Source organism: Acetomicrobium thermoterrenum DSM 13490 (assembly GCF_900107215.1).
Lineage (GTDB): Bacteria > Synergistota > Synergistia > Synergistales > Acetomicrobiaceae > Acetomicrobium > Acetomicrobium thermoterrenum.
Window position 1 is genome coordinate 104,855 of sequence record NZ_FNPD01000004.1, and the last position, 57,671, is coordinate 162,525.

The window sequence follows — 57,671 nt, forward strand, 5'->3', positions numbered from 1 at the left end:
CCCTAATAAATTATAGACTATTTTCGAAATACCCGCACACGACCTATAGCCCTTGCTCCATTTCATCGTCATAGGCCATGTAACAATATGGTATATTACCTTCAGGATTCATGGCCATGCTATAATAATTTTGTATTAACATAATTTAAGGGGGTGTGAAATAATGGAAATCAAATACAAAAATTTGTTTTCCGAAGGGAAGATAGGCAATTTAAATGTTAGAAACCGCATTGTCATGCCTCCCATGGGCACCAACTTTGCAAATGCCGACGGTTCCGTAAGTCAGGTGCTTATCGATTATTACAAAGAACGAGCCCGTGGTGGGGTTGGGTTAATCATTACCGAAATAGTTTGTATTGACAGCCCGCTGGGAAAAGCCATCACAAATCAACTCTGCCTTGACGACGACAAATACATAGGCGGTTTTTCCGATTTAGCCGAAGCCGTCCACTTAGAAGGAGCCAAGATATTCGTCCAGCTCCATCATGCCGGAAGACAAACCACCCCCGAAATCACAGGGGAATTTCAACCCGTATGCCCTTCGAGCACTCACGAGCCCTTTTTAAACGTTACGCCAAGGGAACTGGCAGATGAAGAGATAGAGGATTTAGTTAAAAAGTTCGTAAAGGCTGCAGTTAGGGCGAAAATGGCAGGAATAGACGGCGTTGAACTTCACGGCGCACACGGCTATTTAATAGGTCAATTTATGTCCCCCCACATCAACAAGCGCACGGACAAGTGGGGGGGAAACACGGAGCGACGCATGCGATTTCCCCTCGAGATTATAAAGGGCATTCGACAATCCTTGGGGCCGAATTTTCCTATATGCTTCCGCTTTAATGCAGATGACTTTGTGGAAGATGGAATAACATTGGATGAGGCTAAAATAATTGCAAAGATATTAGAGGACGCAGGAGTAAACGTCCTAAACGTGAGCGTTGGTATTTACGAAACCATGCCAAAACTGCTTGAGCCTTTCCATTTTGAAGAGGGGTGGCGGGTTTATACGGCCGAAGCGATTAAAAAGGTTGTCAACATCCCTGTCATAACAGTCGGAGTTATACGCAATCCCGAGTTCGCAGAGGCAGTCATAGCCGAAGGCAAAGCCGACTTCGTGGCCATTGGACGGGGAGTGATAGCAGATCCGGAGTGGCCAAAGAAGGCATACGAAGGTCGCGACGAGGAGATCCGCAAATGCATTTCGTGCAACACCTGCATCGGCTTAAAGGTCTTCTCGGGGCAAAAGATGAGATGTTCCGTCAATCCTAGGGTGGGGTATGAATGGAAATATCCCTATTTGCCATGTGCCTGCGAGAAGAAAAAGGTCGTGGTGATCGGTGGTGGACCTGCGGGAGCCTATGCAGCCATCACTGCAGCTAGTAGGGGTCACGAAGTCACTCTCATTGAAAAGGAGGATAAAATTGGTGGTCAGCTAAACCTCTCAAGCCTGCCGCCTGGAAAGGATAAAATTAACTGGTTTACCGAATGGCTTGAAGGAGAATTAAAGCGAACAAATGTCACTGTCAGGCTAGGTGAATGTGCAACTGCTGAGAAATTATACGAATTAAAACCAGATGTCGTCATCGTAGCCACCGGGGCAGAGCCGATTGTGCCAAACATCCCTGGCATAGAGAGGGCTCTTCTTTCTTGGGACGTTTTAAGAGGAAAGGCCAACATTCCATCAGGAGAAGACGTGGTAATAGTAGGCGGAGGGTTAGTGGGCTGTGAGACCGCTAACTACCTCCTTGGAAAGGGATGCAATGTCACTATAATCGAAATGCTCGACGATATAGCTCTAGATATGGAGCCAATCGAAAGATTTGATCTTCTTACGCTCTTTGCCTCTAAGGGTGTAAAAGCTCTGACAAAAAGTCTGGTAACCAATATAACCCCTGACTCAATCGAGATGGTAGATGTTACATCGCGACAAATAAAACAAATACCGGCAAAGCACGTAGTATTGGCCGTGGGACAAAAACCCGTGGGATGCGAATTAGCAAGGGTTTTATCCGACAAAGGCATCCCCGTAATTACTGTGGGCGACGCTCGATCCGTAGGCAAGATAGTCGATGCAACGTTATTCGGTTTTAACGCAGGTGTAAAGATATAAACTAGCGATAGCGCAATATGTAAAAATTAACGCCTCTTTCTTCCTTATTAAGGAGAAAGAGGCGTTATATAATTTTCAGTGCCTTATACAACCAATTGCATTACTTTTTCCCAAGCCTCACAAGCCAATAAGCAATGGCAAGCAAAAGAATTAAACCCAAGCCGCTGCTGGTTAGACCCACCTTGAGGCTAACTCCCGATACGATCATAATGGCAAACCCGATACCCATTAATGCCTCTCCGGTTATTAGCCCAGCGGCTCCAAGAACACCGATATCATTAGTCGACTCGTTTTTACCCCTTCTCAGTTTTCTGCTGAGAGAATTCAGTATGCCTCCGAAAAATATGGCCACTCCCAAACTAAAGGGAAGATATAGACCGACAGCAACGGGCATGACGGGAGTGCGGAAGTTAGAACCTTTAGCAGCAAGGATTTCATCAAATATTATCAGCAAGATAGCCAATCCCGCACCAACGTATACCATGGTCCAATTAAGTGTCCCCTCAAAAACACCCCTGGTAACAGATGCCATTAAAAAGGCTTGAGGTGCCGGCAAGGCATTTTCAGTTGCACTTGCAGTTCCTGCAATTCCATAAGCCCTTATTAACAGATTTAAGATAGGAGCCATAACGAGAGCTGCGGAAACCGTTCCCATGATTTCGAATATTTGTTGCCTTTTGGGCGTCGCACCTACCATATAACCGGTAGCCAAGTCTTGCATGGTATCTCCAGCTATAGCAGCTGCCATGCATATAACTCCGGCAACGAGAATAGTAGATGTCATTCCCAGGCTGCCGGAGAGTCCGAGAGCTTTCAACATCAAGGCAGTAAAAAGCAAGCTCATTATTGTGATTCCAGATACGGGATTGTTCGATGATCCGACTATACCCGCAAGATACCCTGCAATCGAACTGCCAAAGAAGCTCAATATCAACATCACTATGGCTGCTACTACAGCTGTGCCCAGTATTCCAATGATATTGTAATATAACAGGAAAAGCGGAACTACAAAAGCAACTATCAAAGTCAATACAATATTGAGAGGCAAATCCTCTTCGGTCCTTGGGAGAAGTGCTCCTCCCTGTTTTTTGCGTACCATGCTCATCCCTGCACTCATACCCCTTGTGATGGGTTTTCTTAGCTTTATCAAGCTCCATAAACCACCCACCACCATGGCACCTACTCCCATATAACGTATTTGCGAAGACCAAACAGTGCCTGTAGCGCTTATAATTTCACCCATTGTCATTGAATCCGACGCCATTCCGGACGTTAAAACTGGAATCCCGATAAACCAGCCAATTGCACCACCGATAAAGATCAGAAAAGCGATATTAAAACCAACAATATAGCCTACTGCAATAAGGGCTGTAGAGAGGTCCATTCCGAAATACGCTAAGCCGGAGCCTATCGTGCCGGCCGTTTCAACAGATCCGCCCCAAAGCCCAATGCTTCCCAGGAATTTATATACTGCCCCGATTATGCCGCCTTGAAATATGGGAAGAGCATGAGACCCTCCTTTGTCCCCGGCAATTAAAACTTCGGCACAAGCCTTTCCTTCCGGGTAGGGCAATTTTTCCTCCACTATGAAAGCTCTTCTGAGAATTACCGTTAACAAAGCTCCAAGAGCTCCGCCTAGAGCAGCCATTACTGTGACTAGCCAATAGGGCAATAGTTCATATGCCCCAAGAACAATTAGAGCCGGAACCGTAAAAATGACGCCTGCCGCAAGAGACTCCCCCGATGAAGCGGCAGTTTGTACCATGTTGTTCTCCAGAATATTTTTATCCTTAAACAACCTCAATACAGCCATCGAAACTACCGCTGCAGGAATACTGGCACTTACTGTCATTCCTGCATACATGCCTAGATAGGCATTCGCCGCCCCCATGATCACCGACAAAAGAACGCCCAATACAATCGCTTTAAACGAAAACTCAACCATGGACGTACTGGGAGGAATATATGGTTTTCTATCCTCCAAGGATACCATCTCCTTTCTCTAATACAATAAATTTTTGTTTATAAAATTTTCCAAACATAAATTTTAAATCACTTTAACTTAGTTAAAATCAAAAACCATATTAAGCAATGGCATTATTATTTGCCATTTCATAATACATATATTCATTCGATATTTCAAGACTTTTTGAGTTATATAAAAAATTATGATTGGTTTCTATATATATTTAACACTTAATTTTATATTTTAAAAATTGATTATTATCAAACAGTTATAATACAATACATAACCATGACTATTATAATAATGAACAATAGCCAAACTATCGCTAGTCCTCAGTGATAATTTGGCTAGAAACAACGTATGTTCATTAAGAAAACCAATCTATATTGATAATTAATTAATGCGGTTTTGAGTGGAATTTAATTTAGTGACTTCAGGATAATTACCTTTTGGCCTTTCTTGCTCATGCTCACGACTTTCAACAGATCGTCGTTCGCCATCCTTATGCATCCGTGGCTTGCGTCCGTTCCTATTTCATGCAGATGTTCATCGTCGGTTCCGTGAATTCCTATCCCTTTCCACCCCGCTTCAAGGCGAATAAAATAGGGCCCATACCCTATCCGCTCTTTTGTGGCTTTATCGACGTAGCTACCCCAACCGCTGGAATCCTCGATAGATTTTACGTAAAAAACACCTTCAGGAGTACGCATATCCCCTACTTTAAGCTTTTGCCCAGGATTTCTTCCCGTTGCCACCATCCATCCGCCGTATATCACTTTATCAGTTTCAGAGAGAGCCAGTAAAACATGCTCTTTCTTCGAACATATCCATGTTATTTTAGCTAAATCACCAGTAGGAACGTTTAGCGACAGCATAACTTCCGAAGGCTCGACGGCAGAAGTGCCTTGCATTAGAGAAAAATAATTTATTGCCATTTGGATTAAATCATTTTCGGCAAACCTATATGTGGCCTCCGCATTGGACACATTACATAACGTAAACATACACAAAAATAAACATATTATTAAAGATTTTAAAAATAAACAATAAGTCATTTTTATTTTTTTACACTGCATTATTATGTATTATATTAATATAAATGGATTTTTATTAAATCGTCTCAAAGCAGCTTCCTCCTATGAACTCCCGTATTATCGAATTATTAGGAACGCCATCGGCAGGCATGAAGGGTACATAATGCAAAAAGGTCAACAATCTTTGCGCTTCGCCGAACATGGGCGAATCCTCATGAATATTTCTAAGCAAAGGTTCGGCATAACCTTTCAATACGGCAAGTTCATATACGGTAGCGGAATTGAACATAACATGAGCTCTCTCTTGATAGGGAAATATATGTTTTTGTGCTCCCCTTATAACCGATGGCCATTGGATTAAGGTCACTTCGGGGCTCTTGCCCCTTGTCCGATAATCCCTGACCAATCGCCTTATAAGTCTGTTATCTGTCGTACTTGTCCTATTGTGGCGATCAAGATTAATCCCCGTTAAGGGGGAAACGTATATCCTCCACTTATTGTACTCAGGGATGCTTTTGGTGACCATTTCATTCAAGCCGTGAATCCCCTCAATAACTATGATGTCACCATCTTTAATACGCATTCGTCTTCCACTTTCTCTTTTGCCCGTGAAAAAGTTAAATTTAGGGATTTCGACTTCTTCGCCATCGAAGAGCTTAACTAAGCTTTCGTTTATCAAATCCAAGTCAAGGGCTTCGATAGCTTCGAAATCATAATTGCCCTTTTCATCCTTAGGTGTTTTTTCTCTCTCAACAAAATAATCGTCCAGGGAAATTATAAACACCCGCTTACCAAACACCTGAAGTTGAATGCGCAACCGATGAGCAGATGTGGTCTTGCCTGAAGCCGAAGGTCCGGCGATACAGATCAACCTTATATTGTCATTTTCCGCAATATTTTTAGCCAATTGCGACAACCACTGGGAATGCAACGCTTCCGATATTTGTATTACATCATTGGATTCACCCTTTGAAACCAAGGCGTGAAGGTTTTCCATGGTATTTATTCCTAAGATATCAAGCCATCTTGCATATACAGTAAAAACTTCTGCCAAACGCTTAGAGGGCATAAAGGGCGGAAGCCCCTGAGGGTAGGCAACTGTCGGAAACCTCAATATCATGCCATGGTCGTATGGTATGAGATCATAGGTTTTCATATAACCAGTAGACGGCGCAAGGGGCGCGTAAAAATAACCGTAGGTATTATCGCTTCTATAAACCTCTATAGGATCGACAGCTGCCCACCTCAACAAGTTGGCCTTATCCATATTTCCTTGACGGGTAAATATTCTCTTGGCTTTGTCGCCCGATATTACCTCTCGTTTTATGGGAATGTCGGCTTTAACCAGTCTATCCAATTCACGTTTTATGGCATCTAACTTTTTCTCCGTGACTGGACCGGATTCCAGCTCGCAGTAATAGCCGTCGCTAATCGAGTGCCTGATGAATACGTCTTCCGACAAAGCGTTCATACAGGCAAGAACCAGCAAAAAACTGAGGCTTCTTCTGTATACTTCCATCCCCTCAAAGCTTGAGGTGTCCACAAACTCTATGCAACTATCGTCATCCACGACCCAATCCAAAGGGCGCAGGTAGCGATTTACTCTCCAAGCCACTATATTGGACTCGTGCCCCTTGCCACAGGCAACAAGCACGTCCTGCCCCTTTACAGGTCGCTCAAAAACCAGCCTATTTCCCCTCTTTACCTCGACGACAAAGCTCATGCTATGTTTTTACCTCCACTACGTCTTTATTGTGCAATCGTCTATATCATACGAAAATCCCGCTAGTTTTATATTTTAGCATGGGATAATTTTCAAAGGAAGAAGCTTTTAAATAATAGTTTTCCGATTATCCTTACCTGGGCGGCTCCCATTTCTTAGCTATGGACTGAGTCACCCTATCGATAACTATAGCCATCACAACAACTGACAACCCCGCTTCAAATCCTCTGCCTATATCTATTCGATTTATGGAGAGCAACACCTCCTGACCTAGTCCCCTGGCCCCGATCATCGAGGCAACGACAACCATGGCTAAAGCCATCATTGTAGTTTGATTGACACCGGTAAGAATAGAAGGCATTGCCAGCGGAATCCTTACTTCCTTGAGCAGTTGCCACTTCGTTGCGCCATAAGCCAAAGCGGCCTCTTCTATGTTTTTAGGCACATGCCTCAAACCCATATTCGTCAGCCTTATTACAGGTGGTAACGAATATATCAAGGTGGCCAAAACCGCAGGCACCTTGCCAAGGCCAAAGAGCATCATGGCCGGTATTAAATACACGAAGCTCGGCATGGTCTGCATCCCATCCAAAATTGGCCTTATGACCACCGCAAAGGAGTTGATCTCTGCCATCAATATCCCTATGGGAATACCTATCAGCAGTGAAATTATAACCGCCGTCAGCACCACGGCCAGCGATTCCATCGCCAATGCCCATAATCCGAAAGCGCCGATTAGCAAAGGCAGGATAGCCAAGGTCAAAGAAGCGATGAGCTTTTTCGTGGTTGTAAAGAGCACCACAAAAACAATTATCATATACAACCACCAGGGGACCATCAGCAGTATTTCGTTTATCCTTAGCAACATAGTAAGGATACCGGTAGAAATAGCGTCAAAGACAGGTGCATATGAGTCTAGCAACCAATCTACGAAATTATTGACTTGTTCGGCTACATGAAAAGTGAAATGCTCTGGAAACATATTCTCTTCACCTCCTCGTTACGAGCTTGCAGGCGTACTTACAAGCTTGTTGCCCAGGCTCAGTTTCGTCTTTTCCAGCGTCCGTCTTTCGTCAGCAACGAAAGCAGCTACGTAGTCATCCGCCGGATTCGAAACGATCTCATCCGGTGTCCCGATTTGAACTATACTTCCCTTTCTCATGATGGCCATTCTGTCGCCTAACCGCAAAGCTTCCGATAAATCATGGGTAACAAACATTATGCTTTTTTTCATCTCTTCTTGCAGCCTCAACAGTTCGTCCTGCAATTGTCTGCTGATAAGAGGATCCAGGCCGCTAAAAGGCTCGTCCATAAGAAGAACAGGGGCATCCATGACCAGCGCACGGGCTATTCCGACCCTTTGCTGCATTCCGCCGGACAATGCGGCAGGATAATAATTCTCCCATCCTTTCAACCCCACTCTTTCTATTGCAGCTTTTGCCTTTTTATATCTCTCCTCTTTCGGTTCATCTCGAAGCTTTAAGCCGAAGGCAACGTTATCCAGCACTGTTTTGTGGGGAAGTAAACCATAGTGCTGGAAAACCATCGCGGCTTGATATCTTCTGTGCTTAACCAATTCCTTTTTGCTCAAAGAGGTGATATCGAGATCATTGATTTTAATCGTTCCTGCCGTAACTTCTATCAATCTCATGAGACAGCGTATAAGGGTTGACTTTCCGCTGCCGGACAACCCCATGACGATAAAAATCTCTCCTGGATATATTTCGAATGAGACATCCCTCACGGCCACCACAACTTTGCCGTCTTTTTCCATCTGTGAAATCGTTACTTCATCGTGAACGTCGATATTTAATGTTTTCTTCCCTTTTGAGCGTTGTCCTTTAGCAAACACCTTCCACAGGTTTTTTACTTCAACAACCGGAGAAATAGTATTTATAGACTTAATCTCACTCATCCACATCCCTCCCATTTTCGTGGACTTTCAAAAACAAATAGGGATAAAATTTGACCAAAATAATCGATCAAACTCTATCCCACCCAAACCACCCAAGTACTTTTATAAAATTTACATATTGTATTAAACTAGAAAATCCGCCTCTTTCAACCGAAATTTAAGTTTTTAACCGAAATCTAACTCGATCAACGAATTTTAAGATCTATTCCTTAACGACCTCTTTATCTAATGCCTCTTTCAGCTTGTCTATATGAGGATCGCCAGAAATTGGAAACCACTGCTCCCATTGCTCGGGAAATTTTTTCAAAAACCATATGGCAGCATCTTTAGGTCGCAACTCATTCTGCCACATGTAGGCAAGTGCTTCGTTTGTCTGTTCGATCGTCGCTTCATAATTTGCTAAAAACGATATGACAAAGGGATCTTTCTGCAGTAATTTTGCGCTAGCTCCTACATGGACTTTTGATTTAGGGAAATCACATCTGTAGCCGTTTTCTTCGTTCCATAATTTGATATCATATGGCGGTTCCTCGATTTTAGTCATGTCAAAAAGGCCAAGAATCGGTGTAGGCTCCCAATAGTAGAAAAATATGGGCTCACCTTTTCGATAGGCACTTACTATTGCAGTGGATAAAGCTGCGTCAGAGCCTGGCTCAAAAGATTGATAATACTTATCCAATCCATATGATTGAAGTTTTTCCATATTTATAGAGCTAACCACCCAACCTGTGGGGCCATTGTAAAATCTACCCTTATTAGGATTTTCAGGATCCTTAAAAAGTTCCCAATATTTAGGAAGATCCTCAATGCTTTTGAGGTCCGGCGCCATTGGCTCTATGCCTCTTTCGGGATCGCCCTTAATTACATATGTGGGTACATACCAACCCTGGCCGGCATCTGAATAGGTCGGACCTAAATCCAAACATTCGCCGCTTTCCACATATTTACCCCATGCCTCAATATTGTCAGACCATATTTCCATGGATACATCTACATCGCCTCGCGCCATCCCCAATAACAAGGGAAGACTTTCTCCAAAGCTATAGGAAACGCGATATCCATAGGCCTTTTCCAATACATAACCGGCAATACGATTATGAATTTGCACACTATCCCAACTAAAATCCCCAAAGGTGATGCTTTTCGCTTTGGCAAATGATATTGCAGGTGAAGAGAGAAGAAAGAAAAAACATACTACTATCACTGTCAGCACAGTAATTGCCTTTCTAAACATGCAAATACCCCCTTAATTCATGCAAAATCTCGAATCCTTTGATTCGAAAGCGACGGATAAAGGATTATCGGTTGCTGAATATTTGAACTTTTGTTTCGTCCACTGTAATATATGCGGTTTTTATATCTGGCCAGACTCAATTGAAAGTGGATTTGATTACGATCACGTATTTTAAAATACAATAATATTAATATTTGTCAAGTTAAATGTATACATTTTATTGCCAATATATGAATACAAGAAAATAATAAATCCCTTTATATATGAGCCAAAATCAGACATTATGGATGAAATAACGTCAAAGAAAAAATTTTAAAATACTGTACACAAACCTTCGAACGAGATTAGATACAATAAAAGCATCAAACTCGCTTTGGCACACTGTAACCCAAAAAACTTATCATAACCATTTCGCAGCTGTGGCCTTAAATACTACATATATATTCATCCCGGGGCTTAATTTGAGTTCCCTGGCAGCTTCATCGGTAATTAAGGCAACCAAGCTTATCTCCCCTATAGATAGGGTAACCCTTATCTGGCTGCCATTACAATAGGCCATCTCTCTAATAAAACCATATAACAAATTACGGGCAGAGGTCCTTTCAGGATATTCAGCCAAAAGTATCTCCGATGGGCTAATCGACACAACGCCCGATTGCGATGGGGCTCCGGAAACATAAATCTTTTGACCATCCCTCAACCTTTTACAGTGCAAGCCGTTCTCAAGCTTTTCCCAAGGGCCGGGGATTATGTTCTCAGGCCCCTGATGCACAATGCGACCTCCCCAAAGCGAAAGGATCTCATCGGCAGTGCTGTAAAGCCATCCCAGATCATGGCTTACCATGATAATAGTTGTTTTCCACTCTTTTTTTGCCTTGATCACTGCCTGATTTATCAAGGCTTCCGATACTTTGTCGACATTTGCCGTCGGCTCATCGAGCAATAAAACATCGGGCCTTAAAGCAAGACGCGCTGCCAAGGCTACGCGCTGAGCTTCGCCTCCCGAGAGCTCATACCAGGCTCTGTTTAAAAAATCTTTTGGCTGCAAACCAACCATTTCAAGCGCTTCCACAACCCTGGTCTTAACGGTCTTCGAATCATATCCGCGTAATTTCAAGCCATAGGATACATTGTCCTTTACCTTTCGAGTCAATAGACGTGCATTTTGTAAAAGCATTGTTACTTCTTGGCGGAAAAGTGAGGCGTTTTGCGACGTAACGGAAGAGCCTTTATATATAATTTGGCCTTCGCTCGGCTCATCTAAGAATGCCAAAATTCTGAGCAATGTCGTCTTACCGCTCCCGTTCGGGCCGACCAGGCCGTAAATCTTACCCCCTTCCATAGCCAAACGATCTACAGAGAGAGCGCATCTGTCGTTGTAAAAACGTTTAACATCTCTTAACTCATAAAGCATGTCTGTTCACCTTGTCTGCCTTCTTCGCTTAGCATATGATAGTGTGCTGTTGACTATAAAGGCTATCAACAGCAAGATCATCCCCAAGGCTATCCCCATGGCAAATTGACCCTTGTTTGTTTCAAATGCCATTGCCGTGGTAATTGTTCTCGTTCTCCATTTTATGTTTCCGCCTAACATTGTAGCAGCACCAACCTCAGATATAACGCGTCCATATGCGGTAATTGCTGCCATAAGCATCCCATATCTCGCCTCCCACATGATGTCAAATAACAGCCTTTTTCCGCTGGACCCTAGCGTTAAAAGGGTGTCCCTTACCGACAAATCCAGCTCTTCGATGGATTGTGCCGAAAGGGCAATCACAATAGGCAGGGCCAGGACCACTTCGCCCACTATAACGCCTTTAAGAGTAAAAAGCAGATTCATACCGCCCAATGGTCCGCGATTCGAGATAAAGGCATACACCCATAGTCCGACCAATACTGTGGGAAGGGCAAGCAATGCATCGAAAACGGATCTAAAAAACCGTCTGCCTGGAAAATCGAAGTAACCCAACAAAAAACCCAAAGGAAGACCTATAACCAGAGAAATTATTATCGCAGCGGTAGAAGCCCTCAATGTAGCGGAGACGGCGGAATATACCTCTTCATCTCCTTTTAAAAGCAACACAAAGGCTTCCGCTATTCCAGAAAGGATATATTCCATGATGTTACCTCCCTCGAAAGTTGCGATGCTCAAAAAAATATTATATACACAAATATAAAAAAACAATAAGCCGCCACAGGGGGATGCGGCGGCTTATATGGGGGATTGGAGCATCTATATAAAACTTAAAGAGCGCAGGATGTCATTAATTAGCCCCAGAAGCAGTATTTGCGTTCGGGAAGAAAAGTTGTTTGCCCATGAGCCTGAAATCGGCTATTGCTTGCTGGGCTTTTGGAGAAACAATCCATTCAATAAACTTCTTTGCCAAATCGTATTTGACATTGGGGCAATTCTCAGGATTTACCGCAATTACACTATATTGATTCATCAAGAAAGGATCCCCTTCGGATAGAATGACGAGTGGAGGATTCCCTTCGTGGTTAGCTTCATATCTAATGTAGGTGCCTCTGTCGGTTAGCGTATAGCCTCCCTTTTCGGCGGCTACGTTAATCGTCACTAACATACCTTGACCTGTCTGCACATACCATTCTTCTTTGTCAGGAATAGCCAAACCCGCCTGCACCCAAATAAATTTCTCCTTTGCATGAGTGCCCGATTCATCGGCTCTGCTGACAAATACACCCTTCTTTTCGGCAATCTTCTTTAATGCTTCAGTAGAAGACAACCCCTTTATACCAGCCGGATCATCCTCTGGGCCAATTATCACAAAGTCATTGTACATTACTTGAGTCCTATCAACTCCGTATCCGGCTTCTATAAATTTCTCCTCAGAATCAGGATCGTGAACCAGCAGAACATCTACATCGCAATTTTCTCCCAACTTTAAAGCCTTCCCAGTACCCGTAGCCGTCCATTGAAGAGTTATTCCCGTATCTTCTTTGAACATCGGTGCAAGATAATCGAGAAGACCGGTATCGTCGGTACTTGTTGTAGTTGCCATTAAAAGGACGTCTTCTGCTTCTGCGAACCCTCGCCCAAGAGAAAAAATCAGCAATATAGCTACAAAAACAATCAGCAACCGCGAGGTCAACCTTTTCATGTCCATGACAATTCCTCCCTTGCTTAATTTTTTCACAAAAAATTAGTCCCCTCCCACCGGGAAAAGGACTAATGTTCTTTCTCCTCCTTTCCGAGCGGGAGGCCCTTTCGTTTCCGAAAAGACCCTATCGGCCAACGTTCATAGGCCACATAGACCCTTAGAATCGTTGACTCGGAGGTCGCACTATTATCTAAATTATATTATTGCCTTACTGACATTGTTAATAATACTAAACATAAAAATAAATGTCAACAAAGGTCATTCCCATACCCTTATTACTGCTTTCACCGATGGTTTAGAGAGATAACTGGTCACGATAAATACGACAAATGTTACGACAAAAGTAGGCACGATAGGATGTAACCCGTGAAGCAAAAAGGCATATTTGCTCAATGCAATAAATAGGATTACGCCGGTTATCATGGAGGCCAGAGCTCCTGAAGCAGTTGCGCGTTTCCAATAAAGGCCCATCACAATCGGCCAGAAAAATACGGCCTCAAGCCCCCCAAAGGCAAAAAGATTAATCCACACTATCAGGCTTGGAGGCTTAAAGGCCACGAGAAATACCGTTACTCCTATGATGGTCGTAATTAAAAGGCTGATGCGCCTGATCTTTTTGTCGTCATGTGCAGCGTCAGGATTAATATAGCCAACGTACAGATCATTTATAATTGCTGCCGAGGCCAATATAAGTTGAGAATCTACCGTGGACATAATGGATGCCATGGGCCCCGCTAAAAAGATCCCGGCAAAAATCGGAGGAAGGACTTCGACCGTTAAAGTCGGTATAACGGAATCGACTGCTTCTATGTTGGGCAGTACCGCCCTCCCCAAGGCGCCAGCCAGATGCATGCCCAGCATTAGAAAACCGGTCACGAATGTGCCAATTACTATTGCCCTATGCATGGATTTGGAATCTTTATAACCAATACACCTGACAGCGGTGTGAGGTAAGCCAATTATTCCAAAGCACACCAATATCCAAAAAGATAAGATGAAAGGCTTTGTGATAAATCCGTCGACCCCGAAAGGCGTCAATAAATCCGGGTTTATCTCCATCAATTTGGCGCTTATGGCATTCATCCCGCCTGCTGCCTTTGTAATTCCAAACACCAACGCCAAAGTCCCCAACATCATGACAATGCCCTGAAAGGCATCTGTCAATACCACGGCCCTAAATCCTCCTATTACCGTATAAAATATTACGGTAATGGCAAATATAGCGAGACCTACCTCGTAAGGAAGGCCTATAGCTTCAAACAACCTGGCGCCTCCTATGAATTGTGCGACAATAGCTGCAGTGAAAAATAATAACAAACTGATTGATGCCATAATCACTATTGGTGTGCTTTCATATCTGGCTCTCAGGAAATCGTTAATTGTTATAGCATTAATCTTACGCGCAACAATAGCAAACTTTTTGCCCAAAAAGCCAAGAGTAAGATATGCCGTTGGAACTTGAATCATCGCAAGCAACACCCAGCCCAGCCCCATCTTATAGGCCATCCCCGGGCCACCCACAAAGCTGCTTGCGCTAACATAGGAAGCAACCAACGTCATGGCAAGTACAAAACCGCCCATTGAACGACTACCTATAAAGTATTCACTAAGAAAGGACCCCTTTGTTTCCGACATTTTCCTGTTTGCAATATAACCAATCCCGCATATTATAATAAGATAAAGCGCTAATGTAACTGCAATATCGACATTCATAATTCCTCACCTTACCTTAAGGTCATCTCTCCCGTCCGTCTCGAGAGACATGTCCTGAAAGAAAAATTTAACCAAAAACCAGGAGGCGAAAGAAAAGACTATGAACCCTACGACACAACTCCAAAAGAACCAGCTTGGCAAACCCATAACGAACTTATAGCCAGATAGAGGTTTTGACCCCATGCCATAGGCGAACCCATACCACCAAACAAAGTAAAGCAGGGTCAATATTATCGAGTATAGAGCCTCCCTCTTCGCTGACTTATAACGCTTGTCTTCTCCGATATCTTCTAAATCAACAATCTTCACAACCACCGTCATTCACCTCCAAAACTGCTCCTTTAGCTCCCGAAGTGACAAAAGCGCGGTACCGCTCCAAAAAAGGGCTGTCAAGCTTTCGAAGAAGAGGTTTCCATCCTTCTTTTCTAGAATTTAAATCTTCTTCGCTAATGTTAACATCTAGTTTACGGGCCGGAATGTCTATTATTATCTCGTCCCCCTCTTTGAGAAGTCCTATTGGCCCACCGTCAGCAGCCTCAGGAGACACATGCCCAATGGAAGCTCCCCTTGTGGCCCCGCTGAAACGGCCGTCAGTAATGAGGGCCACATGCTTATCCAGTCCCATGCCTGCCAATGCGGAGGTCGGACCCAACATCTCTCTCATTCCCGGCCCTCCTTTGGGCCCCTCATACCTTATGACCACTACATCGCCCTTTTTTATTTCGCCGGAAAAAATGGCTTTTGTGGCCGCTTCTTCTGAGTCGAAAACCCTGGCAGGACCCTTATGGTTCATCATTTCAGGAGAAACGGCAGATTGTTTTACGACAGCTCCGTCAGGTGCCAGGTTTCCGCGAAGGACGGCAATGCCGCCTTCCCGATGATAAGGTCTGTCTACGGGTCGAATAACCTCGTCATCAAAAACATTAACATCCTTGAGATTGTCAGCAACTGTATTTGTCGTTACGGTCATAACGCTGCCGTCGATGAGACCTGCATCGGATAACCTTTTCATGACTGCAGGGACTCCTCCAGCAAAATACAGATCTTCAACGTGATCGCTGCCTCCGGGGCTCATGTTGCATAAATGAGGACACTTTTTACTCATATCATCAAAGACGGAAAGGGGGAGATTCAGGCCTGCCGCCCAGGCAATGGCAGGCAGATGCAAAGTGGTATTGGTAGACCCCCCCAACGCCATATCGACAGCAATTGCGTTTAAGAAGGAGGCCTTTGTCAGAATTTGTCGAGGCGTAATTCCTTTCTCGACTAACTTCATAACCGCCCTTCCCGTCTCCTTTGCCAATCTAATTCTCTCGGAAAATACCGACGGTATAGTTCCGTTGCCCGGCAAAGCAAGTCCTAAAGCCTCCATCATGCAATTCATCGTATTGGCCGTAAACATTCCGGCACAGGACCCACAGGTAGGGCAAGCAGATTTTTCAAGTTTAATCAACTCGGCATCCGTCAATGTTCCTGCTGCATGTTTTCCTACTGCTTCAAACATAGAAGAAAGATCTAAGGTTTTTCCTCCGTCGACCTTTCCGGTCAGCATCGGGCCACCGCTCAAAACAACGGACGGAATATCCAAACGGGCAGCGGCCATAGCCATACCTGGTACTATCTTGTCGCAATTCGTCACCAACACAAGGGCATCGATCCCGTGAGCTCTTGTCATTATCTCGACGGAATCCATTATATGTTCCCTGCTGGTCAAAGAGTATTTCATGCCTTCGTGATTCATCGCCAGCCCGTCGCAAACCCCAATAGCCGGAAACTCAAGCGGTAATCCTCCAGCTGCATACACTCCAGCCTTAACGGCTTCGACTAGTGTCCTCAAATGGATATGGCCGGGGATTATTGCATTATAGGCATTGACAACTCCTATCCATGGTCTTTCGATCTCCCATTTTTCATACCCTGCTGCCATTAAAAGCGACCTATGAGGCGCTCTGGAAACCCCTTTTTTTACCGTATCACTACGCATTATTCATTTCTCCTTCCTTTTTTTTCAAGAAATTAGACAATGATTTTAGCCCCTCTTGCAATACTTCGCTGGCGCAGGCATAACCTATCCTTGCCCAACCGTTAAATTCCGGGCCAAATGCACTCCCCGGCACCAAAAAAGCTCCCGTCTCAGCCAACAAACCTTCGCAAAAAACGCTTGATGGAATGCCATAGTCGCTAAAATTCAAAAAAGCTGTCGTTCCCGCTTTCGGCGGAACCCATCTCACCCTCTTTTCATCGTCAACCCACGAAGACAACATCTCATAATTTTTCCGCACTATCCCCAAATTCCTCTCCAAGAGCTTATCTTTGTTTTTTAAAGCTATAAGTGCAAGGCATTCATCCACGCGCCCACAGCTTATGGTCATGTAATCACGATGGGAAAAACATTGCTTTACGACCTCTGGAGACCCAACTATCCAGCCCAACCTTAATCCGGCAAGAGAAAACACTTTAGACATGCTTCCGGTACTAATCCCTTTTTCGTATAAATCGACTATTGAAGGAGTCTTAAAACTTGCTTCGTGTTCCAAACCCCTATAGACTTCGTCGCACAAAATATAAGCATCGTATCTTTTTGCTATATCCACTATGCGCTTTAAAAATTCAATATCCATTAAGGCGCCAGTAGGGTTATTCGGATTGTTTAGACAGATCATCTTAAGATTCCTGGCGTTTTTAGCAATTTCCTCGAGCTCATTCAGATCGGGTAAGAAATTGTTTTCCGGACGTAAAGGTAAAAGATGAACGGACGCCCCAAATGACTTTGGAACGCTATATAACTGTTGGTATGTAGGATAGACAGATATGACACCATCGCCGGGATTTACAAGTGAAAATTGCGTTAAAAAATTCGCTCCTATTCCGCCCTGTGTAATCAACACATTGTCTTCATTCATACTTTTATATAACGAAGCAACGGCCTTTCGTAATTCCCCCGAGCCGAGTATTTCCCCGTAAGTAAGTTTAATTTCCGCAATATTCCTCATAGCTCCAGCTGGATCTTGTGATAAATTCAAAAGCTCTTCCACTTTGAGCGATTCCACACAAGTTTCGGCAATATTGTACTTGGCCTTAGTCTCGTACCTGTTCATCCACTCTTCAACACCGAAGGGTTCAATATGCAACTCGATCATCCCTTTCTTTAGTCCTGTTGTTTACAGATAAAACGATAAGCACACTTATAACACCTTCCGTCCCCTTCTTCCAGTGGGGGAGGAGGAAAATCTTTAGAGAGCACATCTAAAGCTTCATCTGCAATTTGCATCAAATACCCTTTCGTCCTCTTATTCCAGCGTATTTTGAACTTTTTCCCTCGATATTGCAATAGCCCGTAGGGCACTTTGAAACCTGCCTCTTCCAACAGGAAGCAATAACACAAAAGTTGTAATCTGTGGCTTTCCGTTGGTTCATCGTAATTTGAGCTTTTATACTCTATCGGTATGTGCCAGGGGCCCTTCTTTATTACCGCATCGGGCCTACCCGTAAAAATTTGCCCCTTCCACAATTTCGAATCGATGCTTACGGGAATTTCCCTCATCCACCAAACGTAAATTCCCAATATGCAGATTGCAGCGATTGCAATGCCAGCTATTTCAATATCAGATACAAACAAAGCAAGGCCCCTCCAACAGCGATGAGAAAAAAGACAGTCCTCCAGACACTGCTCCAAAAACCTTTAAGCTTTTCCAGGAAGCCAAACCATCTATGGGCCCTTTTCCCCTTTTGAAGGGCTTTTCCGCCACCGTTGCCCTGGGGGGTAAAACCATGGGCCCTATACCATGCCGCACGGGGGCAATATACGTATTGTGCGAGTAATGATGCGCTTATTCTATCTTTCATGTAAATTTAAAACCCCCTAAAATAAAGAGTATTATTTACCTGTAATCGATGTTATCACAAAGGGGGATTGAAAATGAGCCTTGTAAAACTGCAGGGAACGCCATCGTGTTTTGTATGTGGAAACGAAAATGATAATCCTCGAAGTCTCGGACTGAACATCTTTTGGGACAATGAATCAAGGTACACATTTATAAGTTTCATTCCCGACGAGAGCTGGTGTGGTTACGAAGGAATGGTTCACGGCGGACTACTTGCTGCTATTATAGACGATGCCATGGCATGGTCAATAAAAGCGTCGGATGATGACATCTATGTTACTGGAAAACTAACCATATCCTTTAGAAAGGAGGTGCGCTGCGGGAAAAAATACGTGGCCCACGGTTTCCTCGAAAGAAAGGAGGGCAGAAGAGCTTATACTTCTGCCGTTATCAAGGATGAAGAAGGAAACACTTGCGTCGAAGGCGGGGCCATTTTCATACGTGTAAAATGAAAAAGGGAATAAAAATTTCATTTTAAAGGGGGGCCTGCGTTGGAGATTAAAATAACGACCAAGACAGGAGACCAAGGCATGACTAGCCTTGGCAATGGAGAAAGAGTTCCCAAGGATCATCCAAGGGTTGAGTTATATGGAACCTTAGATGAATGTCAGGCACACATCGGAATGGCGCGTGCTACTTGCAAAAACGAAGAAATAAAGGATACGCTGTTGCGATTGGAAAGGGATTTAAGCTGCTTTATGGGTTACTTGGCTTTATTTCCCGACTTAAGCGCTCCCGACGTCATTTGGCTGGAAGAAATTATTTCAAAGGTATTACGTTCTATTTCGAAGGACAAACCGAGCTTTGTATTGCCCGGCGAATCCATATCGGAAGCAGCTCTCCATATAGCACGCACAGTGGCCAGAAGAGCAGAAAGGATAGCCGTAAAGTTATTGAGAAACAAAGAAATAAAGGAAAACGCCTATGTTTTTATCAATAGGCTATCTGATGCGTTATATGCCTTAGCATTGTGGACGAACAACGATTTACAAAATAGGGAGAATTAAGTATACTTTGTAAAAAATAAATACGACCTTTAAGGAGGAAAAGCTATATGACAAGTAATCCGCTTACTCCCGCTGAAAGTACCGATTTGAGACAAATAGTTTATAACAAGATAAGGGACGCAATAATAATGGGAATCATCAAGCCGGGAGCAAAACTCTCCGAGACCGAATTGGCACAAACTTTAGCGGTATCCAGAACCCCAATACGAGAGGCCATAAGGCAGCTGGCGCAAACCGGAATTGTAAGGCTCGTCCCAAGGAAGGGAGCTTTTGTTACCCTTCCCACGGAAAAAGACGTAAACGACCTTTACGAAGTAAGGATCGCTCTGGAAACTATAGCTGTAAAAAGGATTTGTAAGAAGGGACCGAAGGAGGAACTACTCCGCTTTAGAGAATACTTCGCCTCTGTTGATCATAGCACCGACCCCAACGCTTTTTTGTTACAAGACACAGCCTTTCATTCCTTCCTGCGCAACTCATGCGATAATAGATTTCTAAACCAATTTTTAATGGAGACATATGATCTAATTCAGCTTTATAGACACTATTCCATAAAGGGTGTAGACCTTAAGGAATCGTCAATGGAACATGTCAGGTTAATAGATGCCATATTGGAAAAAGACGAAGAAGGGGCCATTAGGTTGTTGCAAAATCATTTGGAAGGCGCCCGGGATGCTCTCTTGGCCTTTCTAAAAGATGCCTCACCTGCAGGTGAACCGGATTAGCATAGAATAATGCGGAAATGCTATGCTTTTTACACTTTATAAAATTATAGGTTCCTTCGTCGTACCTCCGGGAATATTGGTCTTGCTATTGTTTATCGCCTCTTTATTGGCCTTTAAGAGGCCTAGAAAGGTTTTTCTCGGATGCCTTTTGCTTTTGATTGCCCTTAGTTTTTACCTTTTAAGCACGCCTATCACCTCCAGAATTGCACTAGGCAGATTGGAGAATATGGTTGCACCTTCTCTGCCTGCAGATAAAGCAGCGATCGTGGTGCTTGGTGGAGGGCAGCGCAGGACCTCGGACCCCGATAAAGCAGAAGTATCGCCACATACATTAATGCGCCTGTTCGGAGGCATAGAGTTGGCCGTGAAGTTCAATTGGCCAATTTTACTGTGTGGCGGATCGTACTCACAGGAAGTACCTGAGGCAATAACGATGTCAAAAAAGGTTAAGGAGCTTTTTCCGGATTTACTGATCTACGAAGAGTCGCAATCAAGAACGACTTGGGAAAATATAGAAAATGCCTCGTCCATTTTGAGGTCTTTGGAACTTAAACATGCGGTCCTCGTCACGCACGGATATCATATGCCTCGGGCACATTTAATCGCCAAGGGGTTGGCTCCCGAAATTAATTGGCACCCCTGTCCCGTGGGCAAAATGGCAGATAACGCTCCGTTGTCGCTTATTGACTTCTTGCCCGGTGCCTCGAGCTTGCATATCAATAGCTTGGCCTTAAAAGAGCATGTTGGAATAATAGCTTATCGAATTAAGCTATTTATTGAACGATGATTAAAGGAAAATCGGTCTAATTTCGATCGCCATCGTTTTTATTGGAATATCTCTTCCATAATTTCTGCAATCTCTTGGAAATGCTCCATTCGTGACCTACATTGCCCGGAAAATAAAAACGCTTTGGAACAGTCATGTACTTTTGGGGAACCCAATGTCTCGGGTCGTCGTGGGGATACACATATCCTTCGCCATGGGATTTAAGATGGAGTGGGACTTCTTGGATTTCGCCCTTTTCTATAGCGTTTAAGGCAGAATCGATGGCCTTGTAAGAACTGTTGCTCTTCTCGGCGCAGGCAAGATAGATTGCACATTCAGACAATATAATCCTCGCCTCGGGCAATCCGACATGGTCCACCGCGCTTGCCGCAGCTTCTGCCAACACCAATGCAAATGGGTTTGCCAACCCAACATCCTCGGCAGCAAATATAAGCATTCTTCTAGCTATAAATCTGATATCCTCTCCGCCGGCCACCATCCTGGCAAGCCAGTAAACGGCTGCATCGGGGTCGGAACCTCTCATGCTTTTTATAAAGGCTGAAATGATATCATAATGCTTGTCCGAGGACTTATCGTATATTTGCAAGGACTTTGGCGCCAATTGAACAACATCTTCCAATGTTACCCTCTTTTTTCCCGAAGCTACAGATGCCAAAACGACCGACTCCAATCGCAGAAGCGCTTGTCTCGCATCGCCACCAGCAGCGCGGGAAATGAAGGCAACAGCCTGCTCGTCTACTTCTACGTCAAACATCCCCACACCCTTTTCTTTATCCCGAAGGGCCCTATATAGAATGCGCTCGATGTCTCGTGGAGCAAGGGGCTTAAGCTCGAATACGATCGCCCTCGAAAGAAGGGTCTTGTTTATTTCAAAATAAGGATTTTCAGTAGTAGTGCCCACTAAAATCAAATCTCCCTTCTCAACTGAAGGGAGCAGGGCGTTTTGTTGTTGTTTGTTGAAATGATAAATTTCATCAATAAAAACTATTGCCGATTTTCCTGCGCGTCTTTTTAGGTTTCTCGCTGTATCAACCACGTCCCGCAGTTGAGCTACTTTAGCAGTTACGGCATTAATTTCGAACAATTTTCTTCCCGTTACGGAAGCCATTACCCTTACTAACGTCGTTTTTCCGCTTCCGGGAGGACCGTAGAGGATACAACTTGGCACCTGTCCGGCTTCGAGCAATCGTCTGAGCGGTTTATCTTTTCCCAGAAGGTGTTCCTGACCGACAAAATCCTCTAACTTGGCAGGACGCATCCTTTCTGCCAAAGGGACCTCTAATCCTCGATCTCCACCGCTTTTATCTTCAATAATATTGCCGACGTAATCTTCAAATAGATCTTTTTGCATTTGACTCATCGAGACAACAACTCCTCGATGAAGGAAATGCTTTCCGACACCCCGTCTGGCAAGTCCAGAGCCTCCCCATCGCTCACAACCTTAGCCAGAGGAAAACGCTTTATGAGAAAATCACTCACAACCTTATCCAAGGGCTCCCAAAGATATTTGGGGTCGATGTAAGGGCTATTTCGCCAACGATCAGCCTCAAGCCTAACCTCATTGTCTATACAAAAGGAGCCTACTCCCATCGGCGCCAGCTTGGTAAGGATTTCAAAAGCGTCATCTCCGACAAGTTTTACCGTCAACCCAAAAGCCCTTTCAAGCCATTTAAAACCCCTTTTACGTACGACAGGCTGGTATTCCCATGGTATTAAAGGTTGCGGATCCCCCAGTGCGTAAAATAAATCTATAACTTCGTTGTATGCTACATCTGCCCAGTTACTCCATTCTTCGTTGGCTCGTCTAACGAGAACAGCCCTCATACATGCACGTCTAGCGCCCACAATATCATACAAAAAATCTCCTATAACGACACATTGATACCACGGTATCTCGAGAAGCTCTGAAGCTTTTAAAAAAACTTGCGGGTCCGGCTTCAATAAGCCGTCATCTCTGGTAATTACGATCGGGGGGAGTTTAATGGAAGCCCTTTTAGCCGCCATGGCGACGCACTTTTTGGTGTTTCGGCTCACTACAGCCCAGGGAATATCATTTTTTTCAAGCCATGATATCAATTCCAAAGCCCCTAAAACCGGTTTGGCTTTTTCAGCGCCCTCAACTTCTATCTTTTCTATTGCCTCATAAAGCGCGGCTCTCTCTGTCGCAGGAAGTCTTGCCGCTTCTTCTAAAATCATAACCCTTTTACCCCCAAAAAAGCGATCGTATATGGGAGTAAAATCCAGTTTCGTTTCAGCCAGGACCCCATCCCAATCGAGTATAAAACCTCTTTGATTAGCCGGATGCCAGTAGGGACCGCTAAAAGACTGCAAATTACCAGCTCCCAAAAATGATATTAAAAATAAAATATTAGAAAAACCCCGCAATGCCGTGCCAAGAAGGCCTTGACCCGATCCTCACCTATTGGTGAGGCCTCCCCGTCCTTAACTTTGGTGACCCTTTAAGGTCTCCTCAGCCGGACAGGAGTCAGCCTCGATCGGTTTTAGTGTTGGCTCAAGGCTCTTCGGCATAGCACGAACACCGCAGGGTTTTTGCACCTATATTATAGCACAAAATGTTCAACAGAAATTATCTGTAAAATACTTTTTAAAACCCTCCAATGCTTTGTTAAACCTTTCCATACATATACAGCTCAATGATTCACCAAAATCGAAGTCAACGCCGGAAACAGACACCATGACCATTTTGGGCATATCAATTCCCATCTGTGCAGCCAAATGTTTTATCCATCCGGGAGTGCAGGTGTGAAGGTTAAGCCCATCGATATCGGCGGAGGGCGTAACTTCGGCTATATTGTAACCATCGGAATATTGATCCACAGACGCATCGACGAAGATGGCGAGATCCTTTCCTTCCAATTCAATTGCTACCTCAGGAAGCAATTGGTGCCCAACCCAAGTAGTTGCTTCATGTCCAATTTCGTTCAGCCATTCAGCAATGGCATGCGCTCCCCTATGCCCTACGCCATCATCCCTCCTGAAGGAATTGCCGTAGCCCAATACGATCACGTTCATCGGCAATTAGCCCCTCACGACCTCTTTAATTACCTCACCAGCGGATGATATCAACTCTAATTTTAACGGCATCTTGCCCACTGCGTGAGTGGAACAGGATAAACAGGGATCGTAAGCACGGATAACATGCTCCAATCTGTTAAACACACCCTCCGGTATATCTCTGCCCTTGATGTATTTCTTGGCCACCGCTTCGACGCCTTTATTCATGGCATAGTTGTTATGGCCAGTCGCTACGATCAAGTTAACCTTCGTGATAACTCCGCTCTCGTTCACCCAATAATGATGAATAAGGGTTCCCCTGGGAGCCTCTATAACTCCTATTCCTTCAGGGTTGATCTCCTTGGATGTAACCCTGAGATCGCTAGATGTAATCTCGGGGTCGGAAAGCAACTGCTCGATACGTTCTATGCCGTAAAGGGCTTCTATCAGTCTTGCGTAGTGGTAGTAAAGCGTATAAGGCACTATGCCGTCATCACTAATTTGCTTGTATAGCGCGTACTCCTCGGAAGCCTGCGGCGTATCGATATTATCTGCAGCATTTAACCTTGCAAGGGGCCCAACCCTATAGGAACCGTGGGGAAATCCCAAAGATTTGTAGAAAGGAAATTTTAAGTAGCTCCAGGGTTCAACGTGCTCTCCTATATATTTAAGATAATCCTTTGGATCGAACTCATCCAAAATCCTTCCTCTTGGCGCTTTAATCCTGATGTTTCCGTCGTAAAGCTCAAGTTTTCCGTCTCGAACCAGGCCCATATAGGCAGTTTCTACAGTTGCAAACTCCTTCGCCTCTTCCTTCCCTTCTTCCAGATAACCTTTAATTAACTTAATCGCTTCCAGCGCTATTGATTTCATTTCGGGAATTTGAGCGGCTATATTATCCCGCTCTTGGGGCGTCAGGCTCCTGTTTACACCGCCAGGAATGCTGTGCCATGGGTGAACTTTTTTGCCTCCCAAAGTTTTTATTATTTCCTGACCAAACTTGCGAAGCAATATCCCCTTTTTCGCAAGCTCCGGATAGCGTTCCGCCAAACCGACCACATTTCTTATCTTCACAGGAGCATCAAAACCTAGCAAAATATCGGGGCTAGACAAATGAAAGAAACTCAGGGCGTGGGATTGAACAATTTGCCCCATATGCATGAGCTCCCTTAGCTTGTGGGCTGCAGGCGTAATGGTAACGCCTAAAATATCGTCGCATGCTTTAGCGGATGCCAAATGATGCGATACAGGGCAGATGCCGCAAATTCGCGGAGTTATCACCGGCATCTCCCTGAAATCCCTTCCTTTGGTAAAGACTTCAAACCCTCTATACTGGGTTACATGAAACCTGGCTTCTTTCACCTCCCCCGCCTCATCAAGCATTACGGTTATCTTCCCGTGTCCTTCTATCCTTGTTACCGGATTAATCTCTAACTTGTAGACCTCAGTCATGGCCATTTCCTCCCCTTCCTCTAATCGTAACGCATCATTTCCGAGGGAACTTTAGGAACACGCCCTGCTAAGAGCTCTTTGAAGACGTAGTATATAGTATCTGCATCAGGCGGACATCCGGGCACGTAAACGTCGACCTTCACCTCATAATCTAAAGGTAATGCCCTTGGAAGCAATTCGGGGATATCCTCGTTAGGTATTATTCCTTCAGGATTAACGGTGCTGGCAGTGTCGATATAGCCCTCTTTTAAAACCCTATCCTTCGGTATAAAATTGCGCATACAATTAATGCCGCCGAATACAGCGCAATCTCCCCATGCAACCAAATACTTACATCTTTCTCTCATTTTTCTGGCTATTTCTAATTCCTCAACGTTACCCAAACCGCCGGATAGCACTCCCACATCGATATCGGGAATGTCCTTTGCGTCTACTATAGGGGAATAAAGTATTTCTACGTTTTTGAATAAATCGACCAATCTTTCATCTATGTCAAGGAAAGACATATGACATCCTGCGCACGCTTCTAACCAATATGTCGCAACTTTTGCCTTAGCCATGGAACTTCACCTCCCAAAAAACTAATTTAATGGAATTATGCGAGCCTCGCTGGCCCGAGCTTGCGATTTAAAAACCTCTTCGCAAGGAGACGTTTCCGGCTTCCCAAGCTTCACGCCCAGCTTCTTTGCAAATTCATCCATCACATAATGCAGCCCCTTTAGATCGCCTTTTGGAGGAACGATTGTATTAAGCTTTCTGCGCTCTCCCTCGATGGTGCAGTAATGACCGCTTCTTTCGTACCACGCAGGTGCTGGCAGAAGTATGTCTGCAAGGTTGACCAAGGGCCTAACTTTAAAAGGAGTTTGGACCACAACAAATCGCGTTGCAGAAATGGCAGCCAAAATTTCTTCCTCCTCGGGAACCATGCCCGTGGAAAAGACGTACATGAAATCCCTTTTTTCTTTGGTAACCCAAGGATCCTCGCTTACTACGGTGTTTCGAGCTCCCAAGCTGTTGGCACTCACCAACAACGGCACCACCCCTAATCCATCCTCGTAGAAAGCCTTCGATGCTATTGCGAGATTGCAGGCTGCGGTAACTAATTCGTGCGATTTCGTTGCCCTGCCTCCAACTACGAAGACGGGTTTCTTAGACGATATAAGCATCAGGGCAACCTCTTCGGCAATCTTCGGATCAAGCCCCATGGCTCTGGCACTTTCTTCTATAGATTCCCTGTAGGACGATAAAGCAGATTCGGCTCCGCTTTCATATTCGCCAAAACCGGCCATTTCAGACGGTCCAGCACTGATCTTGCTGATTATTTCGGCCAAATTTGAGAGGGCCTTTGGAAGCGCCTGTCCCTCGGGCAATTGAACATCCAAATCGACCAAACCGGGGAATTGTGATGCTCCAAAGGAAATATTCAGCAATTTTGCATTCTTGTGCAGGCAAGCAACTCGGATGTAACTTGCAACCACGGGAGCCTCCTTCTGAGGGTCGGCGAACATTGTAACAACAAGATCGCTATCTAAGATGTGATGCGCTGCGGTAAATGGCCTTACACCCTGGTCTTTGAAGGGCATGAATCCCTTGATAAAACCACGGATCACGTCTCCGTCAAAGGAATCGGTATACTTCATCTTCAATGCATCCTTAAAAAGGGTGGAAAAGAGCGTCAACTCCTCGTCCGTACACAGGCTTGAAAGGATCGCTCCGGCTTTCTCCTCTTTATACGCCTTTTTAAACTCTGACGCCGCCAGCTCTAATGCCTCTTCCCATGTTGCCTCACGGTATGTGGCACCCTCTCTTATCAACGGCGTTGTAACCCTTTCCCGTTCCGTCGATTCGGGCAACCACCAACGACCCATGTGACAAAGCTGCCCGCCGTCCGGTTCATCTTGAGCGGTACCTTCAACTCTGACTATGCTGCCCGTGCGGACATAAGTCTTTATCTTGCAACCAACGGCACATAAAGGGCAGACGCTGTCCACCATGGCATCGCAATCGCTACGCCTTCCCCTGTAGGCAAAATCTCTGATAGTGATGGTGCCGGTCGGGCAAGATTGAGCACAGGCTCCACAATTTACGCAGGTGTCGCTTTCCGCCAACCTGTTTCCCAGATCCGCTATAACTTTTGCCTGCCAGCCTCGACGCTCGAGGTCCAAAGCGTGGGCACCAACGATTTCAGAACAAGTCCTGATGCATCTTTGACACAGTATGCAACGGTTATGGTCCATCATCAAATCCGCATCGGTAGCATCTACCTCGAAATCTGAATAAAGGTAGGGAAATCTCACCGAATCCATTTCATGTTCAATGGCCAGTCGCTGCAATTCACAATCGCCACTTTGCGAGCAGAACATACAAAAATGATTTCTTCCTGCAAACAGAAGTTCGAGAACCTGGCGCCTATAGTCTTTTAGCTTTTCGTTTTTCGTAATGACAACCATGCCCTCTTGAGCAGGCGTAGTGCAAGATGGCAACATTTTGGGATTGCCCTCAAGCTGAACTACGCACATCCTGCAGGCTCCTATAGGTGTTAAACCTTTTTGGAAGCATAGGGTGGGAATATAGACGTCGTTCTTGTTAGCGACATCCAATATCGTATCCCCCTGTACTCCCTTGCATTCCTTCCCATCTATGATCAATGTTATCTCTTTCATGCCAATCCTCCTCCGGCTATACTTTTGCGATAGCGCCAAATGGGCAGACCTGCATGCAAGTCCCACATTTGATGCATTTTTCTTGATCTATAAAATAAGGGGTCTGTCGATCACCGCTAATGCATTTGACAGGGCAATTTCTGGCACATAAACCGCACTTTCGACATTTATCTGGATCTACCACGTACTTGATCAACGCCGGACAGACCTTGGCAGGGCAACGTTTTTCCTCTATGTGAGCAAGGTATTCGTCCCGAAAATAGCGAATCGTAGTTATTACAGGGTTTGGAGCTGTTTGCCCTAATCCGCACAGTGAAGTTTCTTTGACCATGTAGGCCAGCTCTTCAAGTTTGCTCAAATCCTCCAACGTTCCCTCGCCTTTGCAAATCTTCTCGAGCATTAACAACATTTGCTTCGTGCCCTCTCTGCAGGGAACGCATTTTCCGCAGGATTCTCGTTGGGTAAATTCCAGGAAAAATCTGGCCACATCTACCATGCAGGTATCTTCGTCCATGACCACCAAACCGCCCGACCCCATAATGGCTCCGGCGCCGGTCAAGGATTCATAATCTATTGGCAGATCGAGATGTTCTTTAGTCAAACAACCTCCGGAGGGACCTCCAATCTGAACGGCTTTAAACTCTTTTCCGTTCAGGATACCGCCACCCAACTCGTATATGATCTCTTTAATGGTTATACCCATTGGAACTTCTATCAAACCGGTGTTCGTTATTTTGCCGGTTAGGGCAAATATCTTGGTTCCTTTAGATTTTTCCGTCCCCATCGAGGCAAACCAATCTGCGCCGTTCAAGATAATTTTGGGGACGTTTGCCCAGGTTTCCACATTGTTTATATTTGTAGGCTTGCCCCACAAACCATGTTGCGCCGGAAACGGCGGCCTTGGCCGAGGCATGCCCCTACGACCTTCGATCGAAGCCATTAAAGCGGTTTCTTCACCGCAGACGAAAGCTCCTGCTCCTTCCTTTAAATGCAGATGAAAGGAAAAATTGGTGCCCATTATGTTATCTCCGAGCAACCCCATCTCCTCGGCCTGAGCAATTGCTATTTTAAGTCTTTTAATGGCAAGGGGATACTCGGCACGACAATAGATATAACCTTCATCAGCACCAATAGCATATGCCCCTAGCGCCATACCTTCTATTACAGAGTGGGGGTCTCCCTCTAAAGTTGACCGGTCCATAAAAGCACCCGGGTCACCCTCGTCGGCATTGCATATGACATATTTTTTATTCCCAGGGGCTTTGCGAGCAAATTCCCACTTCAACCCAGTAGGAAACCCTGCGCCACCCCTGCCTCTCAAACCGGATTTTTTCACTTCATCCAAAACTTCCTCCGGCGTCATTTCCAGGAGAGCCTTCCCCAGGGCTATATAACCATCGCGAGCTATATATTCCTCTATTTTTTCCGGATCTATATAACCACAGTTGCTGAGCACTATGCGATGCTGCTTGCTGTAAAAAGGTATATCTCTATAATACGGAACTTTTTCCATATCTTGGGGCACTGTATAGAGCAACCTTTGAACGATTCGCCCCTTATAGAGATGCTCTTCCACTATTTCGGGCACATCTTCAGGCATTACTCTGCAGTAAAAGGCCCCCTCGGGATAAACGACGACCACGGGCCCCATTTCGCACATACCGTGACAACCCGTCTCTACCAACATCACTTCCCTGTCTAAGCCCTTTTTGACAAGTTCGTCCTTGAAGGCCTTCATTACGCTTGGAGCGCCACTGGCAGTACAGCCTGTTCCCCTGCAAACCAACACATGAGCACGATAAATAGCCATGATCAACTCCCCCTAATCCGTTCTGCCGATAACTTTTTCCCAAACTATATTGCCATTAATCATATGTTCAGCAATAATTCGGGATACGTCTTCGGGTTTTATGTTTCCGTATGTAACCCTTGGCTCGCCCGGCCTGATTATGTCAACCAGCGGTTCGTATTGGCACATGCCTATACAGCCGGTTGTCTCGACGGCTACGTCTTTGATACCGCGTTTGTCAAGCTCGGTTAAGATAGCAGTGAGGACCTCCCTTGCTCCTGCTGCTATTCCGCAAGTGCCCATGCCCACTATTATCTTCTTTTTGCCGCCCGATCGCGCCGAAGTCAGGTCTTTCGATTCTTCTTTAATTTTCCTCAGATCGTCAAGATTTTTGATCTTAGGCAATGTCTTCGCCTCCTTTTTTCTGATTCAATAAATCTATATTTTCCTGAATGTAATCCTTAATCCACAAAACTACCTTGGGAGATTTTAACAATTCTCTATCGCCAAGATGTTCGAGCAAATCATCAAGGTCAAGCATGAAAGAATTTCCGTCAACGTTATACCTAAAGATCCAACGACATTCGGGCCATCCTATGATCAATGTAGCTATAGTGGCCGCAACATCCCCCAATGGCGGGCAATCTATGTGGTCCTTTCTAAAGCCGGCTTCGATTACGGTACCTTCTCCCCTTTTTGATTTGATATCAAAGAAGCCCTCGCAAGCCAAAGCTGCCTGCTTTAAAAAGGGAATCCCAAGCCCAACCTTTCGTTCTTTTCTCGTAGTTGTAAAAGGATCTTCTACTTTGCGCAAAAATTCCTCGTCCATACCGCATCCGTCATCGGACACCCTTAAAACAATCGATTTGTTCCTATTGTCGATCGTAAGCTCAATTAAGACCTTCTTAGCCTTTGCCTTTGCGGAATTTTCGGCGATATCAAGGATATATTGAGAAAGATCCTCCAGCATGGAAGCTTATTCGTACCGATCCAAAATAGACTGTATCTTATCGGGAGTCATGCGCCCGTGCGTATCCTCGTCCACCATCATGACAGGAGCAAGACCGCATGCCCCAAGGCAAGCCACAGGTTCCAGGGTAAAGCGCAAGTCCTCGGTTGTTTCGTTCTCTTCTATCCCCAATGTCTGTTTGATTTTTTCCAAAATCTGCAAACTTCCCCTTACATGACAAGCGGTTCCGCGGCAAACGCGAATTATATGACGCCCCCTGGGTTTTAAATGAAATTGGGCATAAAATGTCGCTACTCCGTAAATCTCGGCTTTTGGCATTTTCAACTCCCTAGATATCGTGAGCAACGCATCTTCAGGCAGATAACCGAATTCCCGCTGAACTTCCTGCAATATGGGAATCAAACCACCCTGTTTACCCTTCCACGGAGCCACTATTTCTTTAGTCTTTTCAACAACATCCACAGTGCCTAATGCCACGATCATCACCACCATTGTATATATTTTTTAAAATCATTTCTCTCCACTTTGTGATGGATATCATATTCCCAAAAAAGAGTCAAGTAGAAAATGTTACGACCACGGCCACTTCACCCTCCTATCATTATATCTATGTAAAGCAAAAAAAACGTCATTAAACGAAGGTTGCTCCAAATAGATGGGCGTCGAGTGACATCTTTGGATGTCGTTAAGTCGATGAGCATCAGAGGATCTGATAATAGAATAATCTAAAACACTTTCCTTCCAGTATAAAGCCTCCTGAGCAGTCAACCTCGCTGACAGCTCCACGGCATCTATATTCATATTAGGATGCAACATCCCGAGCACTGCAAGATACGAATATGCCGGCCTGTCGACGTGGGCTAAAATCGCAATTCCTCCCATGCACTTTGTCTTCTCTATAACATCGTCCACAGATGCATCTATTCCCTGTAGCAGGAGAGTGTCAACTTCTTCCAGTATATTGTTCTCATGATCAATTACTAACTGAAACCCAAACAAATCGGGGTCGTTTTTCACCGGAGCCAATCGTGCCCACACCCAATCCTGGAAAGCAAAAGCCTCCTCGACAGTTTTAAAAAGACATAAGGTATGAATGTCTTCGCGAGATTGAACTTCCAACGCCGGCAAAACTGTCAGCGGCTTATCTTTGGCTGCGTTAATTACAGCGACTGAATTTGCCGCCGCATTATGATCAGCTATAGCTATTATATCAATCCCTTCATCCAAACACCTGCCTACTATATCCGCTGCTCCCATCTCAAGTTCGGCACAAGGCGATAATACAGTATGAACATGCAGGTCCATCCAATAAAGGTGCATGACTTCAATCTTTTATTCCCAGCTCGTACAGCTTGCCGCAAAGATTGAATGCATCCTGTTTGGAAGATGTAAGAGTAATATTTTCCTTCCGACAGCTGTCTATAAGTTCTTGAAGCGGTTCACGTCCTGATGCTAGCACGATGAATGGGATGTCTTTCAAAACAGCGACAGCAGCCACGTTAACATGGTTTTGAATAGTAACCCACACTGCTCCCTCCGGTGCCGTTCTCATTATAAAGCTCAAAAGATCTCCAACAACCCCCTGATGCACTTCTTTGTCAAGGTCGCCTTGAACATGCACATTCAATTCTAACTTTTCGCATATTTCCTTCACCTTCATGATTTCCCCTCCGGCGTCATTGTATGTACCAACCTCTTTGAAAGGTCGTAAATTTCCTTGGACAAATCTGCAATGCGTTCTTTTAATCTGAAGATGCAATCATCGAGCGAACCTTCGCCCTTTACGATATCTTCAGCCATAACCCTGCATGAGGGTCTGCCGCAGGTCCCGCAATCGAGGTGTGGGAGATCAGCGTAGACAGCGTGTAGTTGCTTCAATCTTTCCATAGCCTTTGCCAGATCCTCTCCTAAAGGCATCTGTTCAATGGGAACAATTCTTTCTCTGAGAGACCAAATCTTCGCATCGTAGATCGACTCGAGCTCCTCCCTGTTTTCCTCATTAAAATCAAAATCAATTTCCATGTTATCAATCTTGATACGGCTCAAAAAACGAGATTCGGCATTTCCTATGCCGCCTATGCATCCCAAATCGCAAACCCTGGCTTCGATGTAGTCGATACCTCTGAGTTTTCCCAATTCCATTTCCTGAAAAAGGTTAATCACGTTTCGCAACCCATCCACTTCAAGAGTTTTAATGGGCCTGCTTGAAAAACTGCGGACGTGCATTGACTCACCTCCGGTCTTAGCCCATGCTATCCAGCGTGGAGCATGGAATGGATAATCGACGGACACCTTTTTGGATGGGTCACCAGAGCCTATTAACACCTCTCGGGCAAGTTTAGACGTGGAAATGGCAAATTCAGCAGAACTTATATCCCTTCCAACGGGAGAACGTACCATGGCAATTCGCGCAGGACAGGATGAAACCAAGGTAACGGGGTCTCGCCTTTTCGACCTCGCTCTCCAAAGATCTATGCTCGTCTCTAGGGGAGATTCTACCTGCACGAGATGGGGAATAAGTTCATGGAATTTGATCTGAATCAACCTGACAACGGCAGGACAGTAAGTTGAAATAAGAGGCCTCAGGTTATCTGAAGAACTTTCTATGGCTCTTGCTACAGCCAAAGCCGTGACATCGTAAGCCGCTTCATATTCGTCAAAGATCGGCTCGAAGTTCAATTCAAATAGGGCTTGTGCCATCAACTCAGGGATGGGCGGCCAAGAAAACTGCGTGCAGAAGGAAGGGTCTGTAACCAACGTCATGGGGCGTTTGCTCAGTATATAATCCCATTCATCCTCCTCAAGCAATAATGCTCTATGCGTGCATCGTCTCAGACACTCGCCGCAAGCAATACAAATTTCGCTTAAAATACGAACTTTACCCTCTATGACCCTCATGGCCTCAGTGGGACATGATTTAATACAGTTGACACATCCTCTACAGGATGTTTCTACGATTTTCACGCCGTGAGCCAAATAACTCACCGTCCTTTATTAAGGTATATAACTGCACGTAATTTTGTACCCTTCCCCGGCACTGTGTCTATATACAATTCATCGGCATTTCTTTTGATATTGGGCAGGCCCATTCCTGCTCCGAAGCCCATTTCCCTTATAAAGTCGGGGGCAGAAGAATAACCTTCCTGCATCGCCAACTCCAGGTCCTCGATTCCCGGGCCCTCGTCTTCAGCCATTATGGTAACTTTATCCTCCTCAACTTGGAGGCGCATAACTCCACCGCCGCCATGTATCACAATGTTCATTTCCGCTTCGTAAACGACGATAGCTGCCCTACGGCAAATTTCGGGAGGCAATCCGAGAGATTTTAACGTTTCCTTAAACTGGGTGGCTGTTTCTCCTGCAGCCAGAAAATCCAGGGGCTTAACTTCTAACTCCAACACTAGCGGTTCGCTCAATTTAACTCGACTCCTTGTGAAGAATAGGACATGGTTTTAAACCGGCTTGATATAATAATCCGCAGGTTTCAAACATGCTCTTCTGACATAATAAAATAGGTATATCTAGCTTTTTGGCTAGGACAACCGCCTCTTCCAAGGGCCTCTTATTTCTTACAAACACAATACCGGTCATATCCAACATTGTCGCCGTCCGGATGATTTGAATATTTGTTAAGCCCGTTATTAAAAGCGAAGTTGCCAACGCAAAGGCAAGGACATCGCTCATTAGATCCGATGCAAAGGCATACTCGACTTCGCTATCCATTGCTGCAGTGTCAAATAATCTACTGGCCTGCAATATTTTTTCGATTTCGGATATCTTCATCCAATCTGACCTCCCGGAGGCAATTGAAATGTTAATGTTATAGTAATAACTATAGCATAATTTTTGGCCTGAGTGTATTTAATATCAAAGGGGCAAAAGCGACTTACTATATCCCCACATGATATAATTCTTGAGTCTATGTTAATAATCGTTTTATACTTTCTACGCAATCAGAGTGAAGGAGTGGTAGATTAATGGTTGAATCTTACAGCAGAAATGACGCAATGAATTACAATATACCCGTAGGCTCATCGCTTACACATCTGATGGAAATGGACCCTGCCTTTAGAACCGTTGCCTATTTTTCAATGGAAATTGGCGTCATGAACGACATTCCCACCTATGCGGGCGGATTGGGAATTTTAGCCGGCGATGTGCTGAAAAGTGCAGCCGACCTCGGAGTACCTATTGTAGGGGTTACGCTCCTATATAAACAGGGATATTTCAAACAAAGGATCGACGAACAGGGACGACAAATTGAGGAACCCTTTCAATGGGAACCAGGTAAAAATCTAACCTTACTTCCTAATGAAGTAAACGTCGATATAGAGGGCAATTCGGTATACGTACGTGTTTGGGTATATGAAATTGTCGGGGAGACGGGGTATGTTGTACCTGTCTATTTTCTCGATACCGATTATGAAAAAAATGCCCCCGAGTATAGAAACCTTACTTGGTATTTGTACGGAGGAGACCTCAGATACAGATTGTGCCAAGAGATGATTTTAGGAATAGGGGGTCTAAGAATCCTAAGAGATCTGGGTTACAATAATATAAAGACTTTTCATCTTAATGAAGGTCATGCAGGCTTTCTGGCTTTAGAACTTCTTAGAGAACAGGGTTATATCGATTTCGAAAAAATTAAGGAACAGGTGGTCTTCACTTCGCATACTCCAGTGGCAGCAGGACACGATTATTTTTCCTTTGACCTAATAGAGAGAACCATGTCGCCAGTATTCGTAGATTATTTAAAACAGATGATGCCTAACGGCGGCGTTTCAATGGTCGATTTCGGACTCAAGTACAGCAAATACATAAATGGTGTATCAAAAAAACACAGAGACGTAAGCAGAAAGCTTTATAATACCGAAAACATAGACTACATAACCAACGGCGTTCATTCAAAAAGCTGGACATCTTCAAGTATGCAAAGGATTTTTGACCAAAACATTCCGGGGTGGAGAAATGACCCGTCCAGATTGGTCATGGCAAGCAAATTGGGCGATAATGAAATTTGGAAAGCCCATCAGGCAAACAAAATGCATCTTCTATCCAAGGTGCTCGAGAAAACCGGAATAGAGCTGGACACTGAAATCCTCACTATAGGCTTCGCCAGAAGAGCAGTAGCGTACAAAAGAGCCGATCTCATCTTTAAAGACATAAATAGATTAATTGACATATGCGCCGGCAAAGTACAACTAATATTCTCGGGAAAGGCGCATCCTTCCGACGAAGACGGCAAAAAAATGATACAGCGCGTGATAGAGATCTCTAAAGAGATTTCCGATAGAATCCCGGTAGTTTTCTTGGATAATTACGACATGGAGCTGGCCGCTCTGCTCACCTCCGGGGTTGACGTATGGCTCAACACGCCCATTAGACCCCGTGAAGCTTCGGGAACTAGCGGAATGAAGTGTTCCCATAACGGAGTATTAAATTTATCCATATTGGACGGATGGTGGGTTGAAGGTTGGATAGAAGACATAACGGGGTGGGCAATAGGGCCTGAACCAAAAGAAGTGGAGCTTGTAAATTACGACGAGTCCCAAGACGCGGATGCGTTATACAAAGTGCTTGAGCAAAAGGTCATTCCATTGTATTATCAAAATAAAGACAAATGGATTTCAATGATGAAAAATACGATTTCCTTAAATGCCAGCTATTTCAATACTCATCGAGTTGTAAGAGAATATTGCGAAAAAGCCTATGGCATACACCCAAAATATTACTAAATTAAAGTGAAGTGGTAAGAGGTGTCTTCGCCTTTCAAAAAAATAAAAGTGCTTCACGTTGCTTCAGAAATGCACCCCCTCGCAAAAAAAGGAGGACTGGGCGACGTCGTCGGCTCCCTACCCAAAGCACAAAGAGAACTTGGCATCGACAGCAGGGTTTTGTTGCCCCTCTACCCCGGAGTTATGGATCGCATCATTGGGAAGGCAAAAAAATTACCGCGCAAGCTTTATCTTCCTTTAGAGTGGAGGGTATTTCCTGCCCGACTATGGCATACCGATGTCCAGGAGGTCCCTGTCTACCTTCTGGACATCGAAGATATATCCTTTTCGGCAGATGTATATCCAAATCAATTGGACATGAACTCGGTAAGACCTTTTTTCCTTCTCTCCTTGGCTGCAATGGAATTTAAAAAGGCAACCAACTGGAATCCACATATATTTCACATTCACGATTGGCCTACCTCTATGGTAGCAACTGTTCTTAAATGGCACATGTATTATTCGACATTATCCAACCATTATGATACCGTTCTCACAATACACAACCTTGCTCACCAAGGAATCGTTCAGGAAACGAACTTAATTCAATGGGGAATCCCAAAAGAGGCTTTTAATATAGAAGGGTTGGAATACTACGGAATGACCAACTTTTTAAAGGGCGGAATTATAGCTTCCGACATGGTCACGACAGTCTCGCCCCGCTATTCCTGGGAAATACAGACTAGGGAATATGGAATGGGCTTGGATGGTGTTTTAAAAAAGTACAACAGTAAGCTAAAGGGCATACTCAACGGGATCGATTACTCCTATTGGAATCCCAAAACAGATCCTCTTATTCCAGCACATTACGACGTGAACGACATTGCCCCGAAAAGAGAATGCAAAAAATCCTTATTATCCCGATGCGGCTGGGAAGACGATGGTTCACCAATTTTAATATATATAGGCAGACTCGCGGAACAAAAGGGCTTGGATATATTATTGCCCTCCATAGAAGCCATTCCGGGTCATGGTTGCAAGTTGATCGTTTTAGGCGAAGGAAGCGAAATTTACGAAAGAGCTCTATTGGATATGTGCTTGCAATTTCCAGACAGCCTATTCGTTAAAATAGGATATGATGAGGAGCTATCGCACCTCATGTATGCAGGAGGAGATATGCTCGTAATGCCTTCATATTTCGAACCCTGCGGTTTATCTCAATTAATTGCCATGCGATATGGAACAGTTCCCATTTGTCGTGCTACAGGAGGGCTTGCAGACACAGTTATAGATGCCGATTCCGCATCGGATGGAACCGGTTTTTTATTCAGTTCTTACGATAGCGAGGCTTTCTTGCGAGCTATTGGAAGGGCTTTGGCGTCTTGGAACTCTCCAAATCATTGGAATCGAATTATATCAAACTGCATGAAAGTCGACTTTTCTTGGTCCAAATCCTCACGAGAATACGCAAATCTATACCTCGAACTGCTGGGAGTCCCGGAAGGCGAAAACAAAAATCTATTGCTTTAGTCTTGTCATATAACCTAATAACAGGGTATAGTTATAAGCATATATAGTACACCTTAGAAATTATTTATGGGGGTGGCATTTTTGATCTATGGAAAGTACGGGAGGGTGTTGGGCATAGTTCTAGCAGGTGGTCGAGGCCAGAGACTTTCCCCCTTGACAAGACACCGCGCAAAGCCGGCAGTTCATTTTGCAGCCAAATATAGGATAGTAGATTTCGCCCTTTCCAACTTAGTTAACAGCGGAGTCTTCTCCATATACGTCCTCGTCCAATTTCGAAGCCAGTCATTGAACGAGCACATTGAAAGAGGGTGGCAGTTTGGAGGCGCCTTGAGAGGCAGAGACTTCTTTATAACTGTTGTACCCGCGCAAATGTGGACCGGCGAGCATTGGTACAAAGGAACGGCCGATGCCGTCTTTCAAAATCTACACCTGATCACCATTTACAATGCCGACCGTATTTGCGTATTCGCCGCCGATCATGTATATAAGATGGACATAGAACAAATGATGCAAAAACATATAGAACAAAAGGCGGATTGCACGGTAGCCGCTTACGAAGTGCCGGTCGGCGAAGCGTCTGCCTTTGGATGCCTGAAAACGGACGAAGATGGTTTTGTCGTAGAATTCCTGGAAAAGCCGAAGAACCCGCCCGAAATTCCAAACCGGCCCGGATTTAGCTTTGTTTCCATGGGCAATTACATCTTCGAAAGGGAAATTTTAGAAGAAGTATTAGTTGAAGATGCAAATGATCCCGACAGCAGTCATGATTTCGGAAAAGATATATTGCCGAAACTATACAAAAACCATAAAGTATTGTCCTACGATTTTAAAACAAATGCCATCCCGGGAAATGATAAGCCATATTGGAAAGACGTAGGAACGATCAAAACTTACTGGCAGGCGCATATGGACCTGCTCAAGGAAAATGCGGATTTAAATCTTTTCAACCCGCAATGGCCGATCAGAACCGTATCCTATGCCGACCCTCCAGGGTTCACCTTCTCCGTGGACAACTCCTCAAGCAGCGTGGAAGACGCGCTTCGCGCGGAGGGAAGTCAAGTAATCGGGGCAACCGTAAAAAGATCGGTTTTGTCGAGAAACTGCGTTATAAAGCCCGGCGCCTACGTTGAGGAATGTATAATAGGAAGAGGAGTAGTCATTGGGGAACGGTGTCGATTGAGAAGGGTCATTGTGGATGCCCAAAACGTTATCCCCCCGGACACTGAAATAGGATTTGATGAAAATTTGGATCGTCAAAGATATCACGTCGACCCCTCGGGTATAGTGGTCGTCCCGATGCCCGCCATACAACTTAGAGCAAAGGTGAATTTCCCCTACCCAGATTCAGGAATTTAATATATACTACCCGAGTAAATTTTTTATAGGAGGAAGATTAATGACACAGAGGAACACCTGCGAAGAAGTAAAAAAACTTTTGGATATGGCTAATTCAACAGACAACCATGAGGAAGCAACAAGGCTTGCAAATAAAGTCCTCGAGCTGGCCCCGACAAATTGCGAGGCTTTGCTGTTACTGGCAGATAATGCCATATCCGATGGCGATATGGAAAAGAATCGCTTTTATCTCAACCGGATAATCGAAAACTACGAGAAAGGACAATCCAAAGACAATACGAGAGATACGGAAGATGCGAATGACGAAATTTACCTTTCCGCCCTTGAAAGGCTTGCCTTTTCGCTTTCCTTCGACGATCGCCACGAAGAAGCAATGTCGGTTGCCCAAAAATTGCTAGAGATAGATGTAGAAGGAAAAACTACGGCCAAAGATACGATTTATCGGTCGTTGTTGATGATGGACCGCTACAGAGAAATATTGGAGATGATCTGCCAGGAGGAAAACCCTTCAGCCGTTGCTCTGCACGCAAAGGCGATAGCTCTATATCAATTGGACGGAATGAGCTGGAACTCTTACGAAGCCTTGGTCAGCGCATTGGAAGGTGATCCGGATGCTCCTTTCTATGCTTTGGGCATTTGGGATGAGCCTGAGGAACCTGACGAAGAGGAAGTTCAATCCATGCTGACAGCATTGTATATAGTAGAACCATGGGCCAAATCTGACGAACTCATCGACTGGATAACCCATATTACCATCGCCTTCGGTTTTTTCACCCAACGTCTTCCGGAGGATTTTCTCCAGGTTATGGAATTAAGCGAAACCGGAAGTATGGCAAGGCAAGAATTAGACGAATTAAAGGAAATAATCGACGAAATGCAAAAAGTGGAAGCCGTAAGGGATCACGACTTCAAAGGTATAGATCGCATAGTCTTCGATGCCCTGCGCTTCAGACGTAAATATTAAAACCCAAAAAAGGATTAAACCGTTATAGCAGGCAAATTATTCCACAGGGTAAGCCGTGGAATCGTATGGCTTTCGTCAATACGGGAAGCGTATTCAACGTCGTTCCATAGGCCCAAATCCTTCAAGCTTAATGCGTGCTCTGCATCCGTCAGGGCACGCATTAAATTTTTATCGTAATATTCCCAAGTGGCTATCGCTATCTTTGCTCCATCGTTTAACTTCAAACTTTGGATTTTATTCTTTGTAATTTCCGCCATCATACCGGCACAGGCGGTGTCATCTATCATTGCTCGGTTGAACCTGCCGGCGCAAAGTATGCCTATTTTGTTGCCCCTTTCGATAGCAGCTTCAACTACAGCGGTGGCGTTTCTGGAGCAGCCTGCAAACACGATATCCGAAGAAGCCGCAGCGCGTAACAATGCTTTAGTTCCGTTGGTAGTCGTCATTATGGCCCCGTGAAAATCTCTTAGGTTATATCGAAGCAATTCAATCGGAGAATTGCCGCAATCGAAACCGGGAGGAGGAAGGCTTTTTCTTTCTCCCATTAAAAGCCATTTTCCGCCAAGTTTAGACTTTAGGCTGTAGGCCTCTTCTACATCTTCTACAGGCAAAAGGACCTTGCCGCCCATCTCAAAAAATGTCACTATTGTCGTGGTAGCCCGTAAGATATCGACCACGATCCAAGTATCTATGCGATCCAGGTCACCGGAGGGGTTTAGCACAACCGTCAGTTGAACCGACATTTTTAATCTCCTGTGCAACAAATTTGTTTATTTTTACCTTCGCTTGTAACATAATACAGATATCACATAAATAACAGGAGGGTCAATCATGGCAGAAATTAAATTAAAGGGTACTCCCCTATCTCCTGGTCTTTCCTATGGATACGCTTTTACATACACGACCATACCCTTTGAGCAAAGAAACATCGTCATTAAAACCGAAGACATCGAAAAAGAGCTATCCCGCCTAAAGGAAGCCATTAAAAAAACGAGGGAATCCCTCGAAAAACTGAAGGATAGAACCAAAAAGAAGCTGGGAGAGGAGAAGGCGGGAATTATAGAGGCTCACATGCTGATGCTTGAAGACCCCATGTTCATTCAAGAAATTGAAAACACCATAAAAGAAGGCCATTCTGCAGAGGACGCCGTTTACACGGCCACTATGAAGATAAAAAAGATGTTTGAAGATATACCTGACCCCTATTTAAGAGAAAGGGCTGCAGACGTAGAAGATGTGGGCAGCAGGCTATTCAGAAACTTATTGGGAGCAAAAGATCTTGAATCGATGGGACGAGAGGAATCAACTATAGTCGTCGCCAGCGACCTGGCTCCCTCGGAATTAATCGCCATATCGGGAAACAATGTCGTCGGCTTAGTGCTCCTACACGGAGGCCCAACATCTCACATGGCCATAATAGCCAAGTCATTAGATTTGCCGGCTGTATCCGGAATAGATATAAGCACAATCTCCGACAATAACGTTATCATAATCGACGGCACAAAAGGGGAAGTAACGATAAATCCCTCTCCTGAAACGCTTTCGCAGGTCAAAAGAAAGGTAGAGGAACTCAAAAAAGAGCAAGAGGAAGCCATGAGCCTAAAAGATGCTCCTGCAATCACCTCAGACGGTTTCAAGCTAGAGTTGTGGGGCAACATAGCTCATCCAAACGAGGTGAGCAGCGTTTTATCCTTTGGAGGAAAGGGTATAGGTTTATTCCGAACGGAATTTCTTTTCATGAACAGAAACAATCCTCCCGGTGAAGATGAGCAATTTGAAGCCTATAGCAAGGCTTTGGCGGAAATGAACCCCAACCCTGTAGTAATCAGAACGATGGATGCCGGCGGTGATAAGGAGATTCCATATCTCAACATACCGAAGGAAGACAATCCCTTTTTGGGCTATCGCGCCATTCGGATTGGCATCACCGAGGAAGGTTTGCTTTTGACACAACTCCGGGCTTTACTGAGAAGCGCAACCTACGGAAATCTTTACATAATGTTCCCTATGATCTCTTCTCTATGGGAGGTAAAAAGGGCAAAAGACCTGCTCCGAAAAGCAGCCCGACAACTGAAGGAGGAGGGAATAGAACAGGGATCGGCAAAAATAGGAATAATGATAGAAATACCCTCCGCAGCTCTTATGGCAGATGAGCTTGCAAAGGAGGTTGACTTCTTCTCCATTGGAACCAACGATTTAACTCAATATACATTGGCAGTGGACAGAGGAAACGCGAAGATATCCCGATGGTACGATCACCTGCATCCTGCAGTTCTCAAGCTTATCGACATGACTGCAAAGGCAGCAAAAAAACACAAAATTGAGCTTGGAATGTGTGGCGAAATGGCCGGCGACCCTTTAGCTCTTCCAATACTCATTGGGATGGAGTTCGACGAACTTTCTATGTCACCTCCGGCAATTCCAAAGATCAAAAGACTTACACGAAAAACCAGCTTGGGAAGAGCTAAAGAGATTACGCAAAAAGCTTTGTTGATGAAAGATGCAACAGAAGTGCGCACCTTTCTTGAGGAGATGACATCTCAATTATGACCGAAAAAATGGAGATCATATCTCATTGCGCGCGAGGATCTTTCGGAGACAAAAGGGTCTTGATCCAGGGGTACATTATTTCAAAGTCATTTCCCCTGGTCTTGCTTTTGCACGGAGTGCACGGCTGCGCCAATCTGGCAGAGGGAAACAAATACGGCGTTCTGGCACGCTTGCTTGCGCAGGAATCCATAAATGTCCTGACCATTGAAACCAGCAGAAAAACCAGAGACAGGGATGCCTATGGCAACGATAGAAACAGATGGATAATGGATGCCTTTAAGGGAAAAACCTATGCCATGGACTTATTTGACGTGGCGAGTGCTATTTCGTTCATACATGATGATCTCAGATGGCCTGAGTTATGGCTATGGGGTTTTTCTCTGGGAGGTTTGCATTTTCTGATTTTGACGGGCGGAATTTATAAAAAAGTTTTAGAACGGGCTGGCCTGAAAAACCCTATAACCACCTTTCCCAAGATCGAAGGTTTGATACTCTCCGGGAGCGGAGACGAGATACGCCCGGAAAACGGGCCGTCGTTTCACGAGCCTATTTTGGACTCTCTGCCCTGTCAAGAAATGCTTCTGGAGGCAGCGAAAAATACGAATGCGGAAAATGTCTATGCCTTTTACGGCAGCCTTGATGAAACCTTTGCTAAGGAAGCATGTAGGAGGCTGTTTGAATTAACGCCCACAAAACGAGACTTCATCGTCCTCGAAGGAGTTGACCATTCTTTTAGAACTGTTAACGGCATTCCTTCGATATCGCCTTTAATCGATATGGTAAATTACCTAAAGAAGCATATTCTAAAAAATCCAGGGCCAACCCGGTGAAATGTCAAGAAAAGCCAATATTTTGGCTCCAAAAAGGAAGGTGCAAAAGGAGCCGATAGCAAAAAAGGGGACCATGGGGAGATGATCTTTTCTTCCGACTTTATGTACAAGCAATAACGATAAGGCTGTCAAACCGCCGCACATGAAACTTATGTAGAGCGCAAGACAACCCATCCATGTCCCCATTGCCCCGCCAATTGCAGCAGCAACTATCGCATCGCCCGAACCCATGCCGCCTTTGCTGACGTACATAATAAGTAGGATCAAAAAACCACATATGCAAGCACCTAATATGCCGTTCCAAAAAATTTGCCAACTCACAAAAACCCTCAAGAGCAATCCAATTGCAAAAAAGGGCAAAACCAGCCAGTCGTAAACATAACCCGAATACATGTCTGTCAAAGAAGATAGAAAAAGGCAGCTCCAAAGCACAAAAGACAATATAAAAGCATAGGTAGGCCCATAAAGCCAGGCTAAAACAAGCATCGAAAATCCCATTATCAATTCGACCAACAAATAACTAATCCCGATCTTTGCATTACATCCTCTACATCTACCTTTGAGAAATACATAAGACAATAGGGGGATTAAATCCATAAAGCTGAGCGTTCTGCCACAGCTTTCGCAGACAGAACGCTCCCTTCCCCACCACTTCTTCCCCTCAATAGTCCTCTGTGCTACTACATTCAAAAAGGAACCGTATGCCAATCCAAAGATAAAACTCGTCAAACGGAACATCCCAATCATTAAGCTATCCACCTAATCTATCGCTAAAATCTATTTTACAGAAAAAGTTTACATCAAACTTGTTCAGCAACGTAACATCACTTTATGACGTATAGGGTACCTCTCATCGTAGCAAAAACGACTGCTCCCTCTCCCAAAGACGGATCGGCCACGATGTCACTGTCCGCTTCATACTTCCACAGCAAATCTCCGCTATTGGAATCTATAGCGTAAAAATAGCCATCGTTGCTCCCGAAGAAAAGCACGCCGCCAGCATATACGGGCGAAGAGTTTATCGGGCTACCAACTTCGTAGCTCCATACAACGTCACCCTTATCTGCGCTCACGGCATATAATTTTCCATCCTGACCTCCTATGTATAATGTTCCCCTAACGTATGCCGGAGAAGAGCCGAGGGGTGCCCCAATGTACTTATGCCATAGAGGCACGACACCCTTTAATTTTACGGCACGAACATAACCGTTATCGGTTATATAATAGACCTTTCCGTCAACATATAGAGGGGCTCCCTTCATTGCTCCCTCTGTATTGCCTCCCCAACGCTCGCTGCCGCTTTTTGGGTCTAGCGCATGAAATCGTCCTCCAAAGCTTCCCACAAACACAAATCCTTCAGCTATTGCCGGAATACTTTGAAAGCCCCTATAAGCTTGAAACTGCCATTTATATCCTCCATTTTGGGAATTAAGAGCGTAGAAACTGCCTTCGTTGCATCCGACGTAAACGGTATCGCCAAAGACAAAAGTTCCCGACATCACAGGGCCATCTACCTTAGCATTCCAAATGAAAATGCCGGACTTTTTGTCGAGAGCATACACATTTCCAGCGAAGGTTCCCACATATACTTTTTTATCATCGGTGGAAACAGGTCCCAGAATGGAACCATCGCACTGGTATTTCCATTTTACCTCTCCGCTATTAAGAGATATAGCATACACTTCTCCATTATGGTTCCCTACATATATAGTTCCGCTATCCACGACAGGGGCACCCGTTATCTTTGATCCCGTTTCCAGCTTCCATGAGAATATGCCTTTCGGAAGTTCTTTTATTGGGAAATTGCCGGTATTTTGCAAATCACCCCTGGCCGGAAAAGCAAAGACGCTTCCTGCATTGCCCAATATGAACATCAAAGAAATCACCAAGGCGATCGTCCAAGTCACACTTATTTTTTTCATAACCCATCACCCCTTTTGAAAGGATATTTTGATATATATGCTACTCTATCCAACTTACTTTTTTATTTTAAATTATACTTTACAAAACACATCGGTCAATTTAATTAATTTGTAGCTACGATATATTGACATAATGTTATGCCGCCCGTTGTCCCTGAAGAGAGATCAACGCAATAATTTCAACTAAGCTCTTGTCTGACCGGGGTAGTATGTGATATAAGTTTTATTTATATTGTTACTCTTTGGAGGTGTAGTACATGGAAAGGCCAACTTCTTATTTTGGACATCATGTCTTCAATGAAAAAGTAATGCGCGAACGTTTGCCCAAGAACGTCTTCGAACAACTGACCAGCGCCATTAACGGAGGACCACATAAACTTAACATTAAAATTGCAGATGTAGTGGCAGCTGCCATGAAGGAGTGGGCTACGTCGCTTGGAGCAACGCATTATGCCCATTGGTTTCATCCAAGGACAGAACTCACGGCCGAAAAACATATGGCATTTCTTTCGTTAGACGATAAAGGGGCTCCACTTGAGGCTTTTACGGGAAGCGAGCTTATACAAAGCGAACCTGACGCGTCATCTCTCCCCTCTGGAGGAATGAGAAGCACCTTTGAGGCAAGGGGCTACACCGCCTGGGACCCCACCAGCCCGGCTTTCGTCATGCTCACCGAAAAGGGAGGTACGCTTTGCATACCATCTATTTTCCTTTCTTGGGACGGGACGCCTCTGGACATGAAAATGCCCCTCCTTAAAGCAATAGCCGCCATAGAAACGAGAGCTATTCGTTTGCTCAGATTATTCGGCAACAGGGGAGTTCATTGGGTAAAAGTAACCGTCGGTGCCGAACAGGAGTTTTTTTTGGTAGAAGACAGCCTGGCCAGGAAACGCCCAGATTTAGTATTGTGCGGACGCACGTTATTGGGATGTCCCCCACCCAAAGGACAACAGCTGGAAGACCACTATTTTGGAGCAATTCATCCCCGAGTGTTGACTTACATGGAAGATGTCGAGGCTGAACTACACAAACTTGGCATTGCCATAAAAACCAGACACGACGAGGTGGCACCATGTCAATTCGAATTTGCTCCCCAATTCACGGATGCTAATCTAGCTACCGATCAAAATCAGCTAATGATGACCGTCATGAAACGAATAGCACCTCATCATGGATTTAAATTACTCTTGCACGAAAAGCCCTTCGCAGGAATAAACGGCAGCGGAAAGCATACCAATATATCTTTGATGGATAGCGATGGTTATAACCTATTGGAACCAACCAACAACCAAAGAAAAAACGTGCAATTTCTGGCTTTCGTGGGAGCTCTTATACTTGGAATTTCCAAATACAGCTCTTTGCTCAGGGCATCCGTAGCCTCTCCCGGCAACATGCACAGACTAGGCGGATTCGAGGCACCCCCTGCTATTATGAGCGTATATCTCGGAAGCACACTGACAAACGTCTTGGAACGTCTGGAGGAAGGTTTTCCGGAAGAGATACCGACGAGTGGAATTATTGATCTAGGTCTGGCAAAACTCCCCACGCTGAAAAAGGAGAATTCCGATCGTAACCGAACAGCTCCCCTTGCATTTACGGGAAACAAATTTGAGTTTCGCGCCACAGGGGCATCCCAATCTATAGCAGGTCCGCTGACAATGCTCCTCGCCGTATGGGCTTGGGGGATAGAGGAGGTATCCAACAGAATAGAAAGTCGACTCGGAAATAGTGACATAACGGATGCCACCTTAGACGTGATGCGCGATATAGCTAAAGAAAGCGCTAAAGTGCGTTTTGAAGGCAATTGTTACGACAAGGCATGGCACGACGAAGCTGTGCGTCGCGACCTTCCCATTGCCACCACAACTCCCGACGCTTTATCCTACTATTTAATTCCCGAAAATAGAGCACTGCTTTCCAGTCTTTCTATCATGACCGACAGGGAAATAGTTGCTTATTACGAAACAAGACTTGAACAATATGTTAAAACGCTAGATGTCGAAATGGCCGTCATGGAAGACATGATACGACATGCAATACTTCCCTCTATCTCAAAGCAGGTAGCGCTGGAAGGAAAGGCATTTGAAAAAGCAACTTCCATACTCGACGGCAATTTCGAAAGCTGGAAGGGTAAGATCAAATCATTGTGTGACGCTAAAGAACAACTTTACCATAGGCTTGAGCAATTAAGAAATCTTCGATATAGAATTTCGAATTGTAGCCTCGAAGAAAGTTCTTCTTTGATAACCAACGAGGGAATTTCTTTGATGAATGAAATACGTTCACTGAGCGATGCCGCAGAACTTTGGATCGATGATATGATTCAGCCCTATCCCTCCTATCGCGATTTGCTTGTGATACAATAACTACGATAGGAAAGTTCTAATCTATAAAACAGGCGGTGATACTGATGACGAAAAAAATATTAGTTGGAGTAGACCTGAGTAAAATGTCAGAATCTTTGATAACGTACTCTCATAACATTGCGCACAGACTCAATGACGAAATAATCTATCTTCATGTCCTGCCTCGCCTGTCTTCCATATGGCGCGGTTATGAGCCGTGGATACCGCCACAGATAGGAGATGAAGTCAAACAAATAGCCCACAAAAAAATCTCCTACTGGATCCAGAAAGCCGAGGCACAAATTAAAGATATCCCTTCTCATGAGCACACCATATTAATTGAGGAGGGATCGCCCGGGGAAGTTATCATAAGCAAAGCCCGTGAAATGGGAGTTTCTCTTATAATCGTGGGGTACAAAGGACACAGCACTATGGAACACATCTTGGTCGGGAGCACAACTACAGCTATCGCACGCCATGCGCCCTGTTCAGTCTTGATCTACAGACCTGGTTTCGAAGTAATTTAAGGCAAATCAATTAGCGTACGTGAAGCAGGGATATCATCTGATATTCTTCAACCGTCGCGAAATACCTTCCTCTTCTTTTATCATCTGAAGGATATCCTCGGCAGACATCTTTTCTAAATATATTGCTTCTTCTAAACTATCGGCTATGTCTTGTGCAATCTCGTCCAAAGAGGCATCTTCGCTAATTGCAATTTGATCCCAAAATACGGGAGGCTGGGACTCGAAAAATGAGCATACCCTATTCATCGCGAGGGCTTCATCGAAATCCTCCTGACGGCCTCCCTTGCTTAAGAATTCCTCTCGCAAACGCGGTACCATTGCCTTTGCAGCCTTTTTTACCAAGTCCTTTTTTATGCCCTGTATCGTCATTTCAATTCACTCCCGAATCCTAATGCAAATCTGATCTATCAAAATAAGCTAATGTCCTCTCCAAGCCGTCTCGCAAAGAAACAGAGGGAACAAACCCTAATTCTTCCTTTGCTTTATCGATACTTAAATAGGTCTTATACAATTCTCCCTTTCTCGGCGCATCGTGCCTCGCCATTTTTTGAAAGCTAATTATATCGCTTAAGATATCATACAATTCGTTGACCGACGTTCCTATGGATGTTCCAATATTATATGCGTGGTCATCTATCGATGAGGGAGCCCTCGTTTCTTTTAAACGCTGTAAAGACAGGAGATTCGCGATTGCAACATCGCCAACATAGACATAATCTCTCACCTGTGTTCCATCTCCATATATGGTGGGCACTTCCCCTTTAAGCATTTTATTAGAAAATATAGCCACCACACCTGCTTCTCCCATTGGATCTTGCCTTGGCCCATAGACATTAGCATATCGAAGTGCTATATAGGGCAGTCCGAACACTTTATTATAATAATATAAATAATACTCCGACGAAAGCTTACTCACCCCATATGGAGAAAGAGGCCCCTTTGGGTGGGTTTCAGAAACGGGAAGGTGCGTCGGCTCTCCGTAAACAACGCCTCCAGATGAAGCAAATATTACCCCCTTTACACCTGTCCTGATTGCGCAGGATAAGATATTCAAAAGGCCTTTGATATTTACTTCGGCATCGTACATGGGATTTACCACTGACTTTCTAACGTCAATTTGCGCCGCATGATGACAAACGTAATCGGGGTGAACTTCGTCGAAAACTTCGCTCATGCGAGAATCGCATATGTCGAGTTTGTAAAACCCGGCCTTTGAATTGAGATTCTCCAATTTGCCCTGAGACAAATTATCGATAACGATAACCCTGTGGCCTTCTTTTATAAAGGCATCAACTAGATGAGATCCTATAAAACCTGCGCCTCCTGTAACCAGGACGGTAGCCATATTAATTACCTTCCTTTCTCTTTCAACATTATCCGCAGCTTACATGTAGTATATCTTTTTTAAAGCGACCTATCCACCACATAAGAAAAACCGGCTTCAATTCCGATGCAACAAACCTTCGCCTTTTGCGCGACAAAAAGTGAGTGAAGCCAACGTTTTAATAATAGGTACTCTCGCTCAAAAGAAAACCTTATTCTTACCTATTTACTTGAATGCCTATCATTCGATGGGTAATTTTCGCCCCATCCATTTCGTCATTTGTAATGGTTTCGACTTACTTAAATACTATTTTTGCCAATCCAAGCAACGCTATAAGATTTGGGATGACCATCATCGTTGAAGGTATCCGCCAATTCCCATGATATCCCCACCGAATCCAAAGCTGGCAGTAAATGCCTTTTGTGCGAGAGCAATCCCTGTAGTTTGTCCGTCAATAGATCAAAGTCAAGGAGATTCGTAATGTTTTTATTTTCAGACAACGGGAAGCCAATTTATAAAGATAAAAGCCCCTTACTCGTTAAGTCAGAGTAAGGGGCTTTTAGTTATTACTGGTGCCGGGGGCGGGACTCGAACCCGCACAGTACCGAGTACCGGTGGATTTTGAGTCCACTGCGTCTACCAATTCCGCCACCCCGGCTTTGCGATGATTAAGATACCATAATATTGTTAAGGCGTCTAGATCTATTCTGCTTTATTTTACATACTTTCTTCAACAAAACCTCTTTGTAGTATCCCCAGCGCCTTGCCCGGCTCCAGTTTAATTCCACTGCGCATAGCAGCCCTCTCTATTGACGCCACTGCTGAAATCAATATGTGTTTATCGATGTTGCCCATATGCCCCATCCTGAATCCCTTTCCTGCATAATCTCCAAGACAACCGGCAATATAGGCACCTTCCTCTGCCACAAGAGATCTGAATTTGGAGTCATCTATGTTAAACTCGCCGGGATATAGGTAAACCGACAACGTTGGAGCTCGATAGCCCTCGTGGGCCAATATCGAAAATCCCATTGAAGAAATGGCCTCATCAAAAAGGGCAGCATGCCTAACATGGCGAGCATATCTTTCCTTGATCCCCTCCGATTTTATTATTTCAAGAGATTGTTTTAAGGCCCATATCAAATTAATGGGAGGAGTACCCCAATATTTGGAAGGGTCTTCCATCACCGGCAACCATTTCTCAAAATCCATATACGAATCAATTATTGTTCCCAGGCTTTTTCGTTTATCCAGCGCCTTTTTTGAAGCCCACAACAGAGCTAAACCAGGAGCAACCCCAAAGGCCTTTTGAGAACAGCTTATCAACACATCAATGCCCATAGGATCGACGTACTCCTCTGCTCCGCCTGATGCAGCTACGCCATCGACCACAAATATGGCTCCATGATCTTGAACAACCTTGCCTATCTCCCCTATCGGCGCCATAACACCTGTCGATGTCTCAACATGGGTAACAGTAACTAGGTCGTATTTTTCTTTAGACAGTCTTTCTTTAACTTCCCCAGAGGTTACAGAGCTTCCCCACCGTGCCTTAATCACATCGACATTAAGGCCGCGCTTTTTGCATATTTCGGCAAATCTATCGCCAAAAAAGCCGTTTGAACACACAAGTGCCTTGTCTCCAGATTTAGAGACGTTCGCTACAGCCATTTCCATGGCCAACGAACCTGACCCAGCAATAACAAAGGCCTGCCCGCTGCACTGCCAGAGTTCGCGCAAATCCTTTACCACGTTTTTAAAATCTTCAATAAAGTCGGGGTCTCCAAAAGCTACCGTCTCGCGTCCCATTTGATCCTGAATAGAGCGCACAACTGGAGTAGGTCCGGGTATCATCACCAGTTTTTGTGGTTTTAGCATATTAAACCCTCCCTATAAGTAAACATAAATTTATAGAAAAATAACTTCACTTTGACAGGCACGTTTCTATATTATTACCCGATCACCTAAAATACAACAGAGTTTGGATTAAAAAAAAATAAAAAGAGCAATCAACTCACTGATTGCTCTTTTTGCCAATTCTTTGGAGCCGGCGGGCGGACTTGAACCGCCAACCTGCTGATTACAAGTCAGCTGCTCTGCCGATTGAGCTACACCGGCCCTCGGGGAAAATTATACCATAAGCTCTCCATCTTGCACAAAGACACGTAAACCGGCATGATGAATCGCTCGTCGTTGCTTCATCTTCTTAAGCTCTTCGGTTAAATACCAAGCCTTTCCGGCATTTTCCACTACGAGTATGGCCCAATTCTCACCCGGCCAAACTGCATCGGCCCAATGTGTACGACATCCGCGGTGATGGCCCAAAACATGTCTCCATACAGTATAGCCATCGACTTCAATCGACTCCAGTAATTCGATTATTTCGGGAGCTATGCTTTGATTGCAAAATATCCAAACGAACTTCATCGTGACGTTCCTCCCTTTGCCTCAACAAACCTTGGTCGTCGGCGTATCTTTTCCTCGACCAAACTGTATACTACCGGAATCAACACCAGGGTAACCAACGTCGAAAAGGACAAACCGCCAATGACCGATACCGCCAAGGGCCTCCATATCTCGGCACCCTCTCCCTGACTTAAAGCCATAGGCAACATGCCCAATGCCGTAGTAAGGGTGGTCATTAAAATTGGCCGCAGCCTCCTTGACCCTCCTTCTACCAAAGCATCGTGCATAACATACCCCCTGGCGCGAAGCAAATTCACGTAATCCACCAAAACTATTGCATTGTTAACCACTGTTCCTACCAACATGACTATGCCCAGCAGGCCCTGCAACGAAAGATATGACCCGGTTAACAACAACGCTCCTACCGCACCCGTTAAGGCAAAGGGAACGCTAAACATTATGATGAATGGGTCCAAAAATGCTTCGTATTGCCCTGCCATTATCATGTAAACCAAGACAACCCCAAGCAAGATCAAAAGACCCATTTGCAAAAACGTTTCTCTCATATCTTCAACATCGCCGGCTATTTCCGTCCTCATTCCGGCGGGCAACTCTATTTCTTTAAGTGCATTTTCGATATCCGTAGCAACATTGCCAACGGAGCGGCCTTCAGCATCAAGCTCTATAGTGATGTAACGTTGCCTGTTCTTTCTGTGAATTTCCGGAGGCCCTAATTCTTCTTTAATTGTTGCCAAATTTGTCAAGCGGATCATATCCCCCGTCACCGATGGCACAAGCAACTTATTTAAGGTATCCCAAGAATGTCTTTGATCAGGTTGCAACCGCAGCCACACCTCGTAGTTATCCTCTCCTTCCCAATAATCTTCATCCAACTGAATGCCATAGTAATAGGCCCTTAGAGCTTGAGCAACGTTACTCGTCGGAACACCCAACAGCGAAGCCCTTTCTTTGTCTACGTCAACCCAAATTTCCGGCCTGCTTGCTTTTTGGGTAATTTCTATATCTACAGCTCCCGGAATCCCTTCGAGCCTTTTCTTTATTTCGTCTCCAATTTTGAGCAATTCATTTACATCGTCTCCGTACAACTCAATTACTATCGGTTTGGAACTCCCGCCAGCCATGATAGGCGAACTGACGTTTGCGCTTACCGCTTCAAAACCCGCCTTTGCGTTTAAATATTGCCTTACTTGAGCTGCCACTTGAAAGCCCGAGCGCTTTCTTTCCCCCTTAGACACGAGCTCGATGCCGATAGTTCCGATATTTGACGATTCTCCCCTTAAAGCACTCATACCGTCTCCGGCGCTGCCGCCGTATATGTAGACGTTTTCAAGCTCCGGGATATTATCCATAGCATAAGCCATGACATCTTTTGCAACTTTCTCCGTCTCTTCCACCCTCGTACCTTCAGGGAGCCTGAAATTAACGCGTACACTTCCCGTATCTGACCTTGGTATCAACTCTGTCCCTATACGGGTAAAACCTACAACTGTAAAAACTGCACAGAGCAACGCCAATCCTATGATCTTTTTTCTGTTGCGCAAAGCCCAATCAATTAACAAAGCGTAATAGCGCTCAAGCAAAGTCAAGATACGCTTGGAATGTCTATGAATGAAGAGCTTGTCTTCTTGAGATTTAAAAGTCTTACTTCCAACCATCGGTATAAAGCTTAACGAAACAACCAAGGATGACACTATAGCAAGACTCATAACCACCGACAGGGAGGAAAAAAATATGCCGACTAAGCCTGTGATAAACACCAATGGCAACAGCACAGCCAGAGTCGTCAGTGTGGACGCTATCAAGGCACTTCCCACTTCGCCTGCACCTAACATGGAAGCTATCTGGCGTTTCTCCCCCATCTCAATGTGATAAATAACCTGATCTGTCGTAACAATTGCGTTGTCGACTACCATGCCGCAAGCAACCGTAAGAGCCGACAATGTCATTAAATTAACAGTGTATCCTAAGATTCTCATAGCGATAAACGTAGCGATCAACGAAAAGGGAATGGCTCCGCATACCGCAAGCGTTCCCGGCAATCTGCGTAAAAAGAGATAAGTGACCAGAAAGACTAGTACAACGCCATATAGCAGAGTAGTGGCCAATTGTTTAAGTGAGTTCAGTATAAACTCCGATTGATCGTAACCGATGACATAATCCACATCGGAGGGGAATATAGACCCCTTTAACTCCTCCAGGCGGGCCTTTACACCATTACTGACCTGAACAGTATTGGCATCGGTGTTTTTCGTGATCATCATAACAACGGAACGGGCACCGTCAGCCCATCCAAAGGTTGATGCGTCCTTGTATCCGTCCTCCACGGTCGCTACATCCTTGAGATACACGGGCTTACCGTCGGTGGTGCCAACAATGGCGTAACCTATCTCGTTTACAAGTTTATATCTGCCCGGCACTCTTATCTGATATTCCAACATTCCTTCCTTAAAGCTTCCTGCAGGTAAATTGAAATGTTCTTGTTGCAATACACTTGCAATCTGTTGAGCTGACAAATTATATGCCTTTAGTTTCTCTGCATCTAACAGTATCTTTATTTCGCGCTGCTCCCCACCGAAGACCGAAACATCCCCTACTCCCGGAACCTGTTGAACAAGCTTGCTGACATCGTTATCCACGAAATGATACAGCCCTGGGAAAGTCGGTCCTGCCTTAAATATGACTAACATGACGGGCATGGCACTGGAAGTTACTTTTATAAGTATTGGATCATCAGCATCATCGGGAAGCCTTCTTCTTATAATGTTCACCTGATCCCGGGCATCGCCCATCCTGGCATCCAAATCCTCTCCCCACTCAAATCTGAGGACAACGGCAGAAGCTCCGTCGCTTGAAGTCGAGGTAATCTCGTCAAGGCCTTGAAGAGTGGCCATTCTGTCCTCCACTTCTTCCGTGATTTCCTGTTCGACGTCGCTAGCAGCAGCTCCCTCCCAAGTAGTAATGGCAAGAATTACGGGTTGTTCGAATTGGGGCAAAAGATCGACCCTTATTCCGATAAAAGAGACAACTCCCAATAAGAGCACGGCGACGAAGAACATTAAGGTGGCAGTAGGTCTCTTTACCGCTATTTCCCAAAGGTTCATTGACCTACCACCTCCACGGATACCCCGTCGCCAATGGCGCGAACAACAGGCGATATTACATTGTCTTCCGCTTTAATTCCTTCAATAATTTCTACCAAATTACCGCTCTCTATGCCACGTCTAACGAAAACCTGCTTTGCCTTTTTATCTGGCGTTACAACGAAGCAATACCATTCACCTGTTCCCGGCAATTGTTTTACCGCCTCCCTGGGAAGGGAAAGTCCTTCATGCTTGCCTACTATGACCTCAGTCCTGGCGAACATCCCTGGCTTTAATATTCCTTCAGCTGAAAGCCACACTTCAACTTCTCCGGTCCTTGTGACCGAATCAAGCATTGGGCTAATTCGCACCACTTCGGCCTCAAAAGTCATGTTTGGAAATGCATCTACTTTTACAAGGGCAACTTGCCCTAATTTAATCCTTGGATAGTCGTTTTCCGTTACCGTCCCAATTATCTTAACTGTTTCCTGCCTTGAAACCGTAAAACAAGTACTCCCGACGCTAACGGTATCGCCAGGATCTATATGCCTTTCAGCAACAACTCCGTCTACGGGAGAGACTATACTGTGATATTCCTTCATAATTTGAAGCTGCCTCAGCTGGGCCTGGGCCTGATCGAGCTGCCTTTGGGCCTGCTCGAGTTTGGCCTTTTCCACTTCATACTGTCCTTCTATTTGATCCAACTGCTGGCGACTTATAACTTGCTCCTCATATAAATTTTTATAACGCACATAATCTTTCTCAGTGGTCTGCAATTGACTTTTTGCCTGCGATATCGCAGCCCTAGCGGCAGCGACTGCTGCCTTGACCTCTTCAATTTGTCGGTTGACCAGGCTATCATCTAATTTTGCCAAAGGGTCACCCTTTTTTAATTCCGATCCGACATCAACATAAACTTCTAAAACTGTCACGTTATTGGTCACTTTAGATGTAATCATTGCCTTTTCTTGCGGCTCTACCGTTCCAACAAAAGTTATGATATCCTCAAATTCCATTAAAGTTGGCTTGACTACGGAAACGTTTATCGCACTCTGTTGGGGGGTTGGCACACCAGGCTGCTCGGTCGTTTTGTCATTGCTAAACACCCTCAGACCGATTATTGATGCTAAGGCTACTGCTATTACGGCTATAACGACTGTTTTGATCTTCATTTAGCTACCTCCCCATTCACTGCTTCATTTTCATTAAGATCGTCAAACACACTTTCATCCATTATGCCCATTGCATAGATCAGGTCGCTGTAGGATGAATAGGCGTCGTATATTGCATTTACAAAGTTGGTATTGGCATCCGTCAACGCCGTTCTTGCATCTAAAACGTCTATGTTAGTGCCCACTTGCTCGACATAACGTCTCAACGCCATTCGATAATCCTCTTCTGCTATAGTGACTTGATCCTCGGCTACGCGAACGCTTTGCAACGCCGATTCCAAGTTCTGCCACGCTGTGGATACCTCTAGACGAATTTGATTCCTGAGATCATCAATCCTGGCAAGTAATTCCCGGGCCATAGCCTTATTTTCCTCTATCTTGTTCTTTACCTCTCCCCGATCGTACAATCTCCAAGAGGCGATGATCGATACATTCCAGTCGTCCTCATTTGGGAAAAACTCATCTTCGTAATAAGATACCTCTCCCTGCAGATATATATTAGGCCTTGCCTGGCCCGCAGCAGCTTTGGCCAGCTCCTCTGCTGCTTTTCTCGAGTCTTCCAAGGAAACCAGCTCAGGGCGATATTGAAGTGCAATGCTGTAAGGATCTATCTGCGGCAAAGCGAAGGGAGACTCCTCTTCAGGGGATACTTCAGGAACTATTTCGTGGGAAAGGGGAATCCCGACAGCCTTTTCCAGAGCACTTAAGGCCACCTGTGTACCATTTTTAGCTTGAATCAAATTCAATTCGGCAGACGAAACATCGACTTGAGTTCTAAGGACTTCATTGATGGCCACAACACCTTGATTGTAAAGCGATTGCGC

53 protein-coding genes, 2 tRNA genes, 1 other RNA gene, 1 pseudogene and 1 riboswitch (1 of these 58 cut by a window edge) are annotated in these 57,671 nt (G+C 44.8%); of the genes and pseudogenes, 13 read left to right on the forward strand and 44 right to left on the reverse strand.

Annotated features, from left to right (window positions below):
* Positions 1 to 163: 163 nt before the first annotated feature.
* Entirely contained in the window at positions 164 to 2,110 is a 1,947-nt protein-coding gene (locus BLU12_RS04515) for an FAD-dependent oxidoreductase (protein WP_091460906.1), read from the forward strand.
* 100 nt (positions 2,111 to 2,210) lie between these two features.
* On the opposite strand, the gene BLU12_RS04520 is transcribed toward BLU12_RS04515, so the two are convergent.
* From BLU12_RS04520 to BLU12_RS04590, 15 genes are all read right to left on the reverse strand, one after another.
* Positions 2,211 to 4,094: an OPT family oligopeptide transporter gene (locus BLU12_RS04520; protein WP_234945456.1), complete on the reverse strand. Its 1,884-nt coding sequence runs from the start codon at positions 4,092 to 4,094 to the stop codon at positions 2,211 to 2,213.
* A 401-nt stretch (positions 4,095 to 4,495) separates the two neighbouring features.
* Positions 4,496 to 5,011, reverse strand: coding sequence for a L,D-transpeptidase (locus tag BLU12_RS04525; RefSeq protein WP_234945457.1), 516 nt, complete (start codon positions 5,009 to 5,011; stop codon positions 4,496 to 4,498).
* A 175-nt stretch (positions 5,012 to 5,186) separates the two neighbouring features.
* Positions 5,187 to 6,833 (reverse strand): nucleoside kinase, encoded by a 1,647-nt coding sequence (locus tag BLU12_RS04530; protein ID WP_091460911.1) that lies wholly within the window; start codon positions 6,831 to 6,833, stop codon positions 5,187 to 5,189.
* 133 nt (positions 6,834 to 6,966) lie between these two features.
* On the reverse strand, positions 6,967 to 7,815 hold the full coding sequence (locus tag BLU12_RS04535; RefSeq protein ID WP_091460913.1) for an ABC transporter permease: 849 nt from the start codon (positions 7,813 to 7,815) through the stop codon (positions 6,967 to 6,969).
* A gap of 18 nt (positions 7,816 to 7,833) precedes the next feature.
* Positions 7,834 to 8,748, reverse strand: a complete 915-nt coding sequence (locus BLU12_RS04540; RefSeq protein ID WP_234945458.1) for a quaternary amine ABC transporter ATP-binding protein — start codon at positions 8,746 to 8,748, stop codon at positions 7,834 to 7,836.
* A 202-nt stretch (positions 8,749 to 8,950) separates the two neighbouring features.
* On the reverse strand, positions 8,951 to 9,982 hold the full coding sequence (locus BLU12_RS04545) for an ABC transporter substrate-binding protein (protein ID WP_091460916.1): 1,032 nt from the start codon (positions 9,980 to 9,982) through the stop codon (positions 8,951 to 8,953).
* A gap of 400 nt (positions 9,983 to 10,382) precedes the next feature.
* The gene (locus tag BLU12_RS04550; protein WP_091460917.1) at positions 10,383 to 11,396 is read right to left on the reverse strand and encodes an ATP-binding cassette domain-containing protein; all 1,014 of its coding nucleotides are present in this window, start codon (positions 11,394 to 11,396) and stop codon (positions 10,383 to 10,385) included.
* Positions 11,397 to 11,402: 6 nt separating this feature from the next.
* Positions 11,403 to 12,101, reverse strand: coding sequence for an ABC transporter permease (locus BLU12_RS04555; RefSeq protein ID WP_091460919.1), 699 nt, complete (start codon positions 12,099 to 12,101; stop codon positions 11,403 to 11,405).
* Between the two features lie 145 nt (positions 12,102 to 12,246).
* Positions 12,247 to 13,107, reverse strand: a complete 861-nt coding sequence (locus BLU12_RS04560; RefSeq protein WP_200778708.1) for a substrate-binding domain-containing protein — start codon at positions 13,105 to 13,107, stop codon at positions 12,247 to 12,249.
* 61 nt (positions 13,108 to 13,168) lie between these two features.
* Positions 13,169 to 13,290, reverse strand: a riboswitch (molybdenum cofactor riboswitch).
* 69 nt (positions 13,291 to 13,359) lie between these two features.
* Positions 13,360 to 14,814, reverse strand: coding sequence for a sodium/pantothenate symporter (gene panF / locus BLU12_RS04565; protein ID WP_091460921.1), 1,455 nt, complete (start codon positions 14,812 to 14,814; stop codon positions 13,360 to 13,362).
* 6 nt (positions 14,815 to 14,820) lie between these two features.
* Entirely contained in the window at positions 14,821 to 15,135 is a 315-nt protein-coding gene (locus BLU12_RS04570) for a YhdT family protein (RefSeq protein ID WP_091460923.1), read from the reverse strand.
* Positions 15,110 to 16,798 carry a dihydroxy-acid dehydratase gene (gene ilvD, locus BLU12_RS04575; protein ID WP_091460925.1) on the reverse strand — a complete coding sequence of 563 codons (1,689 nt, stop codon included), beginning with the start codon at positions 16,796 to 16,798 and terminating at the stop codon, positions 15,110 to 15,112. Before ilvD ends, BLU12_RS04570 begins: the two co-directional genes overlap by 26 nt.
* Positions 16,791 to 17,954 (reverse strand): aminotransferase, encoded by a 1,164-nt coding sequence (locus BLU12_RS04580; protein WP_200778709.1) that lies wholly within the window; start codon positions 17,952 to 17,954, stop codon positions 16,791 to 16,793. Before BLU12_RS04580 ends, ilvD begins: the two co-directional genes overlap by 8 nt.
* 8 nt (positions 17,955 to 17,962) lie before the next feature.
* Positions 17,963 to 18,433 (reverse strand): CRISPR-associated protein Cas4, encoded by a 471-nt coding sequence (locus BLU12_RS04585; protein ID WP_234945459.1) that lies wholly within the window; start codon positions 18,431 to 18,433, stop codon positions 17,963 to 17,965.
* Entirely contained in the window at positions 18,409 to 18,660 is a 252-nt protein-coding gene (locus tag BLU12_RS04590) for a PD-(D/E)XK nuclease family protein (RefSeq protein ID WP_091460926.1), read from the reverse strand. The genes BLU12_RS04585 and BLU12_RS04590 overlap by 25 nt, the downstream gene beginning before the upstream one ends.
* 73 nt (positions 18,661 to 18,733) lie before the next feature.
* Between BLU12_RS04590 and BLU12_RS04595 the strand changes: the two genes are divergently transcribed.
* Genes BLU12_RS04595 through BLU12_RS04610 form a run of 4 tightly spaced genes read left to right on the forward strand, consistent with a single transcriptional unit; the run spans position 18,734 to position 21,217 of the window.
* On the forward strand, positions 18,734 to 19,150 hold the full coding sequence (locus tag BLU12_RS04595; RefSeq protein ID WP_091460928.1) for a PaaI family thioesterase: 417 nt from the start codon (positions 18,734 to 18,736) through the stop codon (positions 19,148 to 19,150).
* A gap of 39 nt (positions 19,151 to 19,189) precedes the next feature.
* The gene (locus BLU12_RS04600) at positions 19,190 to 19,705 is read left to right on the forward strand and encodes a cob(I)yrinic acid a,c-diamide adenosyltransferase (RefSeq protein ID WP_091460930.1); all 516 of its coding nucleotides are present in this window, start codon (positions 19,190 to 19,192) and stop codon (positions 19,703 to 19,705) included.
* Positions 19,706 to 19,752: 47 nt separating this feature from the next.
* On the forward strand, positions 19,753 to 20,430 hold the full coding sequence (locus BLU12_RS04605) for a GntR family transcriptional regulator (protein ID WP_091460932.1): 678 nt from the start codon (positions 19,753 to 19,755) through the stop codon (positions 20,428 to 20,430).
* 22 nt (positions 20,431 to 20,452) lie between these two features.
* The gene (locus tag BLU12_RS04610) at positions 20,453 to 21,217 is read left to right on the forward strand and encodes a YdcF family protein (RefSeq protein ID WP_091460933.1); all 765 of its coding nucleotides are present in this window, start codon (positions 20,453 to 20,455) and stop codon (positions 21,215 to 21,217) included.
* Positions 21,218 to 21,233: 16 nt separating this feature from the next.
* On the opposite strand, the gene BLU12_RS04615 is transcribed toward BLU12_RS04610, so the two are convergent.
* The 16 genes from BLU12_RS04615 to BLU12_RS04690 all read right to left on the reverse strand — a co-directional run bounded on the left by BLU12_RS04615 (position 21,234) and on the right by BLU12_RS04690 (position 34,889).
* On the reverse strand, positions 21,234 to 22,577 hold the full coding sequence (locus tag BLU12_RS04615) for a replication-associated recombination protein A (RefSeq protein ID WP_200778710.1): 1,344 nt from the start codon (positions 22,575 to 22,577) through the stop codon (positions 21,234 to 21,236).
* Positions 22,574 to 23,548 carry an HAD family hydrolase gene (locus tag BLU12_RS04620; protein ID WP_234945460.1) on the reverse strand — a complete coding sequence of 325 codons (975 nt, stop codon included), beginning with the start codon at positions 23,546 to 23,548 and terminating at the stop codon, positions 22,574 to 22,576. The genes BLU12_RS04615 and BLU12_RS04620 overlap by 4 nt, the downstream gene beginning before the upstream one ends.
* Before the next feature lie 41 nt (positions 23,549 to 23,589).
* Positions 23,590 to 23,768: non-coding RNA, 6S RNA (gene ssrS, locus BLU12_RS04625), on the reverse strand.
* A 26-nt stretch (positions 23,769 to 23,794) separates the two neighbouring features.
* Positions 23,795 to 24,250, reverse strand: a complete 456-nt coding sequence (locus BLU12_RS04630; protein WP_091460935.1) for a hydrogenase maturation protease — start codon at positions 24,248 to 24,250, stop codon at positions 23,795 to 23,797.
* A 6-nt stretch (positions 24,251 to 24,256) separates the two neighbouring features.
* The gene (locus BLU12_RS04635; RefSeq protein WP_200778711.1) at positions 24,257 to 25,684 is read right to left on the reverse strand and encodes a Ni/Fe hydrogenase subunit alpha; all 1,428 of its coding nucleotides are present in this window, start codon (positions 25,682 to 25,684) and stop codon (positions 24,257 to 24,259) included.
* Positions 25,685 to 25,704: 20 nt separating this feature from the next.
* On the reverse strand, positions 25,705 to 26,244 hold the full coding sequence (locus BLU12_RS04640; RefSeq protein ID WP_009200280.1) for an NADH-quinone oxidoreductase subunit B family protein: 540 nt from the start codon (positions 26,242 to 26,244) through the stop codon (positions 25,705 to 25,707).
* A gap of 21 nt (positions 26,245 to 26,265) precedes the next feature.
* Entirely contained in the window at positions 26,266 to 28,347 is a 2,082-nt protein-coding gene (locus tag BLU12_RS04645; protein ID WP_091460938.1) for a molybdopterin-dependent oxidoreductase, read from the reverse strand.
* Positions 28,348 to 28,363: 16 nt separating this feature from the next.
* On the reverse strand, positions 28,364 to 30,157 hold the full coding sequence (gene nuoF / locus BLU12_RS04650) for an NADH-quinone oxidoreductase subunit NuoF (protein WP_091460940.1): 1,794 nt from the start codon (positions 30,155 to 30,157) through the stop codon (positions 28,364 to 28,366).
* Positions 30,158 to 30,169: 12 nt separating this feature from the next.
* Positions 30,170 to 30,541, reverse strand: a complete 372-nt coding sequence (locus BLU12_RS04655; RefSeq protein ID WP_009200277.1) for a (2Fe-2S) ferredoxin domain-containing protein — start codon at positions 30,539 to 30,541, stop codon at positions 30,170 to 30,172.
* Positions 30,534 to 31,106, reverse strand: a complete 573-nt coding sequence (locus BLU12_RS04660) for an ATP-binding protein (RefSeq protein ID WP_091460942.1) — start codon at positions 31,104 to 31,106, stop codon at positions 30,534 to 30,536. The genes BLU12_RS04655 and BLU12_RS04660 overlap by 8 nt, the downstream gene beginning before the upstream one ends.
* A 6-nt stretch (positions 31,107 to 31,112) precedes the next feature.
* Entirely contained in the window at positions 31,113 to 31,589 is a 477-nt protein-coding gene (gene nuoE, locus BLU12_RS04665; RefSeq protein ID WP_234945461.1) for an NADH-quinone oxidoreductase subunit NuoE, read from the reverse strand.
* A gap of 87 nt (positions 31,590 to 31,676) precedes the next feature.
* Entirely contained in the window at positions 31,677 to 32,426 is a 750-nt protein-coding gene (locus BLU12_RS04670) for a PHP domain-containing protein (protein WP_009200274.1), read from the reverse strand.
* 4 nt (positions 32,427 to 32,430) lie between these two features.
* The gene (locus tag BLU12_RS04675; RefSeq protein ID WP_009200273.1) at positions 32,431 to 32,766 is read right to left on the reverse strand and encodes a hypothetical protein; all 336 of its coding nucleotides are present in this window, start codon (positions 32,764 to 32,766) and stop codon (positions 32,431 to 32,433) included.
* A complete protein-coding gene (locus BLU12_RS04680) occupies positions 32,763 to 34,091 on the reverse strand; it encodes a [Fe-Fe] hydrogenase large subunit C-terminal domain-containing protein (RefSeq protein ID WP_234945462.1) in 1,329 nt (442 codons plus the stop codon). Before BLU12_RS04680 ends, BLU12_RS04675 begins: the two co-directional genes overlap by 4 nt.
* The gene (locus tag BLU12_RS04685; RefSeq protein ID WP_040347735.1) at positions 34,088 to 34,522 is read right to left on the reverse strand and encodes an ATP-binding protein; all 435 of its coding nucleotides are present in this window, start codon (positions 34,520 to 34,522) and stop codon (positions 34,088 to 34,090) included. Before BLU12_RS04685 ends, BLU12_RS04680 begins: the two co-directional genes overlap by 4 nt.
* Before the next feature lies 1 nt (position 34,523).
* Positions 34,524 to 34,889 carry a hypothetical protein gene (locus tag BLU12_RS04690; protein ID WP_009200270.1) on the reverse strand — a complete coding sequence of 122 codons (366 nt, stop codon included), beginning with the start codon at positions 34,887 to 34,889 and terminating at the stop codon, positions 34,524 to 34,526.
* Positions 34,890 to 35,083: 194 nt separating this feature from the next.
* Between BLU12_RS04690 and glgP the strand changes: the two genes are divergently transcribed.
* The 4 genes from glgP (at position 35,084) to BLU12_RS04710 (ending at position 40,670) form a co-directional block, all read left to right on the forward strand.
* A complete protein-coding gene (gene glgP, locus BLU12_RS04695; protein WP_009200269.1) occupies positions 35,084 to 36,841 on the forward strand; it encodes an alpha-glucan family phosphorylase in 1,758 nt (585 codons plus the stop codon).
* Between the two features lie 21 nt (positions 36,842 to 36,862).
* Positions 36,863 to 38,350: a glycogen synthase GlgA gene (gene glgA, locus BLU12_RS04700; protein WP_040347734.1), complete on the forward strand. Its 1,488-nt coding sequence runs from the start codon at positions 36,863 to 36,865 to the stop codon at positions 38,348 to 38,350.
* 81 nt (positions 38,351 to 38,431) lie between these two features.
* Entirely contained in the window at positions 38,432 to 39,706 is a 1,275-nt protein-coding gene (glgC, locus tag BLU12_RS04705) for a glucose-1-phosphate adenylyltransferase (RefSeq protein WP_040347732.1), read from the forward strand.
* A gap of 40 nt (positions 39,707 to 39,746) precedes the next feature.
* On the forward strand, positions 39,747 to 40,670 hold the full coding sequence (locus tag BLU12_RS04710) for a tetratricopeptide repeat protein (RefSeq protein ID WP_009200266.1): 924 nt from the start codon (positions 39,747 to 39,749) through the stop codon (positions 40,668 to 40,670).
* A gap of 14 nt (positions 40,671 to 40,684) precedes the next feature.
* Here the strand turns inward: BLU12_RS04710 and BLU12_RS04715 are convergent, their stop codons facing one another.
* Positions 40,685 to 41,413 (reverse strand): 2-phosphosulfolactate phosphatase, encoded by a 729-nt coding sequence (locus BLU12_RS04715; RefSeq protein ID WP_009200265.1) that lies wholly within the window; start codon positions 41,411 to 41,413, stop codon positions 40,685 to 40,687.
* 88 nt (positions 41,414 to 41,501) lie between these two features.
* On the opposite strand from BLU12_RS04715, the gene ptsP reads away from it, so the two are divergent.
* Positions 41,502 to 43,220, forward strand: coding sequence for a phosphoenolpyruvate--protein phosphotransferase (gene ptsP, locus BLU12_RS04720; protein ID WP_091460945.1), 1,719 nt, complete (start codon positions 41,502 to 41,504; stop codon positions 43,218 to 43,220).
* On the forward strand, positions 43,217 to 44,050 hold the full coding sequence (locus BLU12_RS04725) for an alpha/beta hydrolase (RefSeq protein WP_057940645.1): 834 nt from the start codon (positions 43,217 to 43,219) through the stop codon (positions 44,048 to 44,050). Before ptsP ends, BLU12_RS04725 begins: the two co-directional genes overlap by 4 nt.
* Here BLU12_RS04725 and BLU12_RS04730 read toward each other — a convergent pair.
* Together BLU12_RS04730 and BLU12_RS04735 are read right to left on the reverse strand one after the other, a co-directional pair.
* Positions 44,024 to 44,797 (reverse strand): prepilin peptidase, encoded by a 774-nt coding sequence (locus tag BLU12_RS04730; RefSeq protein WP_057940646.1) that lies wholly within the window; start codon positions 44,795 to 44,797, stop codon positions 44,024 to 44,026. The genes BLU12_RS04725 and BLU12_RS04730 overlap by 27 nt on opposite strands.
* A gap of 77 nt (positions 44,798 to 44,874) precedes the next feature.
* Positions 44,875 to 45,972 (reverse strand): outer membrane protein assembly factor BamB family protein, encoded by a 1,098-nt coding sequence (locus tag BLU12_RS04735; RefSeq protein WP_091460946.1) that lies wholly within the window; start codon positions 45,970 to 45,972, stop codon positions 44,875 to 44,877.
* Between the two features lie 257 nt (positions 45,973 to 46,229).
* Between BLU12_RS04735 and BLU12_RS04740 the strand changes: the two genes are divergently transcribed.
* Both BLU12_RS04740 and BLU12_RS04745 read left to right on the forward strand, forming a co-directional pair.
* On the forward strand, positions 46,230 to 48,338 hold the full coding sequence (locus BLU12_RS04740; RefSeq protein WP_091460948.1) for a glutamine synthetase III family protein: 2,109 nt from the start codon (positions 46,230 to 46,232) through the stop codon (positions 48,336 to 48,338).
* A 44-nt stretch (positions 48,339 to 48,382) separates the two neighbouring features.
* A complete protein-coding gene (locus BLU12_RS04745) occupies positions 48,383 to 48,844 on the forward strand; it encodes a universal stress protein (RefSeq protein ID WP_091460949.1) in 462 nt (153 codons plus the stop codon).
* 33 nt (positions 48,845 to 48,877) lie between these two features.
* Here BLU12_RS04745 and BLU12_RS04750 read toward each other — a convergent pair whose 3' ends face one another.
* The 10 genes and pseudogenes from BLU12_RS04750 to BLU12_RS10075 all read right to left on the reverse strand — a co-directional run.
* Positions 48,878 to 49,213, reverse strand: a complete 336-nt coding sequence (locus BLU12_RS04750; protein WP_091460951.1) for an XRE family transcriptional regulator — start codon at positions 49,211 to 49,213, stop codon at positions 48,878 to 48,880.
* A 19-nt stretch (positions 49,214 to 49,232) separates the two neighbouring features.
* On the reverse strand, positions 49,233 to 50,189 hold the full coding sequence (locus BLU12_RS04755) for an NAD-dependent epimerase/dehydratase family protein (protein WP_091460952.1): 957 nt from the start codon (positions 50,187 to 50,189) through the stop codon (positions 49,233 to 49,235).
* A gap of 549 nt (positions 50,190 to 50,738) precedes the next feature.
* Positions 50,739 to 50,826, reverse strand: a tRNA-Leu gene (locus BLU12_RS04760).
* A 59-nt stretch (positions 50,827 to 50,885) separates the two neighbouring features.
* On the reverse strand, positions 50,886 to 52,046 hold the full coding sequence (locus tag BLU12_RS04765; protein ID WP_091460954.1) for a pyridoxal-phosphate-dependent aminotransferase family protein: 1,161 nt from the start codon (positions 52,044 to 52,046) through the stop codon (positions 50,886 to 50,888).
* 164 nt (positions 52,047 to 52,210) lie between these two features.
* Positions 52,211 to 52,286: transfer RNA gene (locus BLU12_RS04770), tRNA-Thr, on the reverse strand.
* 12 nt (positions 52,287 to 52,298) lie between these two features.
* Entirely contained in the window at positions 52,299 to 52,595 is a 297-nt protein-coding gene (locus BLU12_RS04775) for a PG0541 family transporter-associated protein (protein WP_009200254.1), read from the reverse strand.
* Entirely contained in the window at positions 52,592 to 55,696 is a 3,105-nt protein-coding gene (locus tag BLU12_RS04780) for an efflux RND transporter permease subunit (RefSeq protein WP_091460955.1), read from the reverse strand. The genes BLU12_RS04775 and BLU12_RS04780 overlap by 4 nt, the downstream gene beginning before the upstream one ends.
* Positions 55,693 to 56,847 (reverse strand): efflux RND transporter periplasmic adaptor subunit, encoded by a 1,155-nt coding sequence (locus BLU12_RS04785; protein ID WP_091460957.1) that lies wholly within the window; start codon positions 56,845 to 56,847, stop codon positions 55,693 to 55,695. Before BLU12_RS04785 ends, BLU12_RS04780 begins: the two co-directional genes overlap by 4 nt.
* The gene (locus BLU12_RS04790) at positions 56,844 to 57,560 is read right to left on the reverse strand and encodes a TolC family protein (RefSeq protein WP_407638647.1); all 717 of its coding nucleotides are present in this window, start codon (positions 57,558 to 57,560) and stop codon (positions 56,844 to 56,846) included. The genes BLU12_RS04785 and BLU12_RS04790 overlap by 4 nt, the downstream gene beginning before the upstream one ends.
* A 27-nt stretch (positions 57,561 to 57,587) precedes the next feature.
* Positions 57,588 to 57,671: pseudogene (locus BLU12_RS10075) on the reverse strand (TolC family protein); its annotated part runs 524 nt beyond the window's last position; the annotation flags it as partial.

Excerpts from the sequence above, each read along its gene's own strand:
- BLU12_RS04735 (WP_091460946.1), bottom strand. The coding sequence starts at position 45,972 with ATGAAAAAAATAAGTGTGACTTGGACGATCGCCTTGGTGATTTCTTTG.
- BLU12_RS04660 (WP_091460942.1), bottom strand. The coding sequence starts at position 31,106 with ATGCTGGAGGATCTTTCTCAATATATCCTTGATATCGCCGAAAATTCC.
- BLU12_RS04750 (WP_091460951.1), bottom strand. The coding sequence starts at position 49,213 with ATGACGATACAGGGCATAAAAAAGGACTTGGTAAAAAAGGCTGCAAAG.
- BLU12_RS04775 (WP_009200254.1), bottom strand. The coding sequence starts at position 52,595 with ATGAAGTTCGTTTGGATATTTTGCAATCAAAGCATAGCTCCCGAAATA.
- BLU12_RS04590 (WP_091460926.1), bottom strand. The coding sequence starts at position 18,660 with ATGAAAGATAGAATAAGCGCATCATTACTCGCACAATACGTATATTGC.
- ptsP (WP_091460945.1), top strand. The coding sequence starts at position 41,502 with ATGGCAGAAATTAAATTAAAGGGTACTCCCCTATCTCCTGGTCTTTCC.
- glgP (WP_009200269.1), top strand. The coding sequence starts at position 35,084 with ATGGTTGAATCTTACAGCAGAAATGACGCAATGAATTACAATATACCC.
- BLU12_RS04635 (WP_200778711.1), bottom strand. The coding sequence starts at position 25,684 with ATGACTGAGGTCTACAAGTTAGAGATTAATCCGGTAACAAGGATAGAA.
- BLU12_RS04550 (WP_091460917.1), bottom strand. The coding sequence starts at position 11,396 with ATGCTTTATGAGTTAAGAGATGTTAAACGTTTTTACAACGACAGATGC.
- BLU12_RS04570 (WP_091460923.1), bottom strand. The coding sequence starts at position 15,135 with ATGACGGTGGTTGTGAAGATTGTTGATTTAGAAGATATCGGAGAAGAC.
- BLU12_RS04765 (WP_091460954.1), bottom strand. The coding sequence starts at position 52,046 with ATGCTAAAACCACAAAAACTGGTGATGATACCCGGACCTACTCCAGTT.
- BLU12_RS04530 (WP_091460911.1), bottom strand. The coding sequence starts at position 6,833 with ATGAGCTTTGTCGTCGAGGTAAAGAGGGGAAATAGGCTGGTTTTTGAG.
- BLU12_RS04785 (WP_091460957.1), bottom strand. The coding sequence starts at position 56,847 with ATGAAGATCAAAACAGTCGTTATAGCCGTAATAGCAGTAGCCTTAGCA.
- BLU12_RS04670 (WP_009200274.1), bottom strand. The coding sequence starts at position 32,426 with ATGCACCTTTATTGGATGGACCTGCATGTTCATACTGTATTATCGCCT.
- BLU12_RS04710 (WP_009200266.1), top strand. The coding sequence starts at position 39,747 with ATGACACAGAGGAACACCTGCGAAGAAGTAAAAAAACTTTTGGATATG.
- BLU12_RS04610 (WP_091460933.1), top strand. The coding sequence starts at position 20,453 with ATGCTTTTTACACTTTATAAAATTATAGGTTCCTTCGTCGTACCTCCG.
- BLU12_RS04725 (WP_057940645.1), top strand. The coding sequence starts at position 43,217 with ATGACCGAAAAAATGGAGATCATATCTCATTGCGCGCGAGGATCTTTC.
- BLU12_RS04645 (WP_091460938.1), bottom strand. The coding sequence starts at position 28,347 with ATGAAAGAGATAACATTGATCATAGATGGGAAGGAATGCAAGGGAGTA.
- BLU12_RS04755 (WP_091460952.1), bottom strand. The coding sequence starts at position 50,189 with ATGGCTACCGTCCTGGTTACAGGAGGCGCAGGTTTTATAGGATCTCAT.
- BLU12_RS04715 (WP_009200265.1), bottom strand. The coding sequence starts at position 41,413 with ATGTCGGTTCAACTGACGGTTGTGCTAAACCCCTCCGGTGACCTGGAT.
- BLU12_RS04640 (WP_009200280.1), bottom strand. The coding sequence starts at position 26,244 with ATGGCTAAGGCAAAAGTTGCGACATATTGGTTAGAAGCGTGCGCAGGA.
- BLU12_RS04545 (WP_091460916.1), bottom strand. The coding sequence starts at position 9,982 with ATGTTTAGAAAGGCAATTACTGTGCTGACAGTGATAGTAGTATGTTTT.
- BLU12_RS04515 (WP_091460906.1), top strand. The coding sequence starts at position 164 with ATGGAAATCAAATACAAAAATTTGTTTTCCGAAGGGAAGATAGGCAAT.
- BLU12_RS04730 (WP_057940646.1), bottom strand. The coding sequence starts at position 44,797 with ATGATTGGGATGTTCCGTTTGACGAGTTTTATCTTTGGATTGGCATAC.
- BLU12_RS04780 (WP_091460955.1), bottom strand. The coding sequence starts at position 55,696 with ATGAACCTTTGGGAAATAGCGGTAAAGAGACCTACTGCCACCTTAATG.
- BLU12_RS04630 (WP_091460935.1), bottom strand. The coding sequence starts at position 24,250 with ATGAACGTGATCGTATTGGGCTACGGCAATTCCTTCAGGAGGGATGAT.
- BLU12_RS04690 (WP_009200270.1), bottom strand. The coding sequence starts at position 34,889 with ATGAAGATATCCGAAATCGAAAAAATATTGCAGGCCAGTAGATTATTT.
- BLU12_RS04525 (WP_234945457.1), bottom strand. The coding sequence starts at position 5,011 with ATGGCAATAAATTATTTTTCTCTAATGCAAGGCACTTCTGCCGTCGAG.
- ilvD (WP_091460925.1), bottom strand. The coding sequence starts at position 16,798 with ATGCGTAGTGATACGGTAAAAAAAGGGGTTTCCAGAGCGCCTCATAGG.
- BLU12_RS04605 (WP_091460932.1), top strand. The coding sequence starts at position 19,753 with ATGACAAGTAATCCGCTTACTCCCGCTGAAAGTACCGATTTGAGACAA.
- panF (WP_091460921.1), bottom strand. The coding sequence starts at position 14,814 with ATGAATGTCGATATTGCAGTTACATTAGCGCTTTATCTTATTATAATA.
- BLU12_RS04580 (WP_200778709.1), bottom strand. The coding sequence starts at position 17,954 with ATGATCGAGTTGCATATTGAACCCTTCGGTGTTGAAGAGTGGATGAAC.
- BLU12_RS04675 (WP_009200273.1), bottom strand. The coding sequence starts at position 32,766 with ATGAAGGTGAAGGAAATATGCGAAAAGTTAGAATTGAATGTGCATGTT.
- BLU12_RS04555 (WP_091460919.1), bottom strand. The coding sequence starts at position 12,101 with ATGGAATATATCCTTTCTGGAATAGCGGAAGCCTTTGTGTTGCTTTTA.
- BLU12_RS04595 (WP_091460928.1), top strand. The coding sequence starts at position 18,734 with ATGAGCCTTGTAAAACTGCAGGGAACGCCATCGTGTTTTGTATGTGGA.
- BLU12_RS04540 (WP_234945458.1), bottom strand. The coding sequence starts at position 8,748 with ATGAGTGAGATTAAGTCTATAAATACTATTTCTCCGGTTGTTGAAGTA.
- BLU12_RS04560 (WP_200778708.1), bottom strand. The coding sequence starts at position 13,107 with ATGGACATGAAAAGGTTGACCTCGCGGTTGCTGATTGTTTTTGTAGCT.
- BLU12_RS04740 (WP_091460948.1), top strand. The coding sequence starts at position 46,230 with ATGGAAAGGCCAACTTCTTATTTTGGACATCATGTCTTCAATGAAAAA.
- BLU12_RS04535 (WP_091460913.1), bottom strand. The coding sequence starts at position 7,815 with ATGTTTCCAGAGCATTTCACTTTTCATGTAGCCGAACAAGTCAATAAT.
- nuoE (WP_234945461.1), bottom strand. The coding sequence starts at position 31,589 with ATGATCGTGGCATTAGGCACTGTGGATGTTGTTGAAAAGACTAAAGAA.
- nuoF (WP_091460940.1), bottom strand. The coding sequence starts at position 30,157 with ATGGCTATTTATCGTGCTCATGTGTTGGTTTGCAGGGGAACAGGCTGT.
- BLU12_RS04615 (WP_200778710.1), bottom strand. The coding sequence starts at position 22,577 with ATGAGTCAAATGCAAAAAGATCTATTTGAAGATTACGTCGGCAATATT.
- BLU12_RS04745 (WP_091460949.1), top strand. The coding sequence starts at position 48,383 with ATGACGAAAAAAATATTAGTTGGAGTAGACCTGAGTAAAATGTCAGAA.